Annotated in this window: 54 protein-coding genes, 5 tRNA genes and 1 other RNA gene (1 of these 60 cut by a window edge); 37 read left to right on the plus strand and 23 right to left on the minus strand. The window is 63.7% G+C overall.

Going from position 1 to position 56,374, the window contains the following annotated elements; all coding sequences use genetic code 11:
• Positions 1-1,945 (minus strand): pyruvate dehydrogenase (acetyl-transferring), homodimeric type (gene aceE, locus QRN45_RS05160; RefSeq protein WP_284762566.1); only part of this gene is annotated, 1,945 nt, incomplete at its 3' end.
• A 400-nt stretch (positions 1,946-2,345) separates the two neighbouring features.
• Here aceE and QRN45_RS05165 point away from each other — a divergent pair.
• The 7 genes from QRN45_RS05165 to QRN45_RS05195 all read left to right on the plus strand — a co-directional run bounded on the left by QRN45_RS05165 (position 2,346) and on the right by QRN45_RS05195 (position 7,601).
• The gene (locus tag QRN45_RS05165) at positions 2,346-2,768 is read left to right on the plus strand and encodes a DUF3052 domain-containing protein (RefSeq protein WP_078108631.1); all 423 of its coding nucleotides are present in this window, start codon (positions 2,346-2,348) and stop codon (positions 2,766-2,768) included.
• Between the two features lie 11 nt (positions 2,769-2,779).
• On the plus strand, positions 2,780-3,268 hold the full coding sequence (locus tag QRN45_RS05170; RefSeq protein ID WP_139359746.1) for a peroxiredoxin: 489 nt from the start codon (positions 2,780-2,782) through the stop codon (positions 3,266-3,268).
• 5 nt (positions 3,269-3,273) lie between these two features.
• On the plus strand, positions 3,274-4,215 hold the full coding sequence (locus QRN45_RS05175; RefSeq protein WP_284762567.1) for a Sir2 family NAD-dependent protein deacetylase: 942 nt from the start codon (positions 3,274-3,276) through the stop codon (positions 4,213-4,215).
• Positions 4,216-4,288: 73 nt separating this feature from the next.
• Positions 4,289-4,364, plus strand: a tRNA-Val gene (locus QRN45_RS05180).
• A 113-nt stretch (positions 4,365-4,477) separates the two neighbouring features.
• On the plus strand, positions 4,478-5,005 hold the full coding sequence (locus tag QRN45_RS05185) for a methyltransferase family protein (protein ID WP_078108634.1): 528 nt from the start codon (positions 4,478-4,480) through the stop codon (positions 5,003-5,005).
• A gap of 288 nt (positions 5,006-5,293) precedes the next feature.
• Positions 5,294-6,091 carry an IclR family transcriptional regulator gene (locus tag QRN45_RS05190; protein WP_241709838.1) on the plus strand — a complete coding sequence of 266 codons (798 nt, stop codon included), beginning with the start codon at positions 5,294-5,296 and terminating at the stop codon, positions 6,089-6,091.
• Positions 6,092-6,245: 154 nt separating this feature from the next.
• Complete coding sequence (locus QRN45_RS05195; RefSeq protein WP_284762568.1) at positions 6,246-7,601, plus strand: MFS transporter; 1,356 nt, start codon at positions 6,246-6,248, stop codon at positions 7,599-7,601.
• A 181-nt stretch (positions 7,602-7,782) separates the two neighbouring features.
• Here QRN45_RS05195 and QRN45_RS05200 read toward each other — a convergent pair whose 3' ends face one another.
• Positions 7,783-8,850, minus strand: a complete 1,068-nt coding sequence (locus QRN45_RS05200; RefSeq protein ID WP_284762569.1) for a D-2-hydroxyacid dehydrogenase — start codon at positions 8,848-8,850, stop codon at positions 7,783-7,785.
• 71 nt (positions 8,851-8,921) lie between these two features.
• Here QRN45_RS05200 and QRN45_RS05205 point away from each other — a divergent pair, with 71 nt between their 5' ends.
• Genes QRN45_RS05205 through QRN45_RS05215 form a run of 3 tightly spaced genes read left to right on the plus strand, consistent with a single transcriptional unit; the run spans position 8,922 to position 11,676 of the window.
• Positions 8,922-9,833, plus strand: coding sequence for an NAD(P)-dependent oxidoreductase (locus QRN45_RS05205; RefSeq protein ID WP_284762570.1), 912 nt, complete (start codon positions 8,922-8,924; stop codon positions 9,831-9,833).
• A 14-nt stretch (positions 9,834-9,847) separates the two neighbouring features.
• Entirely contained in the window at positions 9,848-10,618 is a 771-nt protein-coding gene (locus QRN45_RS05210) for an SDR family oxidoreductase (protein ID WP_078108638.1), read from the plus strand.
• Positions 10,618-11,676 (plus strand): L-idonate 5-dehydrogenase, encoded by a 1,059-nt coding sequence (locus QRN45_RS05215; protein ID WP_078108639.1) that lies wholly within the window; start codon positions 10,618-10,620, stop codon positions 11,674-11,676. Before QRN45_RS05210 ends, QRN45_RS05215 begins: the two co-directional genes overlap by 1 nt.
• 28 nt (positions 11,677-11,704) lie before the next feature.
• Here QRN45_RS05215 and QRN45_RS05220 read toward each other — a convergent pair whose 3' ends face one another.
• Positions 11,705-12,433 carry a FadR/GntR family transcriptional regulator gene (locus QRN45_RS05220; RefSeq protein WP_284762571.1) on the minus strand — a complete coding sequence of 243 codons (729 nt, stop codon included), beginning with the start codon at positions 12,431-12,433 and terminating at the stop codon, positions 11,705-11,707.
• Between the two features lie 232 nt (positions 12,434-12,665).
• On the opposite strand from QRN45_RS05220, the gene gnd reads away from it, so the two are divergent.
• Together gnd and QRN45_RS05230 are read left to right on the plus strand one after the other, a co-directional pair.
• On the plus strand, positions 12,666-14,102 hold the full coding sequence (gnd, locus tag QRN45_RS05225) for an NADP-dependent phosphogluconate dehydrogenase (protein ID WP_284762572.1): 1,437 nt from the start codon (positions 12,666-12,668) through the stop codon (positions 14,100-14,102).
• Between the two features lie 142 nt (positions 14,103-14,244).
• On the plus strand, positions 14,245-15,078 hold the full coding sequence (locus QRN45_RS05230; protein WP_241709841.1) for an oxidoreductase: 834 nt from the start codon (positions 14,245-14,247) through the stop codon (positions 15,076-15,078).
• Here QRN45_RS05230 and epsC read toward each other — a convergent pair.
• The 3 genes from epsC to msrA form a co-directional block, all read right to left on the minus strand.
• Positions 15,075-15,659: a serine O-acetyltransferase EpsC gene (epsC, locus tag QRN45_RS05235; protein WP_078108643.1), complete on the minus strand. Its 585-nt coding sequence runs from the start codon at positions 15,657-15,659 to the stop codon at positions 15,075-15,077. The genes QRN45_RS05230 and epsC overlap by 4 nt on opposite strands.
• Before the next feature lie 50 nt (positions 15,660-15,709).
• On the minus strand, positions 15,710-16,645 hold the full coding sequence (gene cysK / locus QRN45_RS05240) for a cysteine synthase A (RefSeq protein WP_078108644.1): 936 nt from the start codon (positions 16,643-16,645) through the stop codon (positions 15,710-15,712).
• 75 nt (positions 16,646-16,720) lie between these two features.
• The gene (msrA, locus tag QRN45_RS05245) at positions 16,721-17,245 is read right to left on the minus strand and encodes a peptide-methionine (S)-S-oxide reductase MsrA (RefSeq protein ID WP_059387765.1); all 525 of its coding nucleotides are present in this window, start codon (positions 17,243-17,245) and stop codon (positions 16,721-16,723) included.
• A 146-nt stretch (positions 17,246-17,391) separates the two neighbouring features.
• On the opposite strand from msrA, the gene QRN45_RS05250 reads away from it, so the two are divergent.
• Positions 17,392-18,303: a Nif3-like dinuclear metal center hexameric protein gene (locus QRN45_RS05250; protein WP_241709843.1), complete on the plus strand. Its 912-nt coding sequence runs from the start codon at positions 17,392-17,394 to the stop codon at positions 18,301-18,303.
• 97 nt (positions 18,304-18,400) lie between these two features.
• Positions 18,401-19,138 (plus strand): zinc ribbon domain-containing protein, encoded by a 738-nt coding sequence (locus tag QRN45_RS05255; RefSeq protein WP_284762573.1) that lies wholly within the window; start codon positions 18,401-18,403, stop codon positions 19,136-19,138.
• A gap of 88 nt (positions 19,139-19,226) precedes the next feature.
• On the opposite strand, the gene QRN45_RS05260 is transcribed toward QRN45_RS05255, so the two are convergent.
• Positions 19,227-19,991: a YaaA family protein gene (locus tag QRN45_RS05260; RefSeq protein ID WP_284762574.1), complete on the minus strand. Its 765-nt coding sequence runs from the start codon at positions 19,989-19,991 to the stop codon at positions 19,227-19,229.
• 103 nt (positions 19,992-20,094) lie between these two features.
• On the opposite strand from QRN45_RS05260, the gene rnpB reads away from it, so the two are divergent.
• The 4 genes from rnpB to QRN45_RS05280 all read left to right on the plus strand — a co-directional run bounded on the left by rnpB (position 20,095) and on the right by QRN45_RS05280 (position 23,419).
• Positions 20,095-20,486: RNase P RNA component class A (gene rnpB / locus QRN45_RS05265), an RNA gene on the plus strand.
• Positions 20,487-20,731: 245 nt separating this feature from the next.
• Positions 20,732-22,228, plus strand: coding sequence for a glyceraldehyde-3-phosphate dehydrogenase (locus QRN45_RS05270; RefSeq protein ID WP_078108648.1), 1,497 nt, complete (start codon positions 20,732-20,734; stop codon positions 22,226-22,228).
• An 86-nt stretch (positions 22,229-22,314) separates the two neighbouring features.
• Positions 22,315-22,524: a hypothetical protein gene (locus tag QRN45_RS05275; protein ID WP_241709846.1), complete on the plus strand. Its 210-nt coding sequence runs from the start codon at positions 22,315-22,317 to the stop codon at positions 22,522-22,524.
• Between the two features lie 97 nt (positions 22,525-22,621).
• Positions 22,622-23,419 (plus strand): HNH endonuclease family protein, encoded by a 798-nt coding sequence (locus QRN45_RS05280; RefSeq protein ID WP_284762575.1) that lies wholly within the window; start codon positions 22,622-22,624, stop codon positions 23,417-23,419.
• 5 nt (positions 23,420-23,424) lie between these two features.
• Here the strand turns inward: QRN45_RS05280 and QRN45_RS05285 are convergent, their stop codons facing one another.
• From QRN45_RS05285 to orn, 4 genes are all read right to left on the minus strand, one after another.
• A complete protein-coding gene (locus QRN45_RS05285; RefSeq protein ID WP_284762576.1) occupies positions 23,425-24,318 on the minus strand; it encodes an acyltransferase domain-containing protein in 894 nt (297 codons plus the stop codon).
• A 3-nt stretch (positions 24,319-24,321) separates the two neighbouring features.
• Positions 24,322-24,894 (minus strand): peptide deformylase, encoded by a 573-nt coding sequence (gene def, locus QRN45_RS05290; protein WP_241709849.1) that lies wholly within the window; start codon positions 24,892-24,894, stop codon positions 24,322-24,324.
• Between the two features lie 123 nt (positions 24,895-25,017).
• Positions 25,018-25,090 (minus strand) — tRNA-His (locus tag QRN45_RS05295).
• Positions 25,091-25,221: 131 nt separating this feature from the next.
• Positions 25,222-25,848: an oligoribonuclease gene (gene orn / locus QRN45_RS05300; protein ID WP_078108652.1), complete on the minus strand. Its 627-nt coding sequence runs from the start codon at positions 25,846-25,848 to the stop codon at positions 25,222-25,224.
• 151 nt (positions 25,849-25,999) lie between these two features.
• Between orn and mptB (QRN45_RS05305) the strand changes: the two genes are divergently transcribed.
• On the plus strand, positions 26,000-27,625 hold the full coding sequence (mptB, locus tag QRN45_RS05305; RefSeq protein ID WP_284762577.1) for a polyprenol phosphomannose-dependent alpha 1,6 mannosyltransferase MptB: 1,626 nt from the start codon (positions 26,000-26,002) through the stop codon (positions 27,623-27,625).
• On the opposite strand, the gene QRN45_RS05310 is transcribed toward mptB (QRN45_RS05305), so the two are convergent.
• Both QRN45_RS05310 and QRN45_RS05315 read right to left on the minus strand, forming a co-directional pair.
• A complete protein-coding gene (locus tag QRN45_RS05310; protein WP_241709851.1) occupies positions 27,609-28,862 on the minus strand; it encodes a glycosyltransferase 87 family protein in 1,254 nt (417 codons plus the stop codon). The genes mptB (QRN45_RS05305) and QRN45_RS05310 overlap by 17 nt on opposite strands.
• A 34-nt stretch (positions 28,863-28,896) precedes the next feature.
• Positions 28,897-30,210, minus strand: a complete 1,314-nt coding sequence (locus tag QRN45_RS05315) for a glycosyltransferase 87 family protein (RefSeq protein WP_241709883.1) — start codon at positions 30,208-30,210, stop codon at positions 28,897-28,899.
• Between the two features lie 335 nt (positions 30,211-30,545).
• Between QRN45_RS05315 and mptB (QRN45_RS05320) the strand changes: the two genes are divergently transcribed.
• Positions 30,546-32,123, plus strand: coding sequence for a polyprenol phosphomannose-dependent alpha 1,6 mannosyltransferase MptB (mptB, locus tag QRN45_RS05320; protein WP_284762578.1), 1,578 nt, complete (start codon positions 30,546-30,548; stop codon positions 32,121-32,123).
• Between the two features lie 6 nt (positions 32,124-32,129).
• Here mptB (QRN45_RS05320) and QRN45_RS20885 read toward each other — a convergent pair whose 3' ends face one another.
• The gene (locus tag QRN45_RS20885) at positions 32,130-32,246 is read right to left on the minus strand and encodes a DNA alkylation repair protein (protein WP_350309754.1); all 117 of its coding nucleotides are present in this window, start codon (positions 32,244-32,246) and stop codon (positions 32,130-32,132) included.
• A 250-nt stretch (positions 32,247-32,496) separates the two neighbouring features.
• On the opposite strand from QRN45_RS20885, the gene map reads away from it, so the two are divergent.
• Positions 32,497-33,264, plus strand: coding sequence for a type I methionyl aminopeptidase (gene map / locus QRN45_RS05325; protein WP_241709853.1), 768 nt, complete (start codon positions 32,497-32,499; stop codon positions 33,262-33,264).
• A 105-nt stretch (positions 33,265-33,369) separates the two neighbouring features.
• On the opposite strand, the gene QRN45_RS05330 is transcribed toward map, so the two are convergent.
• Positions 33,370-33,442 (minus strand) — tRNA-Arg (locus tag QRN45_RS05330).
• A gap of 218 nt (positions 33,443-33,660) precedes the next feature.
• Between QRN45_RS05330 and QRN45_RS05335 the strand changes: the two genes are divergently transcribed.
• The 3 genes from QRN45_RS05335 to ettA all read left to right on the plus strand — a co-directional run bounded on the left by QRN45_RS05335 (position 33,661) and on the right by ettA (position 36,611).
• Complete coding sequence (locus tag QRN45_RS05335) at positions 33,661-34,227, plus strand: single-stranded DNA-binding protein (protein WP_284762579.1); 567 nt, start codon at positions 33,661-33,663, stop codon at positions 34,225-34,227.
• A gap of 237 nt (positions 34,228-34,464) precedes the next feature.
• Complete coding sequence (locus QRN45_RS05340; protein WP_284762580.1) at positions 34,465-34,881, plus strand: DUF6993 domain-containing protein; 417 nt, start codon at positions 34,465-34,467, stop codon at positions 34,879-34,881.
• Between the two features lie 47 nt (positions 34,882-34,928).
• Positions 34,929-36,611, plus strand: a complete 1,683-nt coding sequence (ettA, locus tag QRN45_RS05345; protein WP_078108659.1) for an energy-dependent translational throttle protein EttA — start codon at positions 34,929-34,931, stop codon at positions 36,609-36,611.
• A 120-nt stretch (positions 36,612-36,731) separates the two neighbouring features.
• Here the strand turns inward: ettA and tesB are convergent, their stop codons facing one another.
• Entirely contained in the window at positions 36,732-37,640 is a 909-nt protein-coding gene (gene tesB / locus QRN45_RS05350) for an acyl-CoA thioesterase II (protein ID WP_284762581.1), read from the minus strand.
• Positions 37,641-37,703: 63 nt separating this feature from the next.
• Here tesB and QRN45_RS05355 point away from each other — a divergent pair, with 63 nt between their 5' ends.
• Positions 37,704-38,378, plus strand: coding sequence for a DUF8185 domain-containing protein (locus tag QRN45_RS05355; protein ID WP_241709857.1), 675 nt, complete (start codon positions 37,704-37,706; stop codon positions 38,376-38,378).
• A 64-nt stretch (positions 38,379-38,442) separates the two neighbouring features.
• On the opposite strand, the gene QRN45_RS05360 is transcribed toward QRN45_RS05355, so the two are convergent.
• The 4 genes from QRN45_RS05360 to pepN all read right to left on the minus strand — a co-directional run bounded on the left by QRN45_RS05360 (position 38,443) and on the right by pepN (position 42,931).
• Complete coding sequence (locus QRN45_RS05360; protein WP_139359747.1) at positions 38,443-38,862, minus strand: globin; 420 nt, start codon at positions 38,860-38,862, stop codon at positions 38,443-38,445.
• A 55-nt stretch (positions 38,863-38,917) separates the two neighbouring features.
• Positions 38,918-39,643, minus strand: a complete 726-nt coding sequence (locus QRN45_RS05365) for a mechanosensitive ion channel family protein (RefSeq protein ID WP_284762582.1) — start codon at positions 39,641-39,643, stop codon at positions 38,918-38,920.
• A 147-nt stretch (positions 39,644-39,790) separates the two neighbouring features.
• A complete protein-coding gene (locus tag QRN45_RS05370; protein ID WP_284762583.1) occupies positions 39,791-40,270 on the minus strand; it encodes an OsmC family protein in 480 nt (159 codons plus the stop codon).
• Between the two features lie 99 nt (positions 40,271-40,369).
• Entirely contained in the window at positions 40,370-42,931 is a 2,562-nt protein-coding gene (pepN, locus tag QRN45_RS05375) for an aminopeptidase N (protein WP_284762584.1), read from the minus strand.
• Between the two features lie 137 nt (positions 42,932-43,068).
• On the opposite strand from pepN, the gene QRN45_RS05380 reads away from it, so the two are divergent.
• The 3 genes from QRN45_RS05380 to QRN45_RS05390 all read left to right on the plus strand — a co-directional run bounded on the left by QRN45_RS05380 (position 43,069) and on the right by QRN45_RS05390 (position 45,604).
• Positions 43,069-44,070, plus strand: coding sequence for a hypothetical protein (locus QRN45_RS05380; RefSeq protein WP_284762585.1), 1,002 nt, complete (start codon positions 43,069-43,071; stop codon positions 44,068-44,070).
• Positions 44,071-44,219: 149 nt separating this feature from the next.
• The gene (locus QRN45_RS05385) at positions 44,220-44,702 is read left to right on the plus strand and encodes a ribose-5-phosphate isomerase (protein ID WP_284762586.1); all 483 of its coding nucleotides are present in this window, start codon (positions 44,220-44,222) and stop codon (positions 44,700-44,702) included.
• Entirely contained in the window at positions 44,702-45,604 is a 903-nt protein-coding gene (locus QRN45_RS05390) for an Fpg/Nei family DNA glycosylase (protein WP_284762587.1), read from the plus strand. Before QRN45_RS05385 ends, QRN45_RS05390 begins: the two co-directional genes overlap by 1 nt.
• Positions 45,605-45,689: 85 nt before the next feature.
• Here the strand turns inward: QRN45_RS05390 and QRN45_RS05395 are convergent.
• Positions 45,690-45,763 (minus strand) — tRNA-Gly (locus QRN45_RS05395).
• A gap of 154 nt (positions 45,764-45,917) precedes the next feature.
• On the opposite strand from QRN45_RS05395, the gene QRN45_RS05400 reads away from it, so the two are divergent.
• From QRN45_RS05400 to QRN45_RS05425, 6 genes are all read left to right on the plus strand, one after another.
• Positions 45,918-45,992: transfer RNA gene (locus QRN45_RS05400), tRNA-Pro, on the plus strand.
• A gap of 68 nt (positions 45,993-46,060) precedes the next feature.
• Positions 46,061-47,428 carry a trigger factor gene (gene tig / locus QRN45_RS05405; RefSeq protein WP_078108669.1) on the plus strand — a complete coding sequence of 456 codons (1,368 nt, stop codon included), beginning with the start codon at positions 46,061-46,063 and terminating at the stop codon, positions 47,426-47,428.
• Between the two features lie 242 nt (positions 47,429-47,670).
• Positions 47,671-48,300: an ATP-dependent Clp protease proteolytic subunit gene (locus QRN45_RS05410; protein WP_078108670.1), complete on the plus strand. Its 630-nt coding sequence runs from the start codon at positions 47,671-47,673 to the stop codon at positions 48,298-48,300.
• Between the two features lie 36 nt (positions 48,301-48,336).
• On the plus strand, positions 48,337-48,996 hold the full coding sequence (locus QRN45_RS05415) for an ATP-dependent Clp protease proteolytic subunit (RefSeq protein WP_078108671.1): 660 nt from the start codon (positions 48,337-48,339) through the stop codon (positions 48,994-48,996).
• A 184-nt stretch (positions 48,997-49,180) separates the two neighbouring features.
• Entirely contained in the window at positions 49,181-50,467 is a 1,287-nt protein-coding gene (gene clpX / locus QRN45_RS05420) for an ATP-dependent Clp protease ATP-binding subunit ClpX (RefSeq protein ID WP_078108672.1), read from the plus strand.
• Positions 50,468-50,546: 79 nt separating this feature from the next.
• A complete protein-coding gene (locus tag QRN45_RS05425; RefSeq protein WP_350309755.1) occupies positions 50,547-51,161 on the plus strand; it encodes a mycothiol-dependent nitroreductase Rv2466c family protein in 615 nt (204 codons plus the stop codon).
• 55 nt (positions 51,162-51,216) lie between these two features.
• Here the strand turns inward: QRN45_RS05425 and QRN45_RS05430 are convergent, their stop codons facing one another.
• Positions 51,217-52,092, minus strand: coding sequence for an Fpg/Nei family DNA glycosylase (locus tag QRN45_RS05430; RefSeq protein ID WP_284762588.1), 876 nt, complete (start codon positions 52,090-52,092; stop codon positions 51,217-51,219).
• Positions 52,093-52,454: 362 nt separating this feature from the next.
• Positions 52,455-55,076 (minus strand): valine--tRNA ligase, encoded by a 2,622-nt coding sequence (gene valS / locus QRN45_RS05435; RefSeq protein WP_264636518.1) that lies wholly within the window; start codon positions 55,074-55,076, stop codon positions 52,455-52,457.
• Positions 55,077-55,139: 63 nt separating this feature from the next.
• Between valS and QRN45_RS05440 the strand changes: the two genes are divergently transcribed.
• The 3 genes in view from QRN45_RS05440 to QRN45_RS05450 are tightly spaced (at most 9 nt apart) and all read left to right on the plus strand, a layout consistent with a single transcriptional unit that may run on beyond the window.
• Positions 55,140-55,514 (plus strand): DUF488 domain-containing protein, encoded by a 375-nt coding sequence (locus QRN45_RS05440; RefSeq protein ID WP_284762589.1) that lies wholly within the window; start codon positions 55,140-55,142, stop codon positions 55,512-55,514.
• The gene (locus QRN45_RS05445) at positions 55,511-56,149 is read left to right on the plus strand and encodes a class I SAM-dependent methyltransferase (protein ID WP_284762590.1); all 639 of its coding nucleotides are present in this window, start codon (positions 55,511-55,513) and stop codon (positions 56,147-56,149) included. Before QRN45_RS05440 ends, QRN45_RS05445 begins: the two co-directional genes overlap by 4 nt.
• 9 nt (positions 56,150-56,158) lie before the next feature.
• On the plus strand, positions 56,159-56,374 hold the beginning of the coding sequence (locus tag QRN45_RS05450) for an SDR family oxidoreductase (RefSeq protein ID WP_241709868.1). 543 nt of this gene lie beyond the right edge of the window; the window shows 216 of its 759 coding nt (coding positions 1-216); the start codon lies at positions 56,159-56,161; the stop codon falls past the right edge of the window.

The following is a 56,374-nucleotide window of genomic DNA, read 5'->3' on the forward strand; positions in this document are numbered from 1 at the left end:
AGCCGCGGGTCATTTGGTCCGCGGCGGCCCAGAACGCGTCGCCGGTGCGTTGGAAGCCGAACATGGAGTAGAACACGTAGATCGGCACGAGGGGTTCGCCGTGGGTGGCGTAGGCGGTGCCCGCGGCGGTGAAGGCCGCGACCGCGCCGGCTTCGTTGATGCCGGGGTGGATGAGCTGGCCCATGGGGGATTCCTTGTAGGCCAGGACGAGGTCCCGGTCCACGGAGAGGTAGTTCTGGCCCTTGGGGTTGTAGATCTTCGCGGTCGGGAAGAACGCGTCCATGCCGAAGGTCCGCGACTCGTCCGGGACGACCGGGACGAAGCGTTTGCCGAAGTTCTTGTCCCGCATGAGGTCCTTCAGGAGCCTCACGAAAGCCATGGTCGTGGCGGCCTGCTGCTTGCCGGAGCCGCGCTTGGCGACCTCGTAGGACTTGGCCTCGGGCAGGGTCACCGGGGTATGGGCGGAGCGGCGTTCGGGCACGGGCCCGCCCAGCGCTGCGCGGCGGTCCATCATGTACTGGATTTCCGGGGCGTCCATGCCGGGGTGGTAGTACGGCGGACGGTACAGATCGGTGTCGAGCTGCTCGTCGGTGATGGGGATGCGCAGGTGGTCACGGAAGGCCTTGAGGTCTTCCATGGTGAGTTTCTTCATTTGGTGGGTCGCGTTGCGGCCCTCGAAGTGGGGTCCGAGTCCGTAGCCCTTGACGGTCTTGGCCAGGATCACGGTGGGTTTGCCCTTGAACTCGACCGCGGCCTTGTACGCGGCGTAGACCTTGCGGTAGTCGTGGCCGCCGCGTTTGAGGTTCCAGATCTGGTTGTCGTCCAGGTCCGCGACCATGTCCTTGGTCGCCGGGGTTTTCCCGAAGAAGTGTTCCCGGACGAACCCGCCGGATTCGGCCTTGTAGGTCTGGTAGTCCCCGTCGACGGTTTCGTTCATGATCTTCACCAGGGACCCGTCGGTGTCTTTGGCCAGGAGGTCGTCCCATTCCCGGCCCCAGACGACCTTGATGACGTTCCAGCCCGCCCCGCGGAAGAACGCCTCCAGTTCCTGCATGATCTTCCCGTTGCCCCTCACCGGCCCGTCCAGGCGCTGGAGGTTGCAGTTGATCACGAAGTTCAGGTTGTCCAGGTTCTCGTTCGCGGCGAGCTGGAGCAGGCCGCGGGACTCAGGCTCGTCCATTTCCCCGTCGCCCAGGAACGCCCAGACCTGCTGATCGGAGGTGTCCTTGAGGCCGCGGTCGTGCAGGTAGCGGTTGGACTGGGCCTGGTAGATCGCGTTCATCGGGCCGATGCCCATCGACACGGTGGGGAATTCCCAGAACGAGGGCATCAGGCGCGGGTGCGGGTAGGAGGAGAGCGCGTGGCCCTGCTTGGACTTTTCCTGCCGGAACCCGTCCAGGTCCTCCTCCGAGAGCCGGCCTTCCATGAACGCCCTGGCGTACATGCCCGGGGACGCGTGTCCCTGGAAGAAGACCTGGTCCCCGCCGGAGGGGTGGTCCTTGCCACGGAAGAAGTGGTTGAAGCCGACCTCGTACAAGGTCGCGGCCCCGGCATAGGTGGAGATGTGCCCGCCCACCCCGATGTCGGCCCGCTGCGCCCGGTGCACCATCACGGCCGCGTTCCAGCGCATGTACGCCCGGTACCGGCGCTCGAACTCCTCGTTGCCCGGGAATTCCGCTTCCTGGTCCGCCGGGATCGTGTTCACGTAATCGGTGGTGGTCACCATCGGCACCCCCACCGACTGGGACCCCGCTCGCTGAAGCAGGCTGCGCATGATGAACTGCGCCCGCTCCGTGCCCTGCTCCCTGATCAACGCATCCAAAGACTCAACCCACTCGGCAGTCTCTTCCGGATCACGATCAGGCAGCTGGGAAGTCAACCCGCTAAGGATGTGTGAGGTCTCTTCTCCTGCAGCCACGTCCAACCTCTCTTTTGGCGCATTCATCGTCGCCTCAGGTCCGGCAGGGTAACTGCCCGTCATGAACGCGGCGTGTGCGACATATCGGTTACAACAGCCCGGTCATGTGCGCCGGGCAGGTTCTCTTGAGCTTGAGCTGCGCTATTCGCGGCGGGCGGTTGCCCTGCAGCCAAAGTCTTCAATGGCCACTGTAGCTTTGTACGAGCCGCGATGCGTAGCCGCGCGGTCGTGAAGGCGTTGTATGTCACACTCAAGCTGTTACATCGTAGGCAGTTGTAGCTGCAGCCATGGCTACAGCGCCGATCGTCGCCATGGCTTTAGCTGTGGCCGGGGCGCGGATTATGGTGGAACGCGGGACAATGGCTTGAAGCACACGCCCAAAGGGTGTTGGCTTGTAGTAATCGAAATCACTTCAAGAGGAGGAAACGTGAGCGAGGCCGACGCCGCCACATCGGTAAATGTGGCGGAAAGATTGGGTTTCAAAGATGGGGATCTAATTCAGGAACTCGGTTACGACGATGATGTCGATTTCGATTTGCGTGAAGACATTGAGGAACTCACAGGTTCCGAGCTGCTTGACGAAGACGATCACGAGGTAGTGGATGCGGTCATTTTCTGGTGGCGCGATGGTGATGGAGACCTTGTCGACGCACTGGTGGATTCACTGACCACCCTGGGTGAAGGTGGCGTGGTCTGGGTACTGACTCCCAAATCGGGCCGTGACAACTACGTCTCACCCTCGGATATCCAGGACGCGGCTCCCACTGCCGGCTTGCATTGCACCACCTCCGCAGGCGTCTCCAAGGACTGGAGCGCCACGCGGCTTGTAGCACGCAAGAAGAACAAGTGACCCACTCCAGGTTGAGCCCTCCCGGACTGCATCCGGGAGTTCCCGTTGTGGGTCAGGAGGCCCCGGATTTTGAGCTCGTGAACCAGTTTGGGGAGCCGGTTCGCTTGTCTGCTCTCCGCGGCCGCAACGTGGTGGTGGTCTTCTATCCGTTCGCTTTCTCCGGAATCTGCACCGGGGAGCTGTGTGAGATCCGTGACAATCTGGGTATTTTCGAACACGCCAACGCCACTGTCCTTGGAGTTTCGGTGGACAGCAAGTTCGCCTTGCGGGCGTACGCGGACAAGGAACGCTACGAGTTCGATCTCCTGGCGGACTTCTGGCCGCACGGACAAGTTGCCGAGAAGTATGGCGTGTTTGACGCCGCTACCGGAATGTCGTTGCGGGGCACATTCATCATTGATGCCGCGGGCATCGTCCGCTACGTTGTCGTCAATCCGCGCGGCCAGGCACGCGACTTAGCGGAATACCGCGAGGCATTGTCCGCGCTCGGCCAGGCCTAGCGTCGATGAGCGCCCCACGGCCCGGCGTCGGAATGACTGGCTTCGCCATACTTGCGCCGGCCCCCGCGGCTGAGTTGGATCCAGGCGAGATGGAGCTTCTCGGCCAGGCCGCCGGGATTCTCGGGGGCAAGCGGCTTGCTGTTTTGACGGGAGCCGGCCTGAGCACGGACTCCGGCATACCTGACTATCGCGGCCCAGGAGCGGCACCGCGGAATCCGATGACCTTCCAGGAGTTCATCGGAAGCCCTGTGAACCGGCGCCGTTACTGGGCGAGGAATCACCTTGGATGGTCCCACCTCCGGCACGCGGACCCGAACGCCGGGCATGCCGCCGTCGCGCTCCTTGAGCGGCGCAGGCTGCTTACGGGACTCATCACGCAGAATGTGGACCGTCTGCATGAGGATGCCGGCAGCATCAATGTGGTGGACCTGCATGGCCGCTACGATCGTGTGATCTGCCTCGACGAGGGGCACGTCTTCACCCGGCGGCTCGTGGCATCCATTCTTGAGGAAATCAATCCGGGCTTCCTCGAAGCCGCCCAGGCTTCCGGCGTCGTGGAAATGGCACCGGACGCCGATGCCTCGGTGGAGGATCCCGAACTCATTCGATCGTTCGTCGTCGCTGTCTGTCCCGTATGCGGTGGAACGCTCAAGCCCGACTTCGTCTACTTCGGTGAAAATGTGCCCAAAGATCGGGTGCAACGCGCCTATTCCATGGTGGACGAAGCCGGGGCGCTGCTGGTGGCGGGTTCTTCGTTGACCGTCATGAGCGGGCTGAGGTTCGTGCGGCACGCAGCCAAACTCGGCAAGCCGGTAGTGATCATCAATCGGGGTCCGACCCGCGGCGACGGTTTCGCGGATCTCAAAGTGGAAGCAGGAGTCAGCGGCGCGCTGGCCTGGCTTGCCGCTGAGCTTCCCGATCTGCTCCCGTCCAAGCGAGCCGATTAGTGTTCCGGGCGATTGATCCGGTAGAGTACATGTTCGTTGGTTGAAGCGCCGAGGGTGCCGAAATCAGTGTTTTGGGTCTTTAGCTCAGCTGGTAGAGCGCCACGTTTACACCGTGGATGTCATCGGTTCGATCCCGGTAGGACCCACCAAGAAGAAGAGCCCCTGAACTGCGGAAACGCAGCGCAGGGGCTCTTTTCATTTGTTCCAGAGCCTTAGGGCCCCAATGGTTGTGGCCAGTCGTCTGCCGGTTCAGAATGGCAGCATGACAGCGTCCGGAGATGCATCGCGCGACAAGAGGCTGGCGAAAATCGGTACGGCGGTGTTTGCCGTCGCCCCGGCTACCGCCGCCGGTCTGTTGCCATGGATGGTGACCCGTTGGAGAGTGCAACAGCCCGTACCCGGCGGATTGCCGGCCCAGTGCGCAGGCGTTCTGTTGATCGGCGCCGGCGCGGCCGTGATCACCAATTCGTTTGCGCGATTCGCCCTTGAAGGAATAGGCACGCCGGCACCCTTTGCGCCGCCGAAGAACCTTGTGGTCACCGGTTTCTATAGGTTCGTGCGGAACCCCATCTACGTGGGCATCGGCGCCGCGATCACCGGACAGGGCCTCTTGCTGGGACAGCCAAGGCTGTTCGGGCTGGCGGCGCTAGGCGCAGTTCCCGTGGTGGCTTTCGTTAGGCTGTATGAGGAACCGACGCTTGCCCGCAAGTTCGGCGCCGAGTATGAGGACTACCGGGCCAACGTTCCGCGTTGGCTGCCACGGCTCACTCCTTGGCGGCAGCAGGACTAGCTTTGCGCCTGATCCCCTGCGGGGAATTGGAAAAGCTCTCCACCGCGACTATTGGGGGATGCCGCGGTGGAGAGCTCATAGATGAATATACAGAGAATTTCTGGATATGGAAAGGAAGCCATTCTCCGCCCGGCGAGTCTCATCCCGGCACCAAGCCACTATGATGGTGGTTGTTCAGTGGATTGAACAAGCGTGATTGCCGCGGATCGGAGTTCCGCTGCCCCAGGGTAGCGTTTCTGCTTGGCACGCGCCCACTCTGCGCCAGGCGCACGATTGCGAAGGAGAATCATGGCCGATTCCCGCACCCCCCGTTCCGCCGAAGGATTGGGGAGCTCCTCGCCGGCGCCTGCCGTGACCCGCGCTGCCGCGGTCCTGGATGCCTTGGCGGAGGCGCCTTCGGGCAGGCTGACCCTCAGCGATCTTTCAAGGGAGCTGGGGATTCCGAAATCTTCCACGTCAAACCTGTTGATGGCCCTTGAGGAAGCCCGGTTGATAACCCGCGAAGGTGCCGAGTTTTCGCTCGGCCGGAAGCTGGTTGAACTTGGTGCCGCCTACCTGAGCCGGCTCGACGAAGTCCAGGAGTTTTACAAGTTCTGCGAACAGGCGCCAACACTCTCCGGCGAAACAGTGCGGATTGCGATGATCGACGGCGATCACATCATCTACTTGGCGCGCTACGAAGGGCACCCGGCCGTCCGGCTCACGTCGAACATCGGCGACAAAATGCCGCTTTCCCTGAGCGCCGTCGGCAAGGTCCTCCTGGCCCAGCTTCACGATCATGACATCGAAGCAATGTTCCCGGACGACGTGGAACTCCCTGTCATGACCCCGAAGTCCCTCCGGAGCGCCGTTGAGCTCAAGGCCCAAGTGGCTGCGATCCGCAAGCAGGGCTACGCCTTGGAGGACGAGGAATCCACTCTCGGCGTGGTTTGCCTTGCCGTGCCCGTCCCGACCCACGGGGCACACGGCCCCAGCCTTGGTCTCTCGGTGACGGCCCTGAAAGCCACCTTTTCCGAGGAGCAGGCTGCCCTGATGGTCAAGGAACTCAAGGAGCTCGCCCACTCGCTGGGCAACCCGATGGGCTAACCGATCTGGCCGCCCGGCCAAGGTCATAATTAAATCTGATTACACCACTTGAAACTTGTACAACGTACTGTACTCTGTTCAATATAGTGATTCACGCCATGGCGGCTGACACTATCTCGCCAGGCCAACGGGGGTCTGGAGTGTTCTTGAGGGAGTGCTTGTGACAACTCGTACTAAGACAAAGCTTGCTGACACGGACGGCGCGGTAGTTGAGCCGGAACAGCTGCGAAGGGCAACACTTGCCAGCTCCGTAGGATCCGCTCTGGAGTACTACGACTTCTACATTTACGGTCTGGCTTCGGCCCTGATCTTCGGGCCCCTGTTCTTCAAGCCCTTGGGAGACAGCGGCGCGTTGATCGCGTCGTTCGCCACCTACGGCGTCGGATTCGCGGCGCGCCCCTTCGGTGGCGTCCTCTTCGGATTCATCGGAGACCGCTTCGGCCGCAAGATGGTCCTCCTGATGACCATCGGCATGATGGGCCTCGCAAGCTTCGCAATCGGCTTGCTCCCGACGTTCGATCAAGCGGGCATGCTTGGCGCCGTCCTGCTCGTGGCGCTTCGTATCGTCCAGGGCCTCGGCGCCGGAGCCGAGCAGGCGGGCGCAACAACCCTGATCTCCGAAGTGGCTCCGCCCAAGCGCCGTGGTTATTTCGCTTCGCTGCCCTTCGTCGGCATCCAGCTCGGAACCCTCCTTGGTGCCGGTACCTTCGCGCTGATTGGCATGGCCAACAAAAGCGTGCTTGAAGGCTGGCTGTGGCGTGTTCCGTTCCTTGCCAGCTTCGTCCTGATCGTCGTGGCTCTCTTCATCCGTCTGAGGCTGAAGGAGACCCCTGTGTTCCAGGAGCTGGAGAAGCACAAGAATGTGGTGAAGAACCCCGTTGGCGAACTTCTGAGGCACTCCAAGAAGAACGTGTTGATCGGCATCGGCCTCCGCATGGGCGAAAACGGCAACTCGTCCATCTACGGAACGCTTCTCATCTCCTTCATTTCCGTCAAGGAAGGCGTCTTTCCGGGCGACAAGTTCATTGGCCCGGTCGGCCTGCTGATCGCAGCAGGATTCGCCGCCGTCATGGTGGTGACGTTCGGCGCCTTGTCGGACCGGATTGGGCGAGTGAAGGTGTACCGCTACGGAGCCCTGTTCCAGGCTGTCTTCGCTATTCCTGCTTTCTACCTCGTGACTCTTGGCAACGTCACCCTTGTGTGGGCCGTCATGGTGGTTGGTATCGCCCTCGGTGTGCAGTCCATGCTTGGCCCACAGTGCCCGCTGCTGCCGGAATTGTTCGGTTCGCAGTATCGCTTCACCGGCGTGGCTTTGAGCCGTGAACTGTCTGCCGTTCTGGCCGGCGGCTTGGTTCCCGTCTTCGGTGCCATCCTGCTTGCCGCGACGGGCAACTCCTGGGTGGTTCTGGCGGTCTACTCGCTGGTGCTGGCCCTGATTTCATACGTCACCACGTTCTTCACCCCGGAAACTGCCGGCCGTGACCTCCTTTCCCTGGAGGACGCGAAGTAAGGATCCCCGTACCTGACGTACGCAGCGGCGGTCCCCTCCGAAGTTCGGAAGGGGCCGCCGCTTTTTCGTGCCCCGCCCCGCCAGCAAACCCACGCCGGCCGGCGAGCCCGCCACACACGGCAAAGCGGCCCCTCCGGAATACCGGAGGGGCCGCTTGGATGGAGCTGGGAAAGTCGGCGGTTTAGTAGAAGTGCACCGTGTCCACAAGGTGGGGGAGCTCCCCGCCGTCGAGGAACGTGCGCAAGTTGCTGGCGAAGCGCTCAGCGATGAGCCGGTTTTCCGCAGCGCTGAGCGCCGACGTGTGCGGGGAGACCATGACCTTCGGGTGGTTCCACAGCGGGCTGTCCTGGGGGAGCGGCTCGACGGCGAAGACGTCCAGGCAGGCGTAGGACACCTGGCCGTTGTCCAGGGCTTCGAGGAGCGCCTCTTCGTCAACCACGGTTCCACGCCCAACGTTGACGAAAACCGTGCCGGGCTTCATCGCCGAGAAGACGTCGTGGTTGAAGAGTTTCTCCGTGTAGGGCGTGCCGGGGAGCGTGTTGACGACGGCGTCGGCGCTGGCCAGGAGGCCCGGCAGGCCATCGTTGTCCGCGACCTCGTCGATTCCTTCGATCGCTTCGATGTTCCGCTTGGTTCCGCTCACCTTCATTCCAAGGGCGCGGGCGATGCGGGCGGTCTCGAGGCCGATTTCGCCGAGGCCCGTGATGACCAGCTTGGAGCCGTTCACAAGTTTGGTGGGGGTGCGCAGCTCGGGCCAGACCTTCGCAGCCTGGTCCTGGGCAAGTTCCCCGCTGCGCTTGAACCCGTTGAGGATGCCCAGGGCCGCGAATTCAGCCAGCGGAAGCGCATGCACGCCTGCGGACGTGGTGACCTTGAACTTCTGCAGGGTCTCGCTGTCGAGGCCGGAAGCCTTCACGGCGCCACCGGCACCTGCGGCCATGGCGTGGATCCACTGCAGGTGCGGGTTGCTTTGCGCGATGCGTGCCAGGCCGGCCGGATTCTCGTTGGGGAAGCCGTAGAGGATCTGGGCCTTGTTCAACATCGACCAGTAGCGTTCCTCTTGTTCGGGAGTCCGCTTGAAGTCCGGATCGCCTGAATGGTCGGCCGGGAAGCGTTCCGGAGGAAGCAGTTCGGGTTCGTAGAGCACCGTAATGCCCGGATCTACGGCGCGGATTCGCTCCACATGCTCAGCTTCGAGCGGGACAGCGATCGCGATGGTGAGTTCATCAGTCGTCATGGTGTTCATCATACTGAATTGAGGCTAGGATATTGAACAGTTTTTGAAAGATGAACCACAAAGAAGTGAGGTGTACGCCAAAGATGACCGCCAAGACCGCAGGTTTTGTGGGGCTAGGGCTCATGGGTTTCCCCATGGCCGCCAATCTGCTCGGCAACGGCTGGGAGGTCACTGCGTGGAACCGCTCCTCCGAAGCGCTCGCCGAATTGGAGAAGCTCGGCGGAACGCGTTCGGAGTCGGTTGCCGGGCTCCGTGACCAACCCGTCATTATTTTCATGCTCCCGGATCTCTCCTACATCCAGGATGCCGCCGCGCCGCTCCTCGACTCCTGGCGCTCGGACGCACCGCTTCCCGGAACCACGATCGTCATCATGAGCAGCGTGTCCCCGACCGCCGTGCAGGAATTCGGCCGGACGGTCCGTAGCGCAAGTGCCGGGAACGCCGTCGTCGTCGATGCCCCGGTCAGCGGGGGCACCAAAGGCGCGCAGGACGGCACGCTCGCCATCATGGTCGGAGCCACCGAAGAAGACTTCCAGCGATCGCTGCCCCTCCTCCAATCCATGGGAACCACTGTCCGCCGGATGGGCAAGCTGGGCGCCGGTTCGCTCGCGAAGGCCTGTAACCAATTGATCGTCGGGACCACGACGGCGGCGCTCGCGGAAGCCGCTGAACTCGCCGAGCGCTCGGGCATGGCTGCTTCTGCCCTCTTCGAGGTCCTGGCCGGCGGACTCGCCGGAAGCCGGGTCCTCGAGTTTGTCGGCCCGCGCCTCGCAGCCAAGGATTACGCGCCCACAGGTCCCGCGAAGTTCATGCACAAGGACCTCATGTTCGTCCTCCAAAGTGCTGAAGCGGCCGGCGCCGCCGTCCCGATGGCGACAGCCGGCGTCGAACTCTACCGCGAACTGATCGATCAGGGACTTGGCGACCAGGACCTCGCAGTTGTCCGCCAGGCCATCGCCAACCTCAGCGACTCCTCCCTAAGCCCTTCGAACTAAGTAAGGAAACAACCATGAGTGGACTCTTCGATCTCACCGGGCGCGTTGCGCTCGTTACAGGATCCAGCCGCGGCATCGGCAACGCGCTGGCCCGCGGATTGGCCGACGCCGGTGCCACCGTTGTCCTCAACGGCATCAACACGGAACGGCTCAAGGACGCGGAAGCCGCGATGGCGGCGGACTTCGGGCCCGGGCGCATCCATAGCTGTGCGTTCGACGTCACGAGCGACACCGAAGCGGCCCGGGGTATCGCCTGGGTCGAGGAGAACGTCGGCCCGCTCGATATCCTCGTCAACAATGCGGGAATCCAGCACCGCGTGCCGATGCTGGACCTGGATGTGAAGGACTGGGAGCGGGTCATCACCACCGACCTGACCAGCGCCTTCCTCGTAGGACGCGAAGCCGCCCGCCACATGATCCCGCGGGGCCGCGGCAAGATCATCAACATCTGCTCGGTGCAGACCGACCTGGCACGCCCCACGATCGCCCCCTATGTCGCTGCCAAGGGCGGCCTGCGCAACCTGACACGCGCCATGACGGCCGAGTGGGCGGCCTCCGGCCTTCAGATCAACGGCATCGCACCGGGCTACATCCACACCGAGATGACCCAGAACCTCGTGGACGATCCCGACTTCAACTCCTGGATCCTTGGCCGGACGCCGGCCCACCGATGGGGCACCGTGGCGGATCTCGCCGGTCCGGCGGTATGGCTTGCCTCGGAGGCATCGAACTTCGTCAACGGCCAGACGATCTTTGTCGACGGCGGAATGACGGTGGTCGTCTAATGAGCGATTTCCAGCTTCCCCAGTCTTCACCCGCGGTGGTGGCCCACGCCGCCGGCGACCTTCGCATCGAGGACATAGCCCTCGTTGTTCCCACCCCTGACCAGGCCGTCGTCGAGATCGCCTACGGCGGCATCTGCGGCTCGGACCTGCACTACTGGCTCCACGGCGCCGCGGGGGAGTCAATCCTCAAGGCCCCGATGGTCCTGGGCCACGAAATCGTCGGCACAGTCGTCCAGCAGGCCGCCGATGGCAGCGGACCGGCGGCCGGAACCGCCGTCGCGGTGCACCCGGCGACTCCGGCCCCGGGTGCCGCCAAGTACCCGGAAGACCGGCCGAACCTCTCCCCGGGCTGCACCTACCTCGGAAGTGCCGCACGGTACCCGCACACGGACGGAGCCTTCAGCCGCTACGCCACCTTGCCCTCCCGCATGCTCCGGGCGCTTCCGGCCACGCTGGACTTGCGCACGGCGGCGCTTGTGGAGCCGGCCAGCGTTGCCTGGCATGCCGTCGCCCGCGCAGGGGACGTGGCCGGCAAGACAGCCTTGGTGATCGGAAGTGGTCCGATCGGCGCGCTGGCAGTTGCCGTCCTCAAGCGCGCGGGTGCAACCCGGATCGTGGCCGTCGACATGCATGACAAGCCTCTTGAGATCGCGCGTGCGGTGGGCGCGGACGAGGTCCTCAAGGGCGACGATGCGGAAGCCATCGCCGCAGTGGAGGCCGACGTCGTCATCGAGTCCTCCGGCAGCCACTTCGGACTGGCCTCGGCCATCAAGGGTGCGGTACGCGGCGGGAAGGTGGTCATGGTCGGGTTGCTGCCCTCCGGACCGCAGCCGGTCTTCATTTCGCTGGCCATCACCCGCGAGCTCGAACTGCTCGGATCCTTCCGTTTCAACGACGAGATCGACGAGGTCATTGCGGCGCTCGCGGACGGTTCGCTCTACGTTGATCCGGTGGTCACCCACGAATTCACGCTGGACCGGGGACTGGAGGCCTTCGAAGTGGCCAGGAACTCGGCCGAATCGGGGAAAGTCCTCCTGAACTTCCAGCCTGTGGCCTAGGTTCCCGGGCGGCGCCGACGTTCAGCCGTCAGCGCCGCTCGACTGGAACGAACACCCGTGGCTGGCCTTCCCAGCCCGGTGACAGGTCCGCGATGGTCTCCCGCATGATGTTGGAGGAGGCCTCGCGGGCCTTGTCGCCGTCTCCGTCCCGGATGCCCTGGGCAACATCCAGATGCCATTGCAGGGCCGCTTCCTTCGGATGTTCGGGCATGAGCCCGTGAACGGTCCGGCCGGTGAGGGTCTCGGTGACCTGGCCGATCAGGTTCGCGAACATTTCATTGCCGGAACCGGAGAGCACCAGGGCGTGAAAGCGGATGTCGAGGTCCAGGAAGGTGGGCATGTCGCCCGCGCGGCCCGCATCACGCATGGCCACGGAAATGTCCAACAGCTCGCTGCGCAGGGACTCCGGAGCGTTTTCCGCGGCCAGTTCCGCGGCCACGGGCTCGACGGCGGAGCGGAGTTCGGCGAGGGAGCGCAACTGTGCGCCACGCCCTTCTCCGGCCAGCCGCCAGCGGATCACCAGCGGATCGAAGGGATTCCAGCGGTCCGCGGGGAGGACCCGGATGCCGACACGCTTGATGGTTTCCACCAGACCCAAAGACTGCAATACCCTGACGGCTTCCCGCACCACCGAGCGTGACACCTTGAGCTCCTCCTCAAGGTGCTCAGCCAGCATGACGTGGCCGGTGGGGAGCTTACCGCCGACGATCCGGGTACCCAGATGCTCGACAGCGCGGTAGTGGAGACTGGTTGACATAGTCGTAAGCATAGTGGCGGCGGGCACTCCGCCAGCGGAAGCCCGGGCCCGGGGAACTCCCCACAGCGCGGGCCAGCAACATAGACTCTTTTGTGACGCGGACGTTTCCAAAACGTGGGCTCAACTTTCCCAGACGTGGTCCGAATACGTATGGTTTATTCCAGCTACTGCTCTAGAAAGCGTTTCCTCGCTCCTAGCAGGACTCGATGCACAAGAATGAATTGGAGTTTTGATGTCAGCACACATCGGTGTCACCGGCCTCGCGGTGATGGGCGCCAATCTGGCCCGCAACCTGGCCCGCAACGGCTTCACCGTTGCCCTGCACAACCGCTCCGTCGAAAAGACCGACGCCCTGCTGGCCAAGCACGGCACGGACGGCAACTTCATCCGCACGGAAACCCTCCAGGAACTCGTGGACTCCCTCGAGAAGCCCCGGCGTGTCCTGATCATGGTGAAGGCCGGCAAGCCGGTTGACGCCGTCATCGACCAGCTCGTTCCCTTGCTGGAACCCGGTGACATCGTGATCGACGCCGGCAACTCGCACTACGAGGACACCCGCCGCCGCGAATCCGCGCTGGCCGAGAAGGACCTGCACTTCGTGGGCGTCGGCGTATCCGGGGGCGAAGAGGGCGCCCTCAACGGCCCCTCCATCATGCCCGGCGGTTCCAAGGAGTCCTACGACGCCCTGGGCCCGCTGCTCGAAAAGATCTCCGCCAAGGTTGACGGCAAGCCGTGCTGCGCCTGGATAGGCACCGACGGCGCCGGCCACTTCGTCAAGATGGTCCACAACGGCATCGAATACGCCGACATGCAGGTCATCGGCGAAGCCTTCGATCTCCTCCGCTCCGGCGCCGGCATCGAGCCGGCCGAGCAGTCCAGGATCTTCACCGAATGGAACAAGGGCGAACTCGCTTCCTTCCTGATCGAAATCTCCGCAGAGGTCCTGGGCCACGTCGACGCCAAGACGGGCAAGCCGTTCGTCGACGTCGTCGTGGACGCTGCCGGCCAGAAGGGCACCGGCCGCTGGACGGTCATCTCCGCCCTCGAACTCGGTTCCCCGGTTTCGGGTATCGCAGAGTCCGTCTTCGCACGAGCGCTGTCTTCCCAGGCGGAGCAGCGCAAGCTCGGCCAGGAGCTGCTCGCCGGCGAGGAAATCGCCGTCGAAATCCCGGAGAACTTCGTCGAGGACGTCCGCCAGGCGCTCTACGCCTCCAAGCTGGTTTCCTACGCCCAGGGCCTGGACATGCTGACCTCGGCCGCGAAGGAATACGGCTGGGACCTCAAGCTCGACGAAATCGCTTCGCTGTGGCGCGGCGGCTGCATCATCCGCGCTGAGCTGCTCAAGGAAATCACCAACGCCTACGCAGCCGAGGAGAAGCCCGCCAACCTGCTGTTCGCCCCGGCCTTCACCAAGGCGATCGCCGGCGCGCTTCCGGCATGGCGCCGCGTGGTGGCCACGGCCGTCCAGCTGGGCATCCCGGTTCCCGTGTTCTCCTCCTCGCTGGCCTACTACGACGGGCTTCGCCGCAAGCGCCTCGCCGCAGCGGTCATCCAGGGACAGCGCGACCTGTTCGGTGCGCACACCTACGGCCGCGTTGACGGCGAAGGCACCTTCCATACCCTGTGGGGCGAAGACAAGTCCGAGGTCTCGGCAGTCGACACCCACTAAGGACCCTGCTGCCCCACAGATTGGGGCAGGCCCCGCTCGGTTCACGGCTAAGGCCGGCACTTCCCCGATACTGTGGAGGCGCCGGCCTTTGCCGTAGCCAGGTCCGGAAAGAAAACGCCACACGCAACACGAGGAGCAGTCCATGCCGCAACGCGTCGCATTTGTCACCGGTGCATCAACCGGGATCGGTTTCGAAGCCGCTATCAAGCTCAGCAAAGCAGGAATGGTCGTGTACGCGGGGGCGCGGCGGGTCGAAAAAATGGAGCCGCTGAAGGCCCACGGAATCAAGGTGTTGTCCCTCGACGTCACTGAGGAAGGCTCGATGAAGGCCGCCGTGGACCTCGTCATGGCCGAGCAGGGACGGATCGACGTGCTGGTCAACAACGCCGGATACGGGTCCTACGGTTCCTTGGAAGAGGTGCCGCTGGACGAAGGCCGGCGCCAGTTCGAAGTCAACGTCTTCGGTCTCGCCCGGATGTCGCAGCTGGTGATCCCCGCGATGCGGGCTGCGGGGTCCGGCAGGATCATCAATGTCTCCTCGATCGGCGGCAAAATGTACGAACCCCTCGGCGCCTGGTACCACGGAACGAAGTTCGCCGTCGAGGGCATGAGCGACTCCCTGCGCCTGGAACTGAAACCCCATGGCATTGATGTGGCAATCATCGAGCCTGCCGGCACGGACACGGAATGGGGAACCATCGCGGGGGAGAGCCTGCTGACGGTTTCGGGACATGGACCATATCGCGAGCAGGCCCGGATCGTGGCGGCCGCTTTGGCATCGACATCGGGAACCGCGCTGTCAACGCCCCCGCGTGTGGTGGCGGGCGCTATCCTTCACGCGGCAACGTCGCGCCGGCCCAGGACCCGATACCCGGTGGGCAGGGGAGCCTGGACCATCCTGGCCCTGCGCCGGGTGCTTCCCGACCGGGCCTTCGACAACGTTTTCTGGAACGCCTACAAGCGCTTTTCCGGCTAGATCCGGTACTCGATGTAGTACTCGGCGGGATCGACGGCGGGTTTGGTTTCGCTCTTGGCATCACGGTGCCGCCATGTTGCGGGAACGCCGGTGATGATCGACTCAGGCGGTGCGTCCTTGACCACGACGGCGTTGGCGCCAACGGCGCTGTCGGCGCCGATGGTGATGGGCCCGAGGACCTTCGCCCCGGCCCCGATCGTGACGCGGTCTCCGATGGTGGGGTGGCGCTTGACCTTGGCCAAGGAACGTCCACCCAGCGTCACACCGTGGTAGATCATGACGTCTTCGCCGATCTCGGCGGTCTCGCCGATGACCACCCCCATGCCGTGGTCAATGAAGAACCTGCGGCCGATGGTCGCGCCGGGGTGGATCTCGATGCCGGTCAGGAACCGGGCAAGCTGGGAAATAAGCCGTGCCGGGAACCGCAGCTCGGGGTTTTGCCACAATTTGTGCGTCAGGCGGTGGGCCCAGATGGCATGCAGGCCGGAGTAGGCAAAAAAGTTCTCAAAGGAACCTCGGGCCGCCGGGTCATGTGACCGGGCGGCCTCGAGGTCCTCCATAAGTCTTGCGAAGAAGCTCACAAAGACCTTTCTACAGGAAATGAAAGAAAGCGGTTGCGCGGGGTCCGCAATCAGCCGCGAATGTCGTCAAAAAGCACCGTGGAGATGTAACGTTCGCCGAAGTCGGGAACGATTGCCACGATGAGCTTGTCCTTGTTCTCCGGACGCTTCGCGAGCTCGAGCGCGCCCCACACGGCCGCACCGGCCGAGATGCCGCCCAGGATGCCTTCCTTGGTGCCGAGGGCACGCGCGGTGGCCACGGAGTCCTCGAGGGTTGCGTCGAGGACCTCATCGTAGACGTTGGTGTCCAGGATTTCCGGAATGAAGTTTGCGCCGAGGCCCTGGATCTTGTGCGGGCCGGCGGCGCCGCCGTTCAGAATGGGAGAGTCCTTGGGCTCAACGGCCACGATCTGGATTTCGGGCTTGCGCTCCTTCAGGACCTGCCCGACGCCGGTGATGGTGCCGCCCGTGCCGACGCCGCCGACGAAGATGTCCACTCCGCCTTCGGTGTCTGCCCAGATTTCCTCGGCCGTGGTGGCGCGGTGGATTGCCGGGTTTGCCTCGTTGGCGAACTGCTGGGCCCAGATGGAGTTCTCGGTGTTGGCGACGATCTCCTGTGCCTTCTCGACCGCGCCGCGCATGCCTTCGGAGCCCGGGGTCAGGACAATCTCGGCACCGTAGGCGCGCAGCATGACGCGGCGCTCGGTGGACATGGTTTCCGGCATGGTCAGGATGACTTTGTAACCGCGCGCCGCGCCGACCAGGGCCAGCGCGATGCCGGTGTTGCCCGACGTTCCTTCGACGATGGTGCCGCCCGGCTTCAGCGCACCGGATTTCTCGGCGGCGTCGACGATGGCGACGCCGATGCGGTCCTTGACGCTGTTGGCGGGGTTGTAGAACTCCAGCTTCACGGCAACCGTGGCGTCCAAGCCTTCGGTGAGCCTGTTCAAGCGGACCAGGGGGGTTCCGCCGATCAGCTGGGTGACGTCGTCGTAGATCCGTGCCATGTAATCATGCCTATTCTCTGAATTCGCTGAAATAGCTACTGCTGAGGTCAGCCTAACGAGCGGTGCTACACGCTGCTACGCGCGGAGCCACGAAGAGTAATATTTCCGGGCCTTGGCGAGCTTGGGGTTGATGATGACCTGGCAATAGCCCTGCTCGGGGAACTTGGCGTAATAGTCCTGGTGGATCGACTCGGCTTCGTAGAACTCCGGCAGCCTGCTCACCTCGGTCACAATCGGCTTGGACCACAGTTCCTGGTTCCGGAGGATGGCCTCTTCGAAGAGGATCTTTTCTTCCGTGGTGGTGTAGAACATCGAGGAACGGTACTGGGTTCCGACGTCGTATCCCTGGCGGTTGAGTGTGGTGGGATCGTGCAGGGCGAAGAACATGTCCAGGATGATATCCGCCGGGATGATGTCCTCGTCGAAAGTCACGGCGACGACCTCCGCGTGGCCTGTCATCCCGGAGCAGACATCGTAATAGTCAGGGTTGCGGATGTGCCCGCCCGTGTAGCCGGAAACCACGGAACTGACGCCCTTGGTCTTCTGATAGACGGCGTCGAGGCACCAGAAGCAGCCTCCGCCAAGTACAAAAGTTTTCATGATCTCTTCAATGGCCGGGAGTCCTGGATGATTCCCGCACAACCTTACGGGACTGTGACGGCAGTGACCCGGCCGGTGGCAACAATCTCAAGCCGTCGGGTGGCCGCAAGCGCGACTTGGCCGCCGGATGCGCAAGAATGTAATGCATGGAAGCTGTGAACACCGCGGTTGCAGACACAGGATCCGGCGAAGAACCGGAGAACGGTGCGGCGGGGACGCCAGGTAGCCCAACACTCGGTCAGGTCCTCTTGGCAGTGGAGGAGCTTTGGCCGGAATCGCTTGCCGAGGAATGGGACGAGGTCGGACTGGTGGTCGGACGGCCAACCGCCACCGTCACCAAGGTCATGTTCGCTGTGGATCCGACCCTCGCCGCGATTGAAGAGGCCATCGAATGGGGAGCCGAGCTCCTCGTCGCGCACCACCCGTTGCTGCTCAAAGGCGTCACCTCCGTAGCTGCCACGAGCGCCAAGGGCCTGGCGGTCCATCGGCTTATTGAATCGGGTACCGGTCTGCTGACCGTGCACACCAACGGGGACTCCGCCGTCGGAGGCGTTTCGGATGTCCTCGCCGACGCCTTCGGACTGGACAACGTGGTTCCGCTGGCGCCTGCTGCCCATGGATTGCCGGAAGAGGGAATCGGCAGGGTCGGGGACCTGCCCGAACTCATGACGCTTGGAGATTTCGCCGCACGGGTGTTCGAGATCCTGCCCTCCGTGGCCGGAGGCGTGCGGGTCGCCGGAGACAAGGACGGGCTCGTGCGCCGCGTAGCCGTCTGCGGGGGTGCCGGCGACAGTCTCTTCGACGCCGTCCGCGCCAGCCAGGCGGACATCTACGTTACTGCGGATATGCGGCACCACCCGGCGTCCGAGGCCCGCGAAGCCGCCGTTGAGGGCAGGCCGTACCTCATTGACGTATCGCATTTCGCGAGCGAGTGGCTCTGGCTTCCCGCCGCGGCCGAAGCGCTCGGCAACGTCCTCGCGGACCAGGGCCACGACGTCGAGATCCGTGTGGCAACCACCAACAGCGATCCGTGGGACTTCATTCTGACTCCCGGCTAAGCCGGGGGAGCACGCTACGCGATAGAGTCGAGACAAGCAGGCCCAAGGCCTGGCTGGGGCTGAAGACCAACCCCGGCACGATCAAGCGGAGGTAAGCGTGGCCAAGGCAGCACCGGCGGAACAGTTGAAATTGCTCGAACTGCAGGGGTTGGATGCGAAGCTCAAATCCTTGGCGAACCACCGCCGCACGTTGGAGACGGACCCCCGCATCACCGATTTGCAGGACGCCCTCAGCGTGGCCAACGGGGCGCTCGGGGCCGCGAAACTTGCCGTCCACGACGCCGAAGCCGAGCTCCGCAGGTCAGAGGCCGACGTCGAGCAAGTGGCCGGGCGCATTGAGCGGGATGAAGCCAGGTTGAACAGCGGCACCGGGCTCTCCAAGGACCTCGTCGCGCTGCAAAGCGATATCGCGTCACTGAACAAGCGCCGGTCGGACCTCGAGGATGTCGAGCTGGAAATCCTGGAACGCTTGGACGGACTCAGGGAGCGCCAAGCCGCGCAACAGCAGATCGTCGATGACATCCAGGGCTCGTTCTCCGGGATCCGTGCCGAGCTGGACGCCGCGATCGCCGAGATTGTTGCCGAAGAGGCCGACGTGCGCGCCCAGCGGTCCGGCTTCGCCGAAGGGCTCGACGCCGGGATGGTGGCCATTTACGAAAAGACCCTCGCCAAGCGTGGCGTGGGGGCCGCCAGGCTCTTCCACGGGAAGTCCGAAGGCTCGGGGATGACCCTCAGCCCCGGCGACCTTGCCGAGGTCAAGGCTGCGGCCGAGGACGAGATCGTGTTCTGTCCCGATTCCGGCTGCATCCTGGTGCGCTCCGCCGAATGGAACTAACCGCCTGTTCCGCACCCAACTGACCGGTCCGCCCGACTGACTCGCAGTTAATGTCGTTTTCAGGCGTCAAAACGACACTTACTGCTAGCTAGTTGGGGAGGATGATGCTGAGGGTGTGCGGCTTGCGCGCCGTGCCTTCCGTCAACTCCGCCGTCCATTTTTCCGAGGCGGCCTTAAGCAACTGTCCGGGCGTTCCGGGCGCCTTGCCTCGACGGCTTAACAAGTGCCTGGCCAGTTCGCCGCGGGTGTGCTTGGCGAAGTGACTGACTACGGTGCGCTTTCCATGGGACTCGGAAAAGACGTTGACGGAGACCGTCTGCGCGGCGGGCGGGGCCCAAGCCGCGGCATAAGTGCTGGACCGGCAATCCACCAGCAGTTCGCCCTCCACGCGCGAGGCGAGGGCCTGCGTGAGCTGCGGCTTCCAGAACGACGCGAGGCGCCCGACGTCGGGCAGTGCCGTTCCCATGGACAAGCGGTAGGCGGGCACGCGGTCGCCGAAGCCGATGGCGCCCCACAGGGCGGACACTACGAGGATCGACTCGACCGCTTTGCGGCGCTGCGCCGGTGTCAGGGTCTTGTAGCCGAGCGCGTCGTAGAGAACCCCGGAATACACCTGGTGGGCCGGGGCCGCGGGTTCGTCGTGGAGCCGGGTATTGCGTTCGACGTCGTCCTTCAACGAGGCGCCCACCCCCAGGAGGGCGAGGGCGTCCTCATGCGCGCTGACCAGGCCCAGCGCGTCGAGCACTTTGGCCCGGTAGCTGTTGAGTTCGGGAAAGCTCAGGGACTCCCATTCGACGGCGGAGCCTTTCTCAGCGGGGGTCTTGCCTTCGGAGGGCGGCAGCAGGATCAGCACCAGTCGATATTAGCTGCATTAAGCGGGCCATCTGTCAGACGTGCAGCCCGGGAGTGCCGTCCGGAAATACGGAGCGCCCGACGCCGGTAGACTGGACGGCGGATGGGTTGACCAGGCGGCCGCGCGCCACGTGAGTGGCTCGAGGAACGTCCGGGCTCCACAGGGCAGGGTGGTGGGTAACGCCCACTCGGGGTAACCCGCAGGCCAGTGCCACAGAGAACAGACCGCCCGCGCCTGCTTGTGCCAGCACGGGCAGGCAGCAGGTAAGGGTGAAACGGTGGTGTAAGAGACCACCAGCTCCTTGGGTGACCAGGGAGGCTAGGTAAACCCCACCCGGAGCAAGGCCAGACAGGGCACGATCGAGGGCTGCTCGCCCGAGTGCCCGGGTAGGCCGCTGGAGGGCGTCGGCAACGGCGTTCGTAGATGGATGGTCGCCACTCCTTCGCCGGCAACGGCGCGGGAGGACAGAACCCGGCGTATCGGTCAACCCATCCCTCAGCTTTGTGTGAGTGATTTCACGCAGTCCGGCGGCCAAGGCCTCCGGTGCCAGACCTTAGAATGGACAGTGAACGTAGAAGTTCCACCGCCGGTTCTGCGTTCGCAGCCGGCGGTTTTTCTTTGCAGCGTTCGAGGTGTCCGGGCAGACCGAAGTCCCGCCGATGCCAGTGCCGCAGGATTACTCCGGGCGGCCGCCATCTACGTACGAGGACGTATGTAGCTGACCCTAGGAAGGTAGTTCTGTGAGCCAGTCATCAGATTCTTGTCTTGATACGTGGATGGGCCGCGAAGCGCTGGCCGAGGCCATGATTCCGGTGATCGGCCGGCTGTACCGTGAGAACAACGTGGTGACGAGCATCCACGGGCGCAGTTTGATCAACAAGTCGTCGATGAACATCCTGAAAGCCCACCGGTTTGCGCGGCGGATGAGCAAGGACGAACTTCGTCTCGAAGAAACCGCGCCGCTGCTGAACATCCTCGCCGAACTTGACCTCGGGGCTGCTGCGATCGACATCGCCCGCCTGAACGAGAAGTACAAGGCCGAGGCTGCGGGAACGCCCTTGGAGGACTTCCTCCGCGCCGAACTTGCCGAGGTTGTCGGGCGCCGCGGCGCGGACGACCGGACCAGCACCGACGTCGTGCTCTACGGTTTCGGCCGCATCGGCCGCCTGCTGGCCCGCCTCCTGATCGAAAAGGCCGGCGGCGGGCACGGCCTGCGGCTGCGCGCGATCGTGGTCCGCAAAGGCGCGGAGAACGACCTCGTCAAGCGTGCCAGCCTGCTGCGCCGCGACTCGGTGCATGGTTCCTTCGAAGGCACCATCCGCGTGGACGAGGCCGCGAACACGATCACGGCCAACGGTGTCCAGGTGCAGGTCATCTACTCGGACAACCCCTCCACCGTCGACTACACGGCTTATGGCATCAAGGATGCCCTGGTGGTCGATAACACGGGCCGTTGGCGCGACGCCGAGGGCCTGTCCCAGCACCTGCAGAGCAAGGGTGTGGCCCGGGTGCTGCTCACGGCTCCGGGCAAGGGCGATCTGAAGAACATCGTCCACGGCATCAACCACACCTCCATCGAGGACACGGACACGATCGTCACCGCGGCGTCCTGCACCACGAACGCCATCACGCCCGTGCTCAAAGCGCTCAACGACAAGTTCGGCGTCATCCACGGCCACGTGGAAACGGTGCACTCGTTCACGAACGACCAGAACCTGATCGACAACTTCCACAAGGGCGACCGCCGCGGCCGCTCGGCCGCCTTGAACATGGTCATCACCGAAACGGGTGCGGCCAAGGCCGTGGCGAAGGCCCTCCCGGAACTGCAGGGCAAGTTGACCGGCAACGCGATCCGCGTTCCCACCCCGGACGTGTCGATGGCCATCCTGAACCTGAACCTTGAAAAGGGAACCACGAAGGAGGAAGTCAACAACTACCTCCGCGAGATGTCCCTGCACTCGGAGCTGCGGAAGCAGATCGACTTCATCGACTCACCCGAGGTCGTCTCCACGGACTTTGTGGGCTCCCGCCGGGCAGGCATCGTGGACGGTCTGGCCACCATCGCCACCGACAAGCACCTCGTGGTCTACGTCTGGTACGACAACGAATTCGGCTACTCCTGCCAGGTAGTGCGAGTCATGGAAGAAATGGCCGGCGTGAACCCGCCGTCGTTCCCGGCACGCGGCGTCGCTGTTGACCTTGAGCCCAAGGCAACATTGGAGCCCGCCGGCGTCTGAACGGCCTTGGCCGGGTCAGGAAAGACACAGGGTATTCCCGGCTGATGCGCTGGCATCAGCCGGGAAACCTGACAAGAATGGACGGCATGGACAGCGAAAAGATTCTGGAACACGAAACAACCTTGGAACACGCCCTGGACGTCGCGCGCGCCAACCTCAAGGAAGCCCAGCGGCTGCTCGACGAAGCCAAGGCGGCACACGCAGCGGGTGATATCACTGAGGACCGCGTCCTCCAGTTGGGGTCGCTTCTGGAGCTGGCGGCCGACGACTTGAAACGCGTCACCAAGGAGCAGTAAGCCGCGAGTTGTCCTCCACATTGGGGATATCGACGCCGGTGTCTGCGCCCTGATCTAGGCTCAAGGGAAGTATTCCTCCCCGAAAGGACGCAATCCCTTGAGCACCACCTGGGCCGCGTATCGGCGCGCCCGCCGTCAGTCCCGGCAGGCCTGGGTGTTGGTGATACTCATCGTCGCCGGTGGACTGGCCGGCATCGGATGGTTCTTCACCAAGGGCCAGTTCGACGTCGGCGAGGACCCGGGCAACGGACCCACGGAAGCTCCCGTCTTCGATCCGGGTTGGATGAAGCCGGTGGAGGCTGTTCAGCCTGTACCCGTCGGTCCAGCCGTTGATGCCCTTGAGGCGCTTGCCGTGAAGGGGCGTGCCGCCAAGGACAACTACGACCGCAACGAGTTCGGCCAGGCGTGGCTCGACGTCGACCGGAACGGCTGCGATACCAGGAACGACATCCTGAGGCGAGATCTGACGGCAACGGAGTTCACGGCAGGCTCGAAATGCAGGATCGCTTCCGGGGAACTACGTGAGCCATATATCGGGCAGGACATCCATTTCCGCAGGGGCTCCGAAAGCAGCTCGGCGGTACAGATCGACCATGTGGTGGCTCTCGGGGACGCCTGGCAGAAAGGCGCCCAGCAGCTCACTGCCAAACAGCGCCAAAGCCTCGCCAATGACCCCCTGAACCTGGTTGCCGTCGATGGTCCGGCCAACGTGAAGAAAGGCGCGAGCGACGCCGCGAGCTGGCTTCCTGCCAACAAAGGCTTTCGCTGCCATTACGTAGCCCGGCAGATTTCCGTCAAAGCCGCCTACCGGCTCTGGGTCACCCAAGCGGAGAAGGACGCCATGAAGCGCGTCCTGGATTCGTGCCCCGGCCAGCGGACCATCAGGGCGATGTAGCCGCCTCAGGCCGTGTCAAACCTGGGTGCTCCGCGCTGGGGGAGCGCCAGATGGCCGTGGCCAAGCTGCCAGACCCCGCCGTCGTCGATCCTTTCCAGCACCACCCGCTGAAGTGACGTCTCGCGGGGGAGCCGATCAAGGTTTTCCATGCCGCGCTGCCGGAAAGTGAAGTAGATAGCGTCGCCCGGGGCGTCTGAGCAGCGGTCCAGGGTGAATCGGCGGGCAAAAGCCGCGATGTTGCTGTGCGGCAGCTGATCGGCAAGATAGGGATCCAGCATCCAGGAGTCGCAGCTCGCCACGGAAACCGGCCTGTCCGGGAAGTATCGGTCGAAGAACTCCCTGGCCTGGCTGAAGCTCGCGTCCACGATGGCAGGGGAGAGGCCTCCATCCTCGGGAATGTGCACGCCCAGCACCCATGAGCCCCCTGCGGGGGCGGAGCCTTCGGCGTCGGCGGAGCCTCCGACGTCTGGGAAATCCGCGTCGCCGCGGACAAGGTGGAATTGCAAGCGGCCGATCCGGAAGATGTTTCCGGCCATGTGGAGGGTCAGCCACGCCCACGTGTCCAGGCCGAAGCGTGCGTGGACCCGTCGGTTGATACGGAGGTTCAGTCCCACATCCGCCAGGATCGCGGCGGAGGATTCCGGCGCGATGCCAAGGGAAAGATGGTGGCGGTGGACCACAGGTGCGAAGCGCAAGAGCGCCTCGATCCAGTCGGTTTCGCTGCCGCCGTCCGCGGAGGCAGACGTGCTTGGGAAGGTACCCAGGCGGGAGTCAAGGCTTGCAAGGGCCCGTCGGGTGCCGTCTCCGGGAGGTGAAGCCAGCAGCGAGGCACACTCCTCGGCGTCCTCACCGTGGATGTCGAGAAGCCCGAACAATTCGTCCTGCGCGATGCCGGCCACGGCTCAGTGCCCGAAGGGGTCCGGGTCGACACCCGGCATCCAGCTCAGGCCAGGCACGCCCCAGCCGTTCTTCTTTGCCTGCTTCATGGCTTTCTTGGCGTAGCGGTCAACCAGGCGGTTCACGTAGAGCTTGCCATCAAGGTGGTCGAATTCGTGCTGCATGATCCTCGCGAACCACCCCGTGGCGACGAAATCCACCGGGTTGCCGTAGCCGTCGAAGCCTTGGACGCGGGCCCATTCGGCCCTCTGGAGGGGGTAATGCTCCCCAGGGAATGACAGGCAGCCTTCGACGTCTTCCTCGGGATCGGGAAGGGCGCCGGGGACCTTGGAGAGCGTGAGGACCGGGTTCACCAGAACGCCTTCATCCGGAGCGTCGTCCTCATTCGCGTATTTGAAGATGAAGATCCGTTTTCCGACCCCCACCTGGGGCGCGGCCAACCCTACGCCGTTGGCGGCTTCGTTCGTCTCGAACATGTCGGCAATCAAGGTGCGCAGTTCGTCGTCGAACTCTTCCACTTCACTCGCCCGGCGGTGAAGCACGGGCTCGCCCCAGATGGTGACTGGCAGGACGGTCATGTCAGGTGTTCCTCTGGTTCTCGGTCTGTGGTGGCCGACATCGGCCCGGACAAAGCAAAGGCCGCACTGGATAACCAGTACGGCCTTTGGCTGCGATCGATAAACTGCTACCGATCTCGTGAGGGTGAGCGACGGGGGTTGAACCCGCGACCTCCTGGACCACAACCAGGCGCTCTGCCAACTGAGCTACGCCCACCATGTGCCTTTTTATGCTTTCGGAATGACCCGTTGGCTGCGAAGGCAACGACAAAAACTATACCCCGTCTTGGGGAGTGGTTTTGCCACTTTTGGCCGTTTGGTTGAAAATTCCCGGAAACGTGCCGCAGATCACGTGCCTGCCGGTGTCTCCGGACCCGCTGCAATCTGCTTGGAGATCTTCTGGGCAGTTGCGGTGTCGGGGCCGGGAGCCGGAACGAACACAGCTTCGCGGTAGTAGCGCAGTTCCTCGATGGAGTCCCTGATGTCTCCAAGCGCGCGGTGGCCGCCATGTTTGGCAGGCGACTGGAAATATGCGCGCGGGAACCATCGGCGCGAGAGTTCCTTGATGGTGCTGACGTCGATGACCCGGTAGTGAAGGTGTTCGACGATGGTGGGCATGTCCCGCGCGAGGAACATCCGGTCAGTTCCGACCGAGTTGCCACCCAACGGCGCCTTCTTCGGATCCGGTACCCACTTCTCGATGTACTCCAGAACGATTGCTTCGGCTTCGGCCATGGTCTTGCCATGGGGGAGCTCGTCCAGGAGCTTCGAACGGGTGTGCATGTCGCGGACGAAGTCGTTCATCTGCTCAAGCGCGGCGTCCTCAGGCTTGATGACGACGTCCACGCCATCACCCAGGATGTTCAGCTCCGAATCGGTGACCAAGGCCGCGACCTCGATCAGGGCGTCGTTTTCCAGATCGAGACCGGTCATCTCACAGTCGATCCAGACTATGCGTTCATTTGTAATAGGCACTGGCCCAGCCTACCGTTCGGGCGCGCAGGAAGGGTGGCGGGGCGCTCCATTCCGAGCCTGCGGCGCAGTGCTGCTGGTAAACTGGGCCGTTGTCGAGCGGTTGTTGCCTGCATCGATGAGCTGGACCAATGTAGGTAGGGACTGGAATATCATGACGGCAGGCGGAACGGGCGTGGGCACCTCAGATAGCCGGGATGAAGCAAAGGAATCCGCGGCGCCGTCGGAGAAGGCCGTCGCCGGTCCCTATTCCCCGAATGCCGCGCACATCGGCGTCGGAATCCCCGGCCACGCGAAGGCCTACGTGGCAATCTGGCAAGGATTCTTTGGATCCCTCATGATCTTCGTCGGTTCGATCGGCGCCGGCTGGATCGCCAACGGCTCGCCCATGTTCAGGCACCCGCTTGTCATCGCCCTGCGCACGGAGGGCTGGGGCGTGACGACCTCCACCATCCTGCTGACGGCGGGGGCCATGCTTTTGGTCAGGTCATGGTTGAGGCTCGGGCAAAGACTCAAGGACTGGGGCCCCGGCTCGCTCAGATCCGTGGTTGTCGCCGTTGCGGCGTGGGCGGCGCCCCTGATGTTTGCCGTGCCCATCTACTCCCGCGACGTTTACGCCTACACCGGCCAAGGCAGGCTGGTGCTGGAAGGCCAGAACCCGTACACGGCGGGCATTTCCACGCTCAGCAACTGGTTCTCGCTGGGAGCCGATCCGGCCTGGGCAGAAGCCAAGACGCCGTACGGGCCCTACTTCCTGTGGCTGGCTAGATGGGTGGTGGGCATCACCGACGCCCAGCCCGATTTTTCCGTTTTGCTCTTTCGCGTTCTAGCAACCGTCGGAGTGGTGCTGTGCGTGATCTATGTCCCCAGGCTCGCCGAAATGCACGGAATCAATCCCGGCCGCGCGCTGTGGATCGCCGTAGCGAACCCGCTCTTTCTCATCAGCTTCGTGGCCAGCGCCCACAACGATGCCCTCATGGTGGGCCTGGCCGTGGCCGGAATGTACTTCGCAGCCACCGGACGCCATATCACCGGGCTTCTGCTGGTGACGGCTTCCATCGGCATCAAGCCGATCACGGTGCTCCTCTTGCCCTTCATAGGACTCATGTGGGCTGGCCCTGCCGCGAGTTGGGCCCGCAAGTTCCTGTTCTGGGGCGCGACGGCGGGTATCAGCTTTGCGGTCCTGGCAGTGAGCGGCATTCCCTACAACCTTGGCTTTGGCTGGGTCTGGGCCATCCTCGATCCCACACCCGGTTACACGGGATATTCTCCCTCCGGCTTCCTGGGCCAGCAGGTCGAGATGATCGCAAATCTCCTGGGCCTGCCCGGGTCCACCATGGCGACGGGGCTCCGGACGCTCATGAAGTGGGCCGGAATCGGGCTGGTGGTGGTGTTGATGTTCCGCGGCGACTATTCACGGCTGGTGCGCCGCGCGGCCCTGGCGTTTGCTGCCGTCGTCATGCTGTCCCCGATCATCCAGCCGTGGTACATCCTGTGGTTCATCCCGCTGCTCGCGGTCACGGGAATCAGGGACGACTGGCAGATCAAATCCCTCTATGTCGCGGTCACGTTTTTCGTCGCGTTTGGAGCGCAGGACCAGATTTCGGTGCTGTCCTTCGTGGAGTTGAACGTCAAGGTATCCTCCCTGTCATTCCTGGTGGCCTTGGGATTCACTGTCTACCTGATGGTTTTGGACGTCCACACCCGCAGGCTGCTGATCCGTTCCACTCCTGCGCAACTGCTCCGCCGGCTCGAGCAGCGGCTCAGGCGCTCCGAATAGCAGTTCTTGCGCCGGACTTGCGGCCCAGTTCCACCGTCCGCTGCACTGACCACCAGAGCAGGACAACCAAAAGAACGTTCCGCGTGGTGAGCACCGTTGCCATCACCGGGTTGGCATGGATCAGCGGCGTGTAGAACAGCGGGTAGATCACAAAAGTCGTCATGGCGATCCCCATGAGGAGCGCGGCGGGAACCCGCCAACGATTCCAGTCGTGGGTCAGCCCTGCGATAACCACCGGCGCAAGCCAGATGATGAATTGCGGCGAACCCACCTTGTTGAACACGATGAACGCGGTGGTCATCATGAGGGCACCTTCGAGGAACAGCTCTTCCGCTTCGGCGCCGCGCCGAAGGGCCCAGATCAAGAGGGCGGAGCCGGCGACGGCGGCAAGCACCAAGAGCGGCTGCATCATGAACGCCGCCACATTGGCTCCCGGGCCGTATACCTCGGTGGAGTTGATGGCGACGTTGTCGGCGATTTTGGAACCGCCGATGTTGAGCACGCTCAACCAGACCCATGGGGTTGAGAACGTGGCTTCCAATTGCATGCCGCGTTCGCCTTGGTTGGTCAAAAAGTCGAGGATGTGTGGGAGGCCGCCCGAAAGGTAGGTGCCCAGTGCGACGGCCGCGGTTACGGCGGCGCCGCACGCGATGATCCGCAGCCTGCGGTGGCTCGCGATGATGATAGGTACCAGGACGGCGGCCGGCCAGACTTTGATCCACGTGGCGATGCTGAGGAGGATGCCCGCCGCGACGGGCCGCGTGGCGGCATACAACAGGGCGACCAAGACAATGGGTGCCGTGATGCCCTCTACCCGGGCGAAGCTGAGGTAGCCCATGAAAGCGGTGAAGAACAGCCACCACCACGCGGGAGCGATTCCCGTTGTCCTGCGCGGTCCGCGGATCAGGATGAACAAGCCGGCGGCATTGAGCGCAGTGATGATCAACGTCCACACCAGGAGGTATGGACCCGGGCCCGCGATGTTGGCCAGGAAGATCGGAATCTGGGCGAGCACGGGGTATACCCACGGGCTGATGGCTCCATGGAGATCGGCAGGGTTGTAGCCGGCCATCGCCCACTGGCGGTACTGCTCAGTGTCGCTGAACGTGTTTCCCGTCAGGAAGAAACTAGCCATCCAGCCGAGGAAGTACACATGAATGGCGGCAAAACCCCACCAGACGCTGGAAGGGCGGCTGAACCAGGCGACGGCGGCAGGCGGCAGGGCGGCGTCGCGCACGCGGACCAGTCCGTCAAAGAAGCGAACGGAAATCTTAGGACTCCTTGGCAGCGGTGGCCGGCTCTTTGGCCGGGATCTTCTTGCCCAAAAGGTAAAGGCGGCGCACGGACCAGCAGAACAGGACTACCAGCAGGACGTTTCGGACCGTCAAAACCAAGGCCATCAAAGGGTTGTTGTGGCTGAGTGCGTCATAGAAGAGGGGGTAGATGAAGAACGTGGCCACAGCAATGGCGATGAGCATGGCCGCGGGAACGCGCCATTCCTTCCAGCTGTGGGCGAGTCCTACAGCGACAGCCGGCGCCAGCCACACCATGAACTGGGGCGACCCCACCTTGTTGAACACGACGAAAGCCGTGGCCATGGTCAGGGAGCCGGCCAACAACAGCTCCGTGCGGTCCGCCCCGCCGGTTCGCTTGCCGTTGTGGAGCGCCCAGAAGATCAGGGCGGCCACCAGGATTGCAGCCAGGACAAGAAGGGGCTGCATCAGGAATGACATAAGCGTGGTGCCGGGGCCATCGACCTGCATGGAGTTGATGTCCGTGTTCATGTACATCCTGGAACGGCCAATATGGAGGACCGAGAGCCACAACCAAGGAGTGGTGAAGGTAGCCTCCAACTGCATGCCACGATCGCCTTGTTGGGTCAGGAAGTTAAAGAGCCTGGGCAGTTGACCCACCGCAGCAGTGAGCGCGACCACCACGATGCTCGTGAGAATTCCCGCGGCAAGTACCCGTGTTCTCTGCTTGACCACCGTGAAAAGCGAAAGGACGACGGCGGCTGGCCAGACTTTCATCCAGGTCGCGATGCTCAGGAGGGTCGAGGCAATGAAAGGGTGCGACACCCCATATGCCAAGGCGATCAGCACAATGGGTGCAGTCAAGCCATCCACGCGGGCGAAGCCCAAGCAGCCCATGATCAAGAGGAAGACGAGCCACCACCACCCCGCCGGGATGGCGTCGCGACGCCGTCCCCATCCTGTGAGCTTCGCGATGGCCACGCCGTTGAGCACGGTGATCATGAGCACCCACAAGAAGAAGAACGGTCCGGGACCGGCCACGCCTGCTATGGCCATCGGCAAGAGGGCGAGGACCGGGTAGACCCACGGGCTCGGTCCGCCATGGAGGTTCCCGTCCTGGAATCCGGCTGCGGTCCAGTTTCGATAGATCACCGTGTCGCTGTACGCCCCGCCGTGAAGCGAGACAATCAAGGAGAAGACGAGGAAGACCAAATGCACCACGCAGAATCCGGCCAGCAGCCCTTTGGGGGAGTTGAGCCAGGCTTGCGCCGGGGAGGGAAGAACACGGTGACGGAACCGTGTGAGCGCGCTGAAGAATGAGTCCGTGGAAATGGGAGGATCCTTGCTGGGTAGTCGGTGTCGCGGGGTGTCGCAAGCCGTAACGGCCGGAGCCGTTCCAGACAACATCGGCTCCTTGAATTTCACGCGGAACCAGTGTGGCTATGGGTCTTCGGCATCAAACCAGAGCCCCGTCCATCCTATCTCAGGCCCCTTTCGCGGGCAGACCTCCGGTCCCGTTGGCCCCGGGGAGCCACGGGCCACGATGCTACAGTTGCAATAATCCATGGCAGCATGCAGTACCACTTTGGCCGGACGCGGCAGGGAACCGGACAGGATTTTGTTTGATGGTGACGTCGAAGTTTCGTGAGCGTGAGGTGGGGAGTTCGGTGGCTCATCCAGAGGCGCTTGGCGATTCCAACGCCCCGGTACACGGCATTGTGATAGCCAAAGCGGCAAGGACGGCAATCGTCCAGGGTTTCGTCGGGTCTTTGATGATGGTGGCAGGCTCGGTCGGAGTCGGCTGGCTAGCCAGTAGCAGTGCCCTTATCCGTACACCCCTCTTCATCGTGGCCCGGACGTCTCCGGTTGGTGTGATCGTCTGCACCGTGATGCTCTGCCTCGGCGCGCTCCTGCTTCTGCGCTCTTGGCTGCGCATTGCCCAGCGGATCGGCGGATGGAACCCTTCCTCGCGCCCTGTGCTTCGGCGCGCGTTGTGGATGTGGGCTCTCCCGATGATGTTCAGCTTGCCGTTGTTCAGCAGGGACGCGTATGCCTACATCGGCCAAGGCCGGCTCATGGAGCAAGGCCTGAATCCATATACCAACGGCATCTCGGCCCTGAGCAACTACTTTTCACTCGGGCCGGACAAGTTGTGGACGGAAGCACCTACCCCTTACGGTCCGTTGTGGCTCTGGATCGAACAGGGTGCCGTGTGGGTGAGCGCCAGCGTCCCCGAGCTTGCACTCATTCCGTTCCGCCTGGCTGCCCTTGCAGGGGTCATACTCCTCGCTGTCTACGTTCCCCGCTTGGCTGCGCTCCACGGAGTGAACCCGGAGCGGGCATTCTGGCTTGGAGTCCTCAACCCCGCTCTCCTGATCAACTTCATCGCCAGCGCGCACAACGACTCCTTGATGTTGGGACTGGTTGTTGCCGGACTGTACTTCGCCTCGGTCAAACGTCCCGTGCTTGGAATCTTGTTGATCACTGCCTCGATCGCCATCAAGCCGATCACTCTGATTGCGTTGCCTTTTGCCGGACTGCTGTGGGCAGGTTCCCGTGCCGGCTGGGGACGCAGGATGCTTTGTTGGACGGCCACGTTGGCTCTGTCCATGGGGCTCCTCGCCGCTGCAGGATTGGTGAACGGGCTGGGATTTGGCTGGCTGGGCGCTCTCCAGACTCCCGGCGCCGTCTGGAGTTGGTACGCGCCGGTGGGCTTGCTGGCACACCTGGCCGGACTCGTCGTCGGACTATTCGGTGGTCCGGGCGTTCCCGTGACGGATGTTATCCAGACCGCCGGAACAGTGGTTTCGGCGCTTGCGATCGTCTGGCTCGCGGTGCGGACGCCCGGGCGCGGAATCGGAATGCCCGCGCCGCTTGAGCAGGAATCCGAGTTCAATAAGACCGTGCTCCGCAGGATGGCGTGGGCCTTCGCCGCCGTCGTAGTCCTCGCGCCGGTAATCCAGCCTTGGTACATGGTGTGGCTGCTGGTGTTCTTTGCGGTGACCGGAATCGCAGACGGCGCCCAGCTTCGGACGGTCTTCTATTTGACCGCCTTCTTCACCCTCATCGCGCTGACCGACCAATTGAGCGTCTTCCAATGGATCCCCATCGAGGTGGTGCGCGGGGTGGCGATCGCCATCGGGGTCTCCTTCATCGCCTATCTCGTGTTCTTTGACAAGAAAACCCACGTGCTGTTCCGCCCGCGCCGCGGGATTCTGAAGCTCAGGCTCAAACCGAAGTCCTGAACCGGATCAGCCGAGGTGTTTCATGGCCTCACGGAGGGACAGCGGGCTCAGCCTCGTCTTTCGGGTTTCCACGTAGCCCCGCACCCGCTGGGGACCGGTCTTGGCGTACTCCCGCAAGATCAACCCGATCGCTTTGCTGATAAAGAACTCCGACGCCCAGGTTGGCGTCCAGCGCCGTGGCGAGAAGATCCTGGTCCGTGGCGTTCCCGGATGACGGCGATTCTTCGGGGTTCCATACCGCGACTTTAGGACAACCCGTGGCTCGCCGCGGACTCACCACCCGGTTGACTCGGACGACGGCGCCCATAGAGTGGGTGGAAAGAGTCCGTCCGGCGGCCGTTCCGGCCCCCGGTTCCTATGCTTGGAGGCCTCAGTGTCCATGGTGAAGACGCCAGAGGAGATTGCGCTCATGCGTGAAGCCGGGAGAGTGGTGGCGAACACTCTATCGGCGGTTCGTTCGCACGCCGGCGTCGGGGTGTCGCTCAAGGAACTGGATGATGTGGCTGCCGCTTTCATGGCGGCTGCCGGGGCCACTCCCGCGTTCCTGGACTATCGTCCGCGGTGGGCGCCTACGCCCTTTTCGGGGGTCATTTGCACGAGCGTCAACGATGCTGTGGTGCACGGCATCCCGGACGGATATGTATTGCAGGACGGCGACCTCTTGAGCGTCGATTGCGGGGCGTTTGTGCAGGGATGGTGCGGGGACGCGGCAGTCAGCTTCATCGTGGGCACTCCGGATCCGGTGGACCAGGAGCTGATCGACGCCACGGACGCCGCCCTCGCCCGCGGGATCGAGGCTGCCCGGATGGGAAACAAGATGGGCGACCTTGCGTATGCCATTGGCGGGGAGGCCAAGCGCAGCGGCTACGGGATCCTTGCCGATCACGGCGGGCACGGCATTGGCCGGACCATGCACGCCGAGCCGAGTGTGCCGAACATCGGTCGGCCGGGCCGCGGAGTGAAACTCGTTGAGGGCCTCGTGATCGCTATCGAGCCCATGCTGATTCTGGGCGGCAGCGACGACTACTACCACGACGACGACCAGTGGACCCTGCGCTCCGCCAACGGCCGCCGCGCGGCGCACAGCGAACACACGGTGGCCATCACGGCGGATGGCCCGCTTGTTTTGACACTGCCATAGTTGGATCGGTGGGCGGGGCCGTAGCCGGCTTCCGGGCGCCGCCTTGATAGAAATGCCAAGAGCGGCTCTGAACCACGTTTCCGCAGGTCAGAGCCGCTCTTTGGGTGCCCCGGGAGGGAATCGAACCCCCGACCAAGAGATTAGAAGGCTCCTGCTCTATCCTCTGAGCTACCGAGGCAGGCGTCGCACCAACAGCACATGGCTGTGGCGCCATCAAGAGTTTACATCGCGGCGGCTGCCCTTGTTGTCAGCCCGGGTTCGGGCGTGACCCGTCCTCCACAAGCGGGCATCCGGTCAGGCTATCCACATACGCGAAGTGGATACTGCCGCGGATCTGCGCGGCCCGTGAAGCTGAGAGGGCCAGACAGGCAGCTCAACTCACGTTAGGACACAACCATGAACGACATCATCACTGTCCGGGGTTTCGTTGCGACGGAACCCAAAAGTTCGACGACGCCGGGTGGAACGGGAACTGCCTCGTTCCGGCTGGGTACCACGGAGCGCAGGTTCGACCGTGCCAAGGATGTCTGGGTGGATGGCAACACCAATTGGTTCAGCGTCCAGGCGTTCAGGCATCTCGCGGGAAACATTGGATGCAGCGTCAAGAAGGGCCAGCGGGTCATCGTGGTCGGGAAACTCAAGTTGAGGCAATGGGAACACGACGGCAAGATCTATCACGTTGCCGAAATCGTCGCGGAATCGGTGGGGCACGATCTCATGTGGGGCTCTGCGAACTTCATCCGGACCTCAAGTAACACCATCCCGCAGAATATGCCGGTGGCACCTGAGGTCGTGCCGGAGAACCCCTGGCCTTCGGCGGATGATGATGGTGAGGACGGCCCGCATGACGACGAGGACGGAAGTGCAGCAGCCGAGCGGGAAGTAGTTCTGTCGGCTGGAGAAGGCGATGGGTCGGTTCTCGTTGATACCCGCACCGGAGAACTTGTGGACGCGAGTGCCTGAACTACCCCGGTCCCCAGATGACGACGGCGCCTGAAACAGTAGATGCCACGGACCTCCGCGGTTGCCATGCGGCGCACCAGGTAGTGCGCCGCATGGCAGAATGGCCGGGTGATGAGCAGGGGAACGCCGCGAAAACCATCAGGACGCCGCCAACAGGCCGGAAGCCGAGGTTTGCTGCTTGCGGTGCCCTTGCTCGTGGCCGGGCTGGTAGCCGGCTGCACTGCGCCTGCTCCTGTCGTGTCAGCGAGCGCGCCGGCTTCATCGCCGATCCCATCGCGTACAGCCGGCGCCACCCCCAAAGCCAGTCCCGCTATCACACCGGGCGCTGCGAGCCCGGGGGCATCGGCTTCGCTCGGTCCGGGCACTGCGGCGCTGAAGCAGACCGTGGAGTCCGTACTCAAAACCGTTGTCGCCACAACGCCCAAACCGGCGCAGGATGCGCTGCGCTCCCAACTCGTTTCGGCAGGCATCCCCGCCTCTGCCGTCGAGGTGTCCGCGAGCAAGACGCCAACGGGACTGGATGTCGACGCCATTGAGACCGCGGCCAAACTGGACAAGGACTGCGTGATGGGGGAGATCAGGGACGGCCAGGTTTCAGTGTCGGTCCTTCCCGTGTTGGCCAGCGGCAAATGCTTCGTCGGGGATTCCCACTAGCAGGGCCGAATGTGAGTTATGCCTTGCCACCCATTAGATTTAACGGCATGGCGGAATTCATTTATACGATGACCAAGGCTCGCAAGGCCGTTGGCGAAAAACTAATCCTGGACGATGTCAGCATGTCGTTCTTCCCTGGCGCGAAGATCGGCGTCGTCGGCCCGAACGGAGCCGGCAAATCCACGATCCTGAAGATCATGGCTGGTATCGACACACCGTCGAACGGCGAAGCCCGCCTCAGCCCTGGCTATTCCGTGGGCATCCTCCTGCAGGAGCCGCCCCTGAACGAGGAAAAGACCGTCCTGGGCAACGTCCAGGAAGGCGTGGGCGAGATCTACTCGAAGATCCAGCGCTTCAACGCGATCTCCGAGGAAATGGCCAACCCGGACGCCGACTACGACACCCTGCTGGAGGAAATGGGCCACCTCCAGGAAGCCATCGACGCTGCAGATGCGTGGGACATCGATTCCCAGCTCGAGCAGGCCATGGACGCGCTTCGCTGCCCGCCGGGCGATTCCGACGTGACTGTCCTGTCCGGTGGTGAGCGCCGCCGGGTAGCGCTCTGCAAGCTCCTGCTGCAGAAGCCTGACCTCCTGCTTCTTGACGAGCCCACCAACCACTTGGACGCCGAAAGCGTTCTGTGGCTGGAGCAGCACCTCTCTTCCTACCCGGGTGCCGTCCTCGCCATCACTCACGACCGCTACTTCCTGGACCACGTCGCCGAGTGGATCTGTGAAGTAGACCGAGGACGCCTTTACCCCTATGAAGGCAACTACTCCACGTACCTGGAGAAGAAGCGCGCCCGCCTCGAAATCCAGGGCAAGAAGGACGCCAAGCAGGCCAAGCGCCTCACGGAGGAACTTGAGTGGGTCCGCTCCAACGCCAAGGGCCGCCAGACCAAGTCGAAGGCGCGCCTGGCCCGGTACGAGGAAATGGCAGCCGAGGCTGACCGCACCAGGAAGCTCGACTTCGAGGAAATCCAGATCCCGCCGGGACCGCGTCTGGGCGGCCTGGTTCTGGAAGCGAAGAACCTGCAGAAGGGCTTCGATGACCGGACCCTGATCGACGGGCTTTCGTTCACGCTTCCCCGTAACGGCATCGTCGGTGTCATCGGGCCCAACGGTGTGGGCAAGACCACGCTGTTCAAGACCATCGTCGGGCTGGAACCGCTCGACGGCGGCGACCTCAAGATCGGTGACTCGGTCAAGATCTCCTACGCCGACCAGAGCCGTGGCGGCATCGACCCCAACAAGACCCTGTGGGAGGTCGTCTCGGACGGACTGGACTTCATCCAGGTCGGCCATGTTGAGATGCCGTCCCGCGCCTACGTCGCGGCTTTCGGCTTCAAGGGACCGGACCAGCAGAAGAAGGCCGGCGTGCTCTCCGGTGGTGAGCGCAACCGCCTGAACCTGGCGCTGACCCTGAAGCAGGGCGGAAACCTCCTGCTTCTTGACGAGCCCACCAACGACCTCGACGTCGAAACCCTCAGCAGCCTTGAGAACGCCCTGCTCGAGTTCCCCGGCTGCGCGGTCGTGGTCTCGCACGACCGGTGGTTCCTCGACCGGGTTGCCACCCACATCCTCGCCTACGAAGGCGACGAGGAGAACCCGTCGAAGTGGTACTGGTTCGAGGGCAACTTCGAGTCCTACGAGGAGAACAAGGTGGAACGCCTCGGTCCGGACGCTGCCAAGCCGCATCGCGTCACGCACCGCAAGCTGACCCGCGACTAAAAGCGGAATGCACCGCAAAAGGCCGGCGCCCTGGATCTTCTTCCAGGGCGCCGGCCTTTGTGTTGCGCAGAATTATTGCTTCGCGGAATCTCGGCCGTCTTGCGGCAGCGTCGCGGGCAGCTAGGACGGGATCCGGAGCATGCCCTCCTGTGCCACCGTGGCGACGTGCTGGCCATCCCGGCTGAAGATCTTGCCCGTGGCAAGTCCGCGGGCGCCTTGGGCGCTGGGGGACTCCTGCACGTAGAGAAGCCACTCGTCCACGCGGACCGGGCGATGCCACCACATGGCATGGTCCAGGCTCGCGACGCTCATTCCAGGAGTCATCCAGCTCAATCCGTTCTTGCGGAGCACCGATTCCAGGATGGTGTAGTCGCTCGCGTACGCCAGGGCAGCCAAATGAAGGTTGGGATCGTCGGGCATCGGGCCGAAAGTCTTCATCCAGACGGCATTGCTGGCTACCCGGTCCTCGGGCGCTTCCACGTAGATCGCGGGATCCACGTGGCGGACATCGAAGGGCCGCTCGAAGGACATGTGGCGGGCAAACGGGTGGTCGTACTTCTGCAGAAGCTCCGCGGTGCTCGGCAGGGTTTCGGGATCCGGGATTCCGGCAGGCATCGAGGACTGGTGTTCCACGCCCCCGGCTTCTGTCTGGAAGGACGCGATCATCGACAGGATCGGTTGGCCTTCCTGGTAAGCGTGCACCCGGCGCGCGGAGAATGAGCGACCGTCACGCAGCCGTTCAACGCTGAACGTGATGGGCTGGTTGGCATCTCCCGGACGGAGGAAATAGCCGTGCATCGAATGGACCGTCCGGTCCTCCTCCACGGTGCGCATGCCGGCGACGAGCGATTGGGCGAGCACCTGGCCGCCGAATACCCGGTGGCGTGGCTGTTTCTGCGACGGTCCAAGGAAGATGTCCTCGGCTGTCCTCGCGCCGTCGAAGTCGGCCAGGGACAACAGCTCGATGAGGGTGGATGTGGGGTCCTCAAGGGCAACCTGATGGTCCAGGCCGGCATGCGCGTCAGTCATGGTTCGACTCTAGACGCCACCCTGACCCCTCTCAACCGCGGACATGCCGGTAGAGTCGATGATGTGTCCGATGTATTGACCCAGTCCTTCCATTTCGTCGATCCCCGTGATCTGGCGGACCTCCGCACTTATGTCACGCGTGCCAAGAGCATCGACGATGGCGCCATCAGGCTGCAGGCTTCCGGTCGCGTCCTGGCGGCATATGTGTGCGTCTTGAGGCCGCGCCTCCTGGGCGAATCGACCCCCACCATTCTCGGGCTACGGACCATCGCCCTCGCCGATGACGCGCACGCGGACGTCACCGTGACGCTGTCCTCGGTCCTGGACCGCTTGGCGCGTTCCGGTGCCGACGACGTCGAGCTTCCGATCCCGCCGTCGACCGTTTCCGAATCGTGGGCCGGAGTCGGGGCTCCCCGCGGAGGCTGGGAGCCTCTGGGTTCTGTGCCCGACGCCGAGCTCAAGTCTGTAGCGAATGCGGGCATTGCCGAGGTGGCCGGGATTGTTCCGGAACAGCCCGGCGCATTGATCGTCAACAACGCCAGGGCCGCGGTGTGGGGACGGGAGATTCCGGGCCTCTACGGCGTGCCCGCGGGCGCCGCGTTCGCGGCCTTGGCGCTCGGCTTCCTTGGCGACGGGGAACACCGGCTCTTCCGCAACGGCCGCTGGTTCCGGCTCAGCGGGAGCCGGGGCCACATCCTGGCACGATCCGGATCAGGCCTGGGCTTCCAGGCCCGCTAGGCCCCTGAACCCGAGCCCAGTTCCGCGGCCCAATCCCCTGGCCACACAGCACCGTCCTACAAACTCAGGGCTGGTGGACCGACGGGCTGTTGACCATCGTGAGCGCAGCCCGCTCCATGTAGTCCCACAGGGTACCTTCGTGAAGCGGCGACAAGCCCAACGAATCCACCGCCGCGCGCATGTGGAAGAGCCAGCGGTCCTTGGCTTCGGGTGTCACCTGGAACGGCATGTGCCGCATCCTCAAGCGGGGGTGCCCGCGTTCCTCGCTGTAGGTGCCCGGACCGCCCCAATACTGCTCAAGGAACATGAGGAACCGTCGCTTCGCGGGGGCGAGGTCCTGTTCCGGGTACATGGGCCGGAGCAACGGATCTCCGGCGACGCCGTCGTAGAAGACATCGATGAGCTTCACGAATGTCTCGTGGCCACCGATGGCCTCGTAGAAGCTGTCCGTGTAGGCCGGCTGGCTGAAGGGATCGTTTTGCATCAGTTGCCGCCGTTCGGCCGGCTGCGGCGCTGTGGCTTCCGGCTGGCTGCCCACGTCACTCACCTGCTTTCTGCTCGTGAATCTTGAGGGATTCCTTCGGGGACTGAGTCGCGCCCGATGCCGCGGTTTCTGCAGGCGCAGTGCCTGGGGGTGCTGGCGGAACGTCCGGATCAGCTGGTTCCTCCGGCACGTAGTCGCCTTGTGATCGGTTGCCCACCCTCAGGATTTCTCCGTTGCGCAGATACCAGATGGCGCCGTCTTCGGCCCGGAGCCGGGTGATCCGCAGGCCTACCGATTCGACGGTGCCGATCACTTCGGTGGTGACGATCACATCGCCTATCCCGAACTGGTCCTCGATGGTGATGAAGATGCCGGACAGGAAATCGCGGATGAGCTGTTGGGCGCCGAAGCCGATGGCGACACCCAAAATACCGACGCTCGTGAGTAGCGGCGCAATGTCCACGTTCAGGTATTTGAGGACGTAGATGATGACGATGACCACCACCACCACGCTCAGCACGCTGGTCAGCAGGGAGCCGATGGTGTGCGCGCGTTGGGCACGCCGTTCATGGTCGAGCGCCCGGAAGGCGGGCTGAACCCACCTGAAATGCGGTTTCTTGAAGAAACTGGTGCCCTCGGCCACCCTGCGGGTAATACGCAGGATGATGAACCGGGCCACAACCCAGAACACCAATCCGATGCCCAGCGTCACGAAGATTGACGCGTAATCGATTTTGGCTGCATCGGCCACGATGTTGTCGGTCGACGAGGCGACGTTCATGTGCGGGAATGCTCCTCACGGGATCCAATTGTTCGCCGGGCCCTTGATTGCCGGGCGCTGAACACTCTGTCCACGCTCAACCCTATCGCCGTAGCGTGGCCGGATCCGCATCGTGATTCCCGGCGAAACAGCATTCCCCTCGTCTGGCTAGCCCGCGGCCGCCGTCGTGCCCGGCTCATGAAGAACAGGAAAATTCACGCTCCGGGCGATGAAGCAGACCTGGTTGGCCTCATGGTGCAATTCGTCCACGAGGGAAATGTGGGCCACGTCCGCGACCGTGACTTGCGGCTTCAAGGTGACGTTCTCGAACTGTCCGCTGCCATCGCGATTGAGCCTCATCATGCCTTCGGCGTGGTCGACATAGTCGGTGACCACCACGCCGTGCTTGACGGCGACGTGCAGGAAAGACAGCATGTGGCACTGCGACAGGGCGGTGAGGAGCAGCTGTTCGGGGTTGTACCGGCTACGGTCGCCATGGAAGGTGGGGTCCGAGGATCCCTTCAGGACGGGCAGGCCGGGGATCTCGACGTCGTGGTCCCTGGTATAGCCGCGGTAGCTGGAAGTCCCCGTGCCCAGATTCCCGGTCCAGCGCACGGTCAGGGAGTAGCGGTGTTCGTCGAGGCTCATGCGGAAAGTCTAGCGGCGGCCCTTCCCGGACGGCGCACCAACAGGCCCCGGTTCCGTTGAAGCGGAACCGGGGCCTGTTGGTGACTTACCCGACCGCTTCTAGAGGTCTGCCGCGCGGGCCTTCAAGGCGCGGGCAACGCCGTCGCGGTTTTCCAGCATCATGCGCCGCAGGGCGCTGCTGTCCGCCGGCAGTTCGGCGAGGAACTTGTCCGTACGGTCAACCGTGGCTTGCGTGGTCAGCTGCGCCGGGTAAAGCCCGACGACGATCTGCTGGGCCAGCGCGTGGGTGCGGTTGGCAACGATCTCGGGCACTGCCTCAAAGTACTCTTCGGCGTACGGCTCCAACAGGGAGGTGTCCAACACGCGCGTGAAGCCCGTGACGGCGGAGCTCTGAATGGCGTTGGAAAGCTCGCCCGTGACCACGATCTTCTTCCACGCTGCGGCCTTCGCCTCGGGAGTGGGAAGGGCCGCCGCTGCCAGGGCGGCGGCGTTCTGGCCATTGGCGGTGTGGTCGCGCTCCAGCTCGGCGTCGATCCGGTCCTGGCCTTGGCGCCCGCCCACTACCAGTGCGGTGAGGAGTTCCCAACGCAAGTCCTGGTCGACTGTCAGGCCATCGAGGACCGTGCCGCCGTCGAGGATCGCCTGGACGTTGTCCAATTGCGGGTTGCTCGCCGCAAGCAGCGCGAAGGACTTCACGAATTGGAGCTGGGCGTCCGATCCTGCGGCCGCGGTGCTCGAGAGTTCCCAGAGCTTGTCCGCCGCAGCCACGGTAGCCGCATCCTTGTGCTCCGCTGCGACGTAGTAGGTGAGGGTGGTCGCCAGCTGGCGGAGCTGGGTCTGGATCACCGACGAATCGGTCTCGGATGCGATGTTCGCCAGGATCAGCTCGGCGTAGCCACGGGCCGGGGTTTCGCCGTCGCGGGCCGCATCCCAGGCCGAGCCCCACACGAGGGTTCGCGGCAGGCTGCCCGCAAAGTCCTTCAGGTGGGTTTTCGCGGTGGTCAAGGAGGTGGGGTCGAGCCGCACTTTGGCGTAGGCGAGGTCGTCGTCGTTGAGCAGGACGAGATCCGGGCGTGCCATTCCGGAAAGGGAGGGGACCTCGGTCCGGGGGCCGTCGACGTCGAGCTCCTCCCTGTGGGTCCTCTCAAGTTTGCCCTCGGCGGAGAGGTTGTAGAACCCGACGGCGAGGCGGTGCGGCCGCAGTGTCGGCTGCTCCTCGATGGCCGTCTGCACGATCGCGAAAGACGTGATGGTGCCGTCGGCGTCGACCTCGAGCGCGGGGGAGAGGGTGTTGACTCCGGCAGTCTCGAGCCAGAGCTTGCCCCACTGGTCCAGGTCGCGGCCGCTGGCAGCTTCGAGCTCCTTCATGAGGTCCACGAGCTCGGTGTTCTGCCACGCATGCTTCCGGAAGTATTCGCGGACTCCGGCCATGAACTCTTCCGGTCCCACCCAGGCAACCAACTGCCTCAGCACGGAAGCCCCCTTGGCATAGGTGATGCCATCGAAGTTGACCTCGACGTCCTGGAGGTCGTTGATCTCGGCGAAAATCGGGTGCGTCGTGGGCAACTGGTCCTGCCGGTACGCCCAGGACTTCTCCACCGAGGCAAAGGTGGTCCAGGCCCGGTCGAATTCGGTGTTTTCGACTGCGGCGAGGTGGGACATGTACTCGGCAAACGACTCGTTGAGCCAGAGGTCGTTCCACCAGCGCATCGTGACAAGGTCCCCGAACCACATGTGGGCCAGTTCATGCAGCACGGTGATGGCGCGGCGCTCGATCTGGGCACCGGTGACTTTTCCGCGGAAGACGTAGCCCTCGAGGATGGTCACGGCGCCGGCGTTTTCCATGGCGCCGGCATTGAACTCGGGAACGAAGAGCTGATCGTACTTCTCGAAGGGATACGGGAATCCGAACTGGGCCTCGAAGAACTCAAATCCCTGGCGGGTCAGTTCGAAGATGTTGTCGGCGTCCAGGTACTGCATGAGGGACTTGCGGGCGAACACGCCGAGCGGGATAACACGGCCATCGGAGCTCGTGACCTTGCTGCGCACCGATTGGTACGGTCCCGCGATCAAGGCGGTGACGTAGGAGGAGATGCGGGGAGTGGGGGTGAAGCTCCAGACGGAGCGCGCCCCGCCGTCGTTCCCGGGGGTGGTTTCCACGGGGACCGGAGTGGGCGAGTTGGAGATCAGGTCCCAGTGCGAGGGCGCAGTGACCGTGAACGTGAACGCGGCTTTCAGGTCCGGTTGCTCGAACACAGCGAACATGCGGCGCGAATCCGGCACCTCGAACTGTGTGTACAGATAGACCTCGTTGTCCACCGGGTCCACGAAGCGGTGCAGGCCTTCACCCGTGTTCATGTAGGGGGCGTCGGCGACTATCGTCAGTTCGTTTTCGGCGGCGAGCCCGGGCAGCTGGATGCGGACACCGTCGGACACCGCCGCGGGATCGAGTTCGGTGCCGTTCAGGGTCACGCTGTGCACGGTGTCCGTGATCGCGTCGATAAAGCTCGATGAGCCCTCGACGGCGGAGAACTTCACCACCGTGGTGGAGCCGAAGACCGTGGCGCCCTTCGTCAAGTCGAGGGTGACGTCATACGAACTCACGGTGATCAATTCTGCGCGCTCTCCGGCTTCGGCGCGCGTCAGGTTCAGGCCTGGCAAGGGTTGCCTCCAAGAATGGTTTCGAGAAGCCGGTTGGTTTCAGCCAGCGCCGGCGCTGTGAAGTCATTCTTTCACTTGATTCCGGCTTGGCAAGGAAGCTCGATCACAGTGTCGCCGGCTCGGGGTAGCGTTGGAATATGGGAAAGATGCGCGACTCCTTGGACCTCCGGGCACTCCGCTTTGCGGTGGCATTTCCGCTGCTGCTCGCCGCCGCGTTCGCCGTGTGCGCGCTCATGCTGCGCAACAACCTTCCGGATCCTGTCGCCATCGCGTGGAACGCCGACGGCGGAATCAGCTTTGCGCCGTTCCTGGCCTATGTGCTGGGCGGAGGAGGGATTCTGGTCGTGGCAGGCTGGCTCGTGTTCATCCAGGCCGTTCCCCTTTCCCGGCCCGTGATGATGCGCCGGGTCATGATGGGCATGGGCCTCATGGTGACCCTCTTCATCACCGCTGTGCTGGCCGCCGGACTCGTGGGGCAAACGGGCCTCGCCGACGCCCGCAGCTCGCACGTCGATCCGACCGTCCTCGCGTTGGGCTCGGGCGCGGCGTTGCCCCTCGGCGTCGTCATGATGATGGCATTCAAGCCTGATCCGCGCTGGACACCGGAAGACGACGCGGCCCTCGAGGCCGAAAGGATCCGGACGGAAGACCCCGGCTTGACGGAGGATTCCATGTTGCTGTGGGTCCACGCGCGGAGTTCGGTGTTCGTCATGATCTGCGTGGCCACGCTGTTTCCCGCCATGCTGATCGCGATTGCGCTCCCGTGGTTGGGCGCATTGCTGGCCGTGGTCGCCGTCGTCGGGGCGTGTTTCCTGTTCGTCCGGGTGCGGGCGGACCGGGGCGGGGTGCAGGTCTTCGTCGCGGGGGTACTCAGGGTGCTCACGGTGCCGGCCGTGGACATCGCAGGCGCGGCCGCCCAGGAAGTCAGGGCCGCCGACTTCGGCGGCTGGGGACTCAGGCACCACGGAGGAGCCACGGCCATGCTCGTCAGCAGCGGTCCCGCCGTCGTCGTGCGCCAGGTCAGCGGCCGCAGGGTGGCGTTCAGCGCCGGGACCTCGGCCACAGCGGACCGGCTCGCGGGAATCCTGAACCGTGTCGCGGCGCGTGCCCAGCGCGGCGAGCAGCCACCGGCCCCCTGAGCGCCGGAGGGCATCCGGACCCGGGCTTCGTCTTAAACCGGGGCTTCGTCTTAAGAGGTGGGCCGGTGCCCGATCCTAGTAACCTAGGAACCGCATCCCTCACCGCCGCGCCGGGCTTTGCCGCGCGCGCCAGACTGAATGGACTTCCTGTGACCACACCCCGCGTCCACATCGCCACGGACCACGCCGGCATGGAGCTGAGCGCCCACCTCGTAAACCACTTGACGGCCAAGGGCTACGACGTCGTTGACCACGGACCCAAGGTGTACGACGCCCTCGATGACTACCCTTCGTTCTGCATCAACGCGGCCGCTGCCGTGGTCGCCGACCAAGAGGCGGGCGTTCACGCATTGGGCATCGTCCTGGGCGGATCCGGCAACGGCGAACAAATTGCCGCGAACAAGGTCAAGGGTGTCCGGGCCGCGCTCGCCTGGAACCTCTCCACGGCGAAACTGGCCCGGGAGCACAACGACGCCAACGTCGTCGCCGTGGGCGGCCGCCAGCACACGGTCGAGGAAGCCACCGAACTGATCGAGGCCTTCCTCGAAGAACCGTTCAGCAACGACGAACGCCATGTGCGCCGCATCGGAAAGATCGCCACCTACGAGAACACCGGCGAAATCGTTGCCTAATGCCTGAAGGGCATTCCATCCATCGCCTGGCTCGCCAGTTCCAGGATGTTTTCGCCGGGCAGGTTCTGGAGGTCTCCAGCCCGCAAGGCCGATTCGTCGCGGGCGCAGCGCTTTTGGACCGCCATGAGCTGCTCGAAGCGACGGCGCACGGCAAGCAGCTCTTCCTCCGTTTTGACCACGGGCTGCTTCTGCATGTCCACCTGGGCCTCTACGGTGCGTGGAGCTTCGGTGGCGATGAGACCTTCCGCGGAGCCTCGAGCATCGGGGCGCCGCGGCGGATCGGCGAACGCGAGAGTTTCTCCCAGGAAGCCGGCACAGGAAGCCTGGGAAGCAGCTACGCGGGTCCTCCTGAGCCCGTGGGTGCCGTCCGCGTGCGCCTTGTTGCGACGAACGGCTGGGCGGACCTCAGGGGTGCCACCACGTGCGCGACGATCACCGAGGCAGAGGCCGCAGCCGTCCTTGCCCGCTTGGGCCCGGACCCGCTCCACAACCGCCCCGGCGACCGCGAGGAGTTCGTCCGCCGCCTGCTGCGCCGCAAGACCGCCGTCGGGCTCCTCCTCATGGACCAGGCGGTCGTGGCTGGAATCGGCAACATCTATCGCGCGGAAGTGCTGTTCCGCCAGGGCGTCGATCCGTGGACTCCGGGCAGCTCCCTGGACCCGGAAACCGCCGGACGACTGTGGGATGACACCGTGACGGCGATGTCCGACGGCGTCCGCGACGGCCGGATTGTTACGACGCCATCGGCTTTGTGGAGCGGAGGGAACGCAGAAGCGCTCGACGGCGAGGCCCACTTTGTCTACAAGCGGCACGGACAGGCTTGCCGGCGATGCGGCGAAGCAGTGGGGATGGCCGAGATCGGCGCGCGCAAACTCTATTGGTGCCCCGGCTGCCAGAACTGACGTCCGGCGCTGACCGGGTGCACCGCGCGCGCCGGGTACATCCTGAAAACACGAAGGGCCCCTCAGCGAGGGGCCCTTCGTTCCATGGAGGGGACGACGGGAATCGAACCCGCGTAATCAGTTTGGAAGACTGAGGCTTTACCATTAAGCTACGTCCCCGGGCAAGGCTGCATGGATCCCTATGAAGCTCACAGGGTGGTCCGTGCATCTTTCCGGTGGCTGTTGAAGCCGGATATAACTAAACCTAATTCAGGGGCCAAGTGTCAAATGTGCATTCTCCGGCGAGATGCCCGTAGACTGTCCTGTGCATTCACGGGGTGTAGCTCAGCTTGGCTAGAGCGCCTGCTTTGGGAGCAGGAAGTCGCAGGTTCAAATCCTGTCACCCCGACTCTGTGTGCCTGTCCCGGTCCGGGACGCGGCAGAACCCCATCCCACAAAACCAGGAGTACTTAGACTGTGAAGAGCGCTGTCGAGAACCTCACCGCCACGCGGGTCAAGCTCAACGTTGAGGTTCCCTTTGAGGAACTGAAGCCGAGCATCGATGCCGCTTACAAGACCGTAGCTTCGCAAATCCAGGTTCCCGGGTTCCGCAAGGGCAAGGTTCCTTCCAAGCTGGTTGACCAGCGCGTCGGCCGCGGCTACGTCCTGGAGACCGCCATCAACGATGGCCTCAACGGCTGGTACCAGGCTGCCGTCCAGGAAGCCGGCCTTCGCCCGCTGAGCCGTCCCGAGGTTGAGATCACCGAGGTTCCGGACCCGTCCTCGACCGACGGCGAACTGAAGTTCCAGGTTGAGATCGACGTCCGTCCCGAGGTTGAACTCCCGGACTACGCCGGCATCAAGGTCGAGGTCGCTGCAGCGGATTCCTCCGACGCCGACGTCGACAAGGCCCTCGACGAGCTCCGCGGCCGCTTCGGCACGCTGAAGTCCGTTGACCGCCCGGCCGCCGATGGTGACTTCCTGACCATCGACATCACCGCCACGATCGACGGCGCCGAGATCGACTCCGCCACCGGCCTGTCCTACCAGGTTGGCGCCGGCACCATGCTTGAAGGCCTCGACGAGGCCGTCACGGGTCTCTCCGCCGAAGAAGAAGCAATCTTCGACACCACGCTGGTTGGCGGCGAGCACGCCGGCGAGGCAGCCCAGGTCAAGGTTGCGGTCAAGACCGTCAAGGAGCGCGAGCTCCCCGAGGCCAACGACGATTTCGCCCAGCTGGCATCCGAGTTCGACACCCTTGCCGAACTGCGCGAAGACCTTGCCAAGCAGGCCGCTGAGTCCAAGGTCGTCGGCCAGGGCGTCGAAGCCCGCGACAAGGTCTTGGACAAGCTCGTCGAGCTCATCGAGGTTCCGGTTCCGGACTCCGTGGTTGAGGAGCAGCTCGAAGCGCACTTCAACGCCGAGAACGCCCACGGTGAGGGCGAGCACGACACCGAGGAGCACCGTGCCGAGGTCAAGGCCAACACGGCCCGCGCCTTCCAGAACGAGATCATCCTTGACGCCATTGCCGACAAGGAAGAAGTGAGCGTCAGCCAGAACGAGCTGATCGACTACATCGTCACCACCGCAAGCCAGTACGGCATGGACCCGAACCAGTTCGCCCAGATCATCGATCAGAGCGGCCAGGTTCCCATGATGGTTTCCGAGGTACGCCGCCGCAAGGCCCTCGCAGTCGTCCTCGGCCAGGCCGAGGTTGTCGACTCCGAAGGCAACAAGGTCGACCTCAGCGACTTCGTGCGCCCCGCAGGCGAAGAGGCCTCCGTCGAGGAAGCCGAAGAGGCAGCCGTTGTTCCGAGCGACGACCCCGCTGCAGTGAAGTTCTAGTTTCACCTCAAGCCGCCCCCGGATCCTTGATCCGGGGGCGGCTTGGTTTAAGCCCGGTGAGCATTGAAAGCGAGCTCTTCGGCAATCGTGCGCCGTCAGCGAACAGTGCGATTCGGGAGAACAAATCGCCGTGGAAAACGGTTAGTGTCCAAGTAGTGAAGATCAGGGATGGCAAGTTCAGCAATGGCCCTGTCACCAGCGAGAGGTAAGTACTTATGTCACAGCACGCAGAGGCGCCCAGGATGGCAACCGTCGATCCAGCGGCCCAGGACAACTACATCTACAACCGCCTGCTGAAAGAGCGCATCATCTGGCTCGGATCCGAAGTCCGGGATGAAAACGCCAACGCGATCTGCTCCCAGCTCCTCCTCCTCTCCGCTGAAGACCCGGAGAAGGACATCTACCTGTACATCAACTCGCCCGGCGGCTCGGTGACTGCCGGCATGGCCATCTACGACACGATGCAGTTCATTCCGAACGACGTCGTGACCGTTGCCACAGGGCTGGCGGCCTCCATGGGCCAGTTCCTCCTTTCCTCGGGCACCAAGGGCAAGCGCTACGCCACTCCGAACGCACGCATCCTGATGCACCAGCCTTCCGGCGGCATCGGTGGAACGGCGTCGGACATCAAGATCCAGGCGGAGCTGATCCTGCACATGAAGAAGGTCATGGCCGAGCTGACAGCCGAACAGACCGGACAGACTGTGGAGACCATCCTCAAGGACAACGACCGCGACAAGTGGTTCACGGCAACCGAGGCTCTCGCTTACGGCTTCTTCGACAAGATCTCTGCCCACGCGGGATCGGTCGCCGGCGGCGGCGGGACGGCGAATTCCTCGAATTCCGAGACCCCGTCGACCTCCGAGAAGTAACCGGCACCAAGAAACATTCAGATCAGGAGCAATAAAATGAACTACAACTTTGGATGGTCTGCCGGTAATCTCCCGTCCAGCCGTTACGTCCTCCCGCAGTTCGAGGAGCGCACGCCCTACGGCTTCAAGCGCCAGGACCCGTACACGAAGCTCTTCGAGGACCGCATCATCTTCCTCGGTGTCCAGGTTGACGACGCTTCGGCTGACGACATCATGGCCCAGCTGCTCGTTCTCGAGTCCACGGACCCGGACCGCGACATCACGTTGTACATCAACTCCCCGGGCGGTTCGTTCACGGCCATGACGGCTATCTACGACACCATGCAGTACATCCGTCCCGAGATCCAGACCGTTTGCCTGGGCCAGGCCGCCAGCGCCGCAGCAGTGCTGCTCGCAGCCGGCACTCCCGGTAAGCGCCTCGCTTTGCCGAACGCCCGCGTCCTGATCCACCAGCCGGCCCTGTCGGGCGGCCAGGGTGGACAGGCTTCGGACCTTGAGATCCAGGCGGCCGAAGTGATGCGCATGCGCACGTGGCTCGAGGACACGCTGGCCCACCACTCGGGCCGGACCTCGGAGCAGGTCAACAATGACATCGAGCGCGACAAGATCCTCACCGCCGCTGAGGCGATGGACTATGGATTGATCGACCAGGTGCTCGATTCCCGCAAGATCAAGCCCCAGGCGATCGCCAGGTAGCTGGCTAAAACTCGACGCCGGTGCGGTTCAGGAAATATGGGCCGCATCGGCGTTCTGTTTCAACCCAAGCAGCCCATTGTGACCTACAGTGGAAGTTGTCATGGTGGCGCCCCCGCTGCGATCTTCCGTTCTTGGCAGATAGGTACGGGGCTGCACCACCCGCATGAAACGAAGGGATTCCCACATGGCTCGGATTGGCGAGAGCACGGATCTGCTGAAGTGTTCTTTCTGCGGAAAGAGCCAGAAGCAGGTGCGGAAGCTGATTGCCGGGCCCGGCGTGTACATCTGCGACGAGTGCATCGAACTCTGCAACGAGATCATCGAAGAGGAACTCGCGGAAGTATCGGATCTTGGCAGCTTCGAGTTGCCCAAGCCGAGGGAGATCTTCGATTTCCTCCAGGAGTACGTGATCGGCCAGGAACCTGCGAAGCGCTCCCTCGCCGTCGCGGTGTACAACCACTACAAGCGCATCCAGGCGGGCCACGCGCCCAAGACCGGCCTTGGTGAAGGCGGACACCACGAAGACGTGGAGATCGCCAAATCCAACATCCTGCTGATTGGCCCCACCGGGTGCGGCAAGACCTACTTGGCGCAAACCCTGGCCCGCCGTCTTAACGTCCCCTTCGCGGTCGCCGATGCCACGGCCCTGACTGAGGCCGGATATGTCGGCGAAGACGTCGAGAACATCCTGCTGAAGCTCATCCAGGCCGCGGACTATGACGTCAAGAAGGCCGAACAGGGCATCATCTACATCGACGAGATCGACAAGATTTCGCGCAAGAGCGAGAACCCGTCCATCACGCGCGATGTGTCCGGCGAAGGCGTCCAGCAGGCGCTCCTGAAGATCCTCGAGGGCACCGTGGCTTCTGTTCCGCCGCAGGGCGGACGCAAACACCCGCATCAGGAATTCATCCAGATCGACACCACCAACGTGCTGTTCATTGTGGCCGGTGCGTTCGCCGGGCTTGAGGACATCATCGGATCCCGCTCGGGCCGCAAAGGCATTGGTTTCGGGGCCCCGCTCAACGAGGTCAAGGACAACGCGGACAGCTACGGCGAGGTGATGCCGGAGGATCTGCTCAAGTTCGGGCTCATTCCTGAATTCATCGGGCGCCTGCCCGTGATCACCACCGTGTCCAACCTTGACCGTTCCGCGCTCATCCAGATTCTCTCCAAGCCCAAGAACGCCCTGATCAAGCAGTACCAGAAGATGTTCCAGCTGGACGGCGTGGAGCTGTTGTTCGACGACGATGCCCTTGACTCGATTGCGGACCAAGCCTTGGAACGCGGCACCGGAGCCCGAGGCCTGCGCGCCATCATGGAGGAAGTGCTGCTCCCGGTCATGTTCGACCTGCCCAGCAGGGACGACATCGCGAGCGTTGTTATTACCGCCGACGCCGTGGCCAAGAAGGGCCAGCCCACCATGATCGCGCACGAGGTCGTTGCGAAGCGTCGGAATAAGTCGGCCTAGCCTGGGGTTTGCATGGTTGGTGCCGGACACCCGTTCGTCCGGCAGCAGCGTCCCTTTCTTCCTACCCAAGGAGTTCCCTGTGCCCGAGCAGACCGCCAACAAGGTTGATTTCTGGTTCGATCCCATGTGCCCCTTTGCCTGGGTGACCTCCCGCTGGATCGGCGAAGTCGAAGACGTCCGTGGCATCGAGACCAACTGGAACGTCATGAGTCTCTCCGTCCTCAATGAAGGCCGCGAGCTGCCTGCTGAATACACCGAGAAGATGAAGCTGGGCTGGGGACCGGTCCGCGTCATCATTGCTGCCCGCGAGCTGCACGGCGATGAGTACATCAAGCCGTTGTACGACGCGATGGGCTCACTCATCCACCACGAAGGCGTCAAGGATTTCGCCGAGGTCATCTCCAAGGCACTGGCTGAAACCGGCTTGCCCGCCGAGTTGGCCCGCTTTGCCGATTCCGAGGAATACGATGTCCAGTTGCGTGCCAGCCACGAAGCGGGAATCTCCCTGGTGGGCCAGGACGTCGGCACGCCGGTGGTCGCCGTCAACGGCACGGCCTTCTTCGGCCCGGTCCTCACCCGTATTCCCCGTGGCGAGGAAGCCGGCTTGATCTGGGACGCCACCGTCACCCTGGCCGGCTACCCGCACTTCTTCGAGTTGAAGCGAAGCCGCACGGAAAGCCCCGAATTCAACTAGCGGGAAGTCAACGCTTCTGAATTCAAGTACCCTCGGCCGTCCTTCGAGGCACAGGCTACTTCAGGAATCGCGAGGTTCTGCGGTCCGCGAGGATTTTTCCGTTCGTTTGGCAGACAGGGCAGTACTGCAAAGCCGTGTCGGCAAAGGACACCTCGCGGATCGTGGTTCCACACACCGGGCAGGGCTGCCCTGCCCTGCCGTGGACCCGCATGGTGCTGCGCTTCGTGTCCTTGAGTTCGCTGGAGGCTTTCCCCACTGCGGCGGTGACGGCCGCGCCCAGGATGCTTTCGATGGACTCATAGAGGACATGAGTTGCGTCCTGGTCCAGCGACTTGGCGATCGCGAACGGTGAAATCTTCGCGGCGTGAAGGATTTCGTCACTGTAGGCATTGCCGATGCCCGCAATGACACTTTGGCTCCGGAGGAGCCCCTTGATCTGGTGCGGGCTTGCGGCAAGGATTCCGGCCAGTGTTTCTTCGGTGAATTCGGGGCCGAGCGGGTCCGGGCCTAGCGTCGCGATCCCGGGAACGTCCAAGGGGTCGAGGACCACGTAGATGGCCAGGCTCTTCTTCGTTCCCGCCTCCGTCAGGTCAACACCGACGGGCGTCGAGCCGTCGCTCTTGGTGAAGCCGAGCCTCGCGGCGATATTGCTGCCGCCCATCCGTAGCTGGGCTTGCGATGGCTGTTCCGTGTAGCGCAGCCACCCGGCTTTGGCGAGATGGAAGATGAAATGGATGCCGTCGGCGTCGAGACTGACGAACTTGCCGAAGCGTTCCACCCCGACGATCTTTCGACCCTCCAGGGCTGAGTATGGGGGATCGGCCGTCTTCAGCACGGCAAAGGAAGTGATCTGAATCTTCGTCAGTTCGGCACCGAGAAGATTCCTGCCCAGGAAGGCAGTCAACCCGGCCACCTCGGGAAGTTCTGGCATAGCAACACTGTGCCACAAAGCACCCATGCCCAGAACCCCGGACGCCCGCCACGAAGCCCCGAATTACATACCAGTAGTTCCTGAAGAGGGCTTGTGCTTGCTGGGGAGCAGGTCAAGAATAGAACTTACCCACTTCGAAAGAAGAGGGACACGGAAACCAGAGATTCAGTGATATGTATCTGACGCAGCCTTCGGCAAAGTTGGATGCAAGCTACCAGTGACGAGGTAGGAAGACCTGAAAGTCCGAGGATTCCGCCAGACTGCCAAGACGTCACCAGGCAGCCGAAGAGTCGAAGCCCCACCAACGGCTAAACGCTGATGGGGCTTCCCCTTTGCCCGGGAACGCCCGGGCACCTTACGGACTACGCTTGCGCGGGCTCCTCGGCAGGTGCCAGGACAACGTCGCTCACCGTGAGTTCGCCGTCCCCTGCAACCAGTGAGATCTCCTGTGCGTTGGCCGCGGCCTTCAGGTCTCCCAGTCCGGCTTCCAGTTGTGCAACGAACGACTCGGTTGCGCTGATGGTGGCGGAGAGAACCTCGGTGCGCTGCTTGACTTTGGCTTCGGACTTGGCCTTGCGGATGCCGCTCAGCGCGATGCCGACGGTGCCCAGCATCGTGGTGTCGCCGTCGACGATTTCCACGGCTGCCGGCCATGGCGCGCGGTGGACTGAACCCGTGCGCCACCAGCTCCAGACCTCTTCGGTGGCGAAGGGGAGGAACGGCGCGAAGAGGCGCAATAGCGCATCCAGTGCGGTGGCGAGGGCAGCAAGCACGGAGGCCTGCTCAGCCTCGCCGGCCGCACCGTAGGCACGGTCCTTGATGAGCTCCACGTAGTCGTCCGTGAACTGCCAGAAGAACGATTCCGTGATCTGCAGGGCGCGGGCGTAGTCGTAGTTGTCGAACGCCTTGGTGGACTGGGCCACGACGTCGGCCAGCTGCGCCAAAAGTGCACGGTCCAGGGGGTTGCTCAGGACGGACAGGTCCGAGCCGACCACCGAGTTCTCCGTGGCGCCCAGGTTCAACACGAACTTGGAGGCGTTGAGCAACTTGATGGCCAGGCGGCGGCCGATCTTCATCTGGGCGATCTCGTACGCCGTGTCCGCACCGAGCTTGGCCGAGGCGGCCCAGTAACGGACGGCGTCCGAGCCGAATTCGTTCAGGACGTCGGTGGGAACAACCACGTTGCCCTTGGACTTGGACATCTTCTTGCGGTCCGGGTCCAGGATCCAGCCCGAGATGGCTGCGTGCTTCCAGGGAGCGCTGTCCTGCAGGGCATCTGCCCGGACAGCCGAGGAGAAGAGCCAGGTGCGGATGATGTCGTGGCCCTGGGGGCGGAGGTCAAAGGGGTAGACCTTGCTGAATAGTTCCTCGTCACGGCTCCAGCCGCCCACGATCTGCGGAGTCAGCGACGACGTGGCCCAGGTGTCCAGGACATCGGCGTCGCCGATGAAGCCGTTGGGCTGCTCGCGCTGGGACTCGTCGAAGCCGGGTGCCGCGTCCGCCGCGGGGTCTACGGGCAAGGATTCGTCGGACGGCAGGATCGGGTTTTCGTAGTCCGGGTTGCCCTGCGCATCCAGCGGGTACCAGACGGGAATCGGCACACCGAAGAAGCGCTGGCGCGAAACGAGCCAATCGCCGTTGAGCCCGGAGATCCAGTTCTCGTAGCGGGAACGCATGAAGGACGGGTGGAACTCGATCTCGTGTCCGCGCGCGATCAACCGTTCGCGGCGGTCCTCGTCACGCCCGCCATTGCGGATGTACCACTGGCGCGACGTGACAACCTCAAGGGGCTTGTCGCCCTTCTCGAAGAAGTTCACGGGGTGCGTGATCTTCTTGGGTTCGCCATCCAGCAGATCTGCGGCAATGAGCAGCTCCACCACTGTTTCCTTGGCGGAGAACGCGGTCTTGCCGGCAATTGCCGCGTAGGCTTCCTTGCCGGCGTCGGTGGTGATCCACTCAGGGGTTTCCGCGATGATGCGTCCGTCGCGGCCCATGATGGCACGGGTGGGCAACTGCAGCTCGCGCCACCAGGTGACGTCGGTCAGGTCGCCGAAGGTACAGACCATGGCGATGCCGGAGCCCTTGTCCGCCTTGGCGAGCGGGTGGGCTTTGACCTCGAGCTCGACGTCGAACAGGGGGGACCTGACGGTCTTGCCGAACAGCGGCTGGTAGCGCTCGTCGTCGGGGTTTGCCACCAGCGCCGCGCACGCGGCGAGCAGTTCAGGACGCGTTGTCTCGATGTAGATCTTCTCGCCGTCGGCGGTGAAGAAGGGGTAGCGGTAGTACGCGCCGGCAACGTCGCGGTCCTCCAGCTCGGCCTGGGCGACGGCGGTACGGAACGTCACGTCCCACAGGGTGGGGGCCTCGGCCATGTAGGCATCCCCGGCGTTCAGGTTCGCGATGAAGGCGCGCTGGGACACCGCACGGGAGGTGTCGTCGATCGTGCGGTACGTGAGGTCCCAGTCAACGGACAGGCCGAGGGTCTGGAACAGGTTCTCGAAGACCTTCTCGTCCTCGACGGCGAGTTCCTCGCAGAGCTCGATGAAGTTCCGGCGCGAGACGACGTCGAAATCGCGCTGGTTCTTCGCCGGCTGTGCCGGCGGGCGGTAGCCGGCGTTGTAGGGGATGGCGGGATCGCAGCGGACGCCGTAGTAGTTCTGCACGCGGCGCTCAGTGGGGAGCCCGTTGTCGTCCCAGCCCATCGGGTAGAAGACGTTCTTGCCGGTCATGCGCATGTAGCGGGCCTGGACATCCGTCTGCGTGAACGAGAACATGTGGCCCACGTGGAGCGAACCGGATGCGGTGGGCGGGGGAGTGTCGATCGAGTAGACCTGCTCCCGGGTGGTGTCCGGGTTGAACTTGTAGGTTCCTTCGTCCAGCCAGCGCCGCGTCAGGGCAGCCTCGAGGCCTTCAAGGGCCGGCTTGTCGGGAACGTTGATGGGGGCGGTGGCGGGCGTGTCTGTACCCTGCGTTGATTCAGCCATGGGCCAATTGTTTCATGGCGCCCTTTGTTCCGTGGCACGCGGACGTGCCGTAGCATGCGGGCCATGACGGAACTCAAGGATGTTTTGGCCATCAAGCGCATCTATGACGAAGCAAGCGACGACGACGGCTGCCGGGTTCTGGTGGACCGGCTCTGGCCGCGAGGGGTATCCAAAGAACGGGCCCACCTGGATCTCTGGCTCAAGGAAATAGCGCCCTCGCCGCCGCTGCGCACCGAGTTTGCTCATATGCAGGAGCGATTCGGGGACTTCCGCCGTGCATACCTCGCCGAGCTGGAACAGAATTCCGCCGTGGAGCAGTTGCTGGGGTTGGCTGCCGGGAAAAAGCGTGTGACGCTGCTCTATGGCGCCAGGGATCCCGAAGTGAACCACGCCCGCGTTCTGCTGGAGTTCCTGCTGGGTGCCGGGGCGGAGGCATGACGCCGCAGCGTCCGCGGTTTGCGCGGGCCTATGCCCGGGCGGTTCCGGCGATAAACCTCCGCGGGGGCACAGAGCACCGGCGGACCTTGCTCGCCGGGCTGCGTGGCCGCGTCATCGAGGTCGGCGCCGGCGAGGGCTCGTCGTTCGGCCTGTACCCAGCCACTGTGGAAAGCGTCCTCGCGGTTGAACCTGATGACTACCTCAGGGAGCTTGCCGGAGCCAAGGCGCAGGCCGCTCCGGTGCCGGTCACGGTTGTTCCTGGAACCGCCGAAAACATTCCGGCGGACGACGGCGGGGCGGACGCCGTCGTCGTCAGTCTTGTCCTCTGCAGCGTCGCCGACCAGGCGGCGGCGTTGGCGGAAATCCGCCGGGTGCTGGGTCCCGGCGGAACCTTGGCGTTCTACGAGCACGTGCGCTCGGACAAGCGGTTTATCGCGGCAGTCGAAGACGTGCTCACTCCGGCCTGGCAGCATATGGCCGGAGGCTGCCATCCCAACCGCAACACCCTCGAGGCGATCGGCGCCGCTGGCTTCCAGATGGTGCACCATGAGCGTTTCGGCTTCTCTGCGGGGCCGCTGTCGCCGTCGATCGCCCACATCCTGGGCCGTGCGGTTTCTCCGGGTGAACCGCGTTAGGGTGGTGCCATGACTGAGGAAGTACAGACAAAGACCGCAGTGGTGACCGGCGCGAGCACCGGAATCGGCGAGGCCACAGTGCGGGCCCTGGCCGCCGATGGATGGAAGGTATTCGCTGTCGCCCGCCGTGCGGAGCGGCTCGAGGCACTCGGCGCCGAGAGCGGCGCTGTGCCGTTCGCCGCGGACATCACCAACGACGACGACGTCGCGGCCTTGCTCTCCGCC

It is taken from the genome of Arthrobacter sp. efr-133-R2A-63 (assembly GCF_030209795.1).
Lineage (GTDB): Bacteria > Actinomycetota > Actinomycetes > Actinomycetales > Micrococcaceae > Arthrobacter > Arthrobacter bambusae_A.

What these genes read in the sequence shown, in the direction of transcription:
- QRN45_RS05175 (WP_284762567.1), top strand. Translation starts at nt 3,274, where the DNA reads ATGAGCGCCCCACGGCCCGGCGTCGGAATGACTGGCTTCGCCATACTT.
- QRN45_RS05185 (WP_078108634.1), top strand. Translation starts at nt 4,478, where the DNA reads ATGACAGCGTCCGGAGATGCATCGCGCGACAAGAGGCTGGCGAAAATC.
- QRN45_RS05190 (WP_241709838.1), top strand. Translation starts at nt 5,294, where the DNA reads ATGGCCGATTCCCGCACCCCCCGTTCCGCCGAAGGATTGGGGAGCTCC.
- QRN45_RS05200 (WP_284762569.1), bottom strand. Translation starts at nt 8,850, where the DNA reads ATGATGAACACCATGACGACTGATGAACTCACCATCGCGATCGCTGTC.
- QRN45_RS05205 (WP_284762570.1), top strand. Translation starts at nt 8,922, where the DNA reads ATGACCGCCAAGACCGCAGGTTTTGTGGGGCTAGGGCTCATGGGTTTC.
- QRN45_RS05210 (WP_078108638.1), top strand. Translation starts at nt 9,848, where the DNA reads ATGAGTGGACTCTTCGATCTCACCGGGCGCGTTGCGCTCGTTACAGGA.
- QRN45_RS05215 (WP_078108639.1), top strand. Translation starts at nt 10,618, where the DNA reads ATGAGCGATTTCCAGCTTCCCCAGTCTTCACCCGCGGTGGTGGCCCAC.
- QRN45_RS05220 (WP_284762571.1), bottom strand. Translation starts at nt 12,433, where the DNA reads ATGTCAACCAGTCTCCACTACCGCGCTGTCGAGCATCTGGGTACCCGG.
- gnd (WP_284762572.1), top strand. Translation starts at nt 12,666, where the DNA reads ATGTCAGCACACATCGGTGTCACCGGCCTCGCGGTGATGGGCGCCAAT.
- QRN45_RS05230 (WP_241709841.1), top strand. Translation starts at nt 14,245, where the DNA reads ATGCCGCAACGCGTCGCATTTGTCACCGGTGCATCAACCGGGATCGGT.
- cysK (WP_078108644.1), bottom strand. Translation starts at nt 16,645, where the DNA reads ATGGCACGGATCTACGACGACGTCACCCAGCTGATCGGCGGAACCCCC.
- msrA (WP_059387765.1), bottom strand. Translation starts at nt 17,245, where the DNA reads ATGAAAACTTTTGTACTTGGCGGAGGCTGCTTCTGGTGCCTCGACGCC.
- QRN45_RS05250 (WP_241709843.1), top strand. Translation starts at nt 17,392, where the DNA reads ATGGAAGCTGTGAACACCGCGGTTGCAGACACAGGATCCGGCGAAGAA.
- QRN45_RS05275 (WP_241709846.1), top strand. Translation starts at nt 22,315, where the DNA reads ATGGACAGCGAAAAGATTCTGGAACACGAAACAACCTTGGAACACGCC.
- def (WP_241709849.1), bottom strand. Translation starts at nt 24,894, where the DNA reads ATGACCGTCCTGCCAGTCACCATCTGGGGCGAGCCCGTGCTTCACCGC.
- mptB (WP_284762577.1), top strand. Translation starts at nt 26,000, where the DNA reads ATGACGGCAGGCGGAACGGGCGTGGGCACCTCAGATAGCCGGGATGAA.
- QRN45_RS05335 (WP_284762579.1), top strand. Translation starts at nt 33,661, where the DNA reads ATGAACGACATCATCACTGTCCGGGGTTTCGTTGCGACGGAACCCAAA.
- ettA (WP_078108659.1), top strand. Translation starts at nt 34,929, where the DNA reads ATGGCGGAATTCATTTATACGATGACCAAGGCTCGCAAGGCCGTTGGC.
- tesB (WP_284762581.1), bottom strand. Translation starts at nt 37,640, where the DNA reads ATGACTGACGCGCATGCCGGCCTGGACCATCAGGTTGCCCTTGAGGAC.
- QRN45_RS05360 (WP_139359747.1), bottom strand. Translation starts at nt 38,862, where the DNA reads ATGCAAAACGATCCCTTCAGCCAGCCGGCCTACACGGACAGCTTCTAC.
- QRN45_RS05365 (WP_284762582.1), bottom strand. Translation starts at nt 39,643, where the DNA reads ATGAACGTCGCCTCGTCGACCGACAACATCGTGGCCGATGCAGCCAAA.
- QRN45_RS05370 (WP_284762583.1), bottom strand. Translation starts at nt 40,270, where the DNA reads ATGAGCCTCGACGAACACCGCTACTCCCTGACCGTGCGCTGGACCGGG.
- QRN45_RS05380 (WP_284762585.1), top strand. Translation starts at nt 43,069, where the DNA reads ATGGGAAAGATGCGCGACTCCTTGGACCTCCGGGCACTCCGCTTTGCG.
- QRN45_RS05390 (WP_284762587.1), top strand. Translation starts at nt 44,702, where the DNA reads ATGCCTGAAGGGCATTCCATCCATCGCCTGGCTCGCCAGTTCCAGGAT.
- QRN45_RS05410 (WP_078108670.1), top strand. Translation starts at nt 47,671, where the DNA reads ATGGCAACCGTCGATCCAGCGGCCCAGGACAACTACATCTACAACCGC.
- QRN45_RS05415 (WP_078108671.1), top strand. Translation starts at nt 48,337, where the DNA reads ATGAACTACAACTTTGGATGGTCTGCCGGTAATCTCCCGTCCAGCCGT.
- clpX (WP_078108672.1), top strand. Translation starts at nt 49,181, where the DNA reads ATGGCTCGGATTGGCGAGAGCACGGATCTGCTGAAGTGTTCTTTCTGC.
- QRN45_RS05430 (WP_284762588.1), bottom strand. Translation starts at nt 52,092, where the DNA reads ATGCCAGAACTTCCCGAGGTGGCCGGGTTGACTGCCTTCCTGGGCAGG.
- valS (WP_264636518.1), bottom strand. Translation starts at nt 55,076, where the DNA reads ATGGCTGAATCAACGCAGGGTACAGACACGCCCGCCACCGCCCCCATC.
- QRN45_RS05440 (WP_284762589.1), top strand. Translation starts at nt 55,140, where the DNA reads ATGACGGAACTCAAGGATGTTTTGGCCATCAAGCGCATCTATGACGAA.
- QRN45_RS05445 (WP_284762590.1), top strand. Translation starts at nt 55,511, where the DNA reads ATGACGCCGCAGCGTCCGCGGTTTGCGCGGGCCTATGCCCGGGCGGTT.